A 55,069-nucleotide genomic window follows, 5' to 3' on the forward strand; every position below is an offset into this window, starting at 1 on the left:
GCTTGCCGAACTGATGCTTCAATATTTAAGGGCTTGGAATATTTGAGAACGACAATCAACCCATTCAAAAGATTTCCGACAACATTTACGGATTTGCAAAGCAGCATCGACGAGATGCCGTCGGATTTGAAGTGGGAAATGTCTCTCCGGCAGATTTCTCAGGCGCAGGCCAATTATTTAGCAGTTGCAGTATCGATAGGATGCGCATCAAAAGGTGAGCCAAACCTAGAGATAATTGCAGGGGAGATTGCCGCCCAGTTGAATGATCAGCTGAACATAATCAGGTGGACGTCGGATCAAACATGCAAGAACGCCACGGACTGCATGTCTCTAGCCAAAGAGCAGCTAAAAGTAGCCTTGACTTCCGCCGATAGTCGAGATCTTGCTGATTCGAAGGCTTTGGAAAGGCTGAATGCTATCGCCGTGCCGGAGAAGCCCACGCTGCTTAGAAGATTCGACGGCGCCAAGTACATCGCATCGCTACGCGAAATCGCAGCGATAGACAGGCATGTGAAATTCCTTACAGGGGTGCGTGAAGCGGCCTTTGACGCTTACAAGAACCGAGCTCAGCAACTAATCGACGAATCATGGGTGCCAGTGAATGCAGCGGCGAAAGCAATCAATGCAAGCTACCCGACGAAGGACGCCAAGTTTGCTGCTACGGAGCAGGCTTTGAACGCGGTGCGAGGCATCACGGAGGACACCTATTCAGAGGTGCGGCGGACTGTATCTATTGCCCGCGACGCAGTACCAAGGCGCGCAGCGGAATTGAATGCCCAGGACGAGGCGACATGGAAGCTGCCAGCACATGCTCGCGAATTTGCTAGTGGGATCAGGCGGCAACTTGACGAACAGCAGCGAATTCTTCTGAACGAATGTGCAGACAAGTGCAATGGCTCAGCAAGCCGCTTCTGTCCGAGTTACACGCGGAGACCACAGCAACAGTGTGACCCAAAGTAATGCACCAAGCAGTGCGGCCTAGTGCAGCAGGGTCACGAGTGCACCAGCAGGGTAGCCAGGGGCAGATACCGTCTCGAATTTCAAGCTTTGGCCCAGACAAAGTTGGATCATACGGACGGCCTGAGCGCAGCACGCCGAAGATCAGCATTGCCATCTTGTGCATGCAAGCCCCGATGATGGCCTTGTTGGGGGCATGACCTGTGGTCTTGAGCCGCTCAGCGAAGCGCCTGACGAGCGGATTATGCCGCTGCGCGGGTCATCACCGAAGCTGATCGTTCCAGCACGACCATCCTCCTGCCCGAGGACTACTAGGGCCCAAAAGAATGAAGGGGACCGCGTGGTCACCTTCATTCTTGTGGCTACGCATATTCCACTCTACTGAGAGGCGATTTCCTTCCACTTTGCGTCGAGCGCCCACAAGGGCCCCAGGATCTCAGCGTCCTGGCGAGCCCGTTCTCGCTCAAGGTACTGCTGTCGGATGCCTTCAGCAACTTCCTTGGAGTTGTCAGGATCGCAAAGGCGCAATTCTTGTCCGTCGAGACGGCATGCCCAATACAACTTGCGACCTCTAATCGGTCGCTCAGGGCGGTCATGATCATCGCCTTCACGATCACGAAAGGCGACAACTTCATAGACCATGTACGGGGGCTCCCAGCGCGATGCATTCCATGCGGCGACCATCTGAGCAAAAGAAGGGCAATACGATGAAAACTCTTTTGCAGCGGCCTTGAGGTTCTTCTTGTCTCCTTCTGCATTCGACGCGAGGTAGCGTTGTTGGAGAACTGCAAGATGAATTGATCCGCAAATTCCGTAGGCGGGCACGCCTCTCAGGCCTAGTGATTTCGCTTCTGACGTTAAGTCGCTTGAGGAAACCTGCAGCAGTGTGAGCATGAGCGGGTCAGGGCTATTCTGGTACTGAATCCACATCCGCTGGGTTGACTCAGCCAAGGCGGCTAGTCGCCGGAGTTCGTTCTCGGCGATGGCGGCACGTACGATTGCGGCGAACGCTTCTAGGTATCTCTTTAGCGTAGATTCAAGCGGGTCGTCGAACAACGCTCCAACAATGAGCTTGCCTGCAATGCCTGCAATGATTCCCTCACAAATGTTTATTCCGACCCATGCCCACGTGAAAGGCTCAACGACGAAATGAACGTTTCGCGAGGCTCCAAACTCCGCTCGATAGAGGAGGACACGAGGCGCGCTCTTCTCAGAGTTGTCGAGTTGCACTGGCTGAATCGAAAGCGGAATCATGTGACCTCCGTGTGGGAACTGGTCGGAGCATCAGTCTTTCCGTCTAACCAGGCGCTGTCATCCCTTCATATGATGAGGGGGCTGCTTGCAATGAGTTGGGCCGGTGCAGTATTTCCAAGTACTCCTTGAACATGTCCACTACGACGGGTGCGACACCTAGGACGCACAGAACCACGAGGCCGGTGTAGACGCTCAAATCAAGGGGGAGCCGGGGGAGCCGGGGTCAGGGAGCCGGGGTCACCAGGAGCCGGGAGCCGGGGTCAGGCCTTAAGTTTCAAGTCCCTGCCGCCCTCGCAGCACGGGGTCAGGTCTTGCATCCAACAAGTAGCCAGGGTCAGATACCGTCTTGAATTTCAAGCTTAGGCACAGCCAAAGCGGGATCAAACGGACGGCCTGAGCGCAGCACGCCAAAGATCAGCATCGCCATCTTGTGCATGCAAGCCCCGATGATGGCCTTGGGGGCGTGACCTGTGGTCTTGAGCCGCTCAGCGAAGCGCCTGACGACCGGGTTGTGCCGCTGCGCCACCAGCGCGGGCATGTAGAGCGCCGTGCGCATCCCCGCGTGCCCCTCCCTCATGCTTAGCCATTCGCGCCATGAGCAAATTCCAGCACCACTCTCGTTTCCCGAAGCCGAAGCATGTGCAGGCGTATCGCTTCCCGTTTGTCTGCTTCCATTGCCGCAAGTCCTTCAAGCTGCCGGTCAGTACCGGATCGCGGCTTTGCCCTCAGTGCAGGCGCCCGATGGAGATGCTCAGCAGGAAGTTCTCGGCCCCCAGGTCTGCTGATGTAGCGCAGTGGAAGAAGGTGCAGTTTCTCGTGGAGCACGGCTTCCGCTTCTACTCCGTCTACAGGCCCAGCGAGTCGGGAGGCAAGCAATCTGTCCGCTATCCGGCAACGTTGGAACAGGCAAAGGCCTTTGTCCTTGCGTTTCGCGAGCATGCTCATCAGCCTGCGGTTATCGACGTGTACTGACCCCGACCCGCCTCTCATTCAAGCGGCCCGTCTGCGGAATTCGCCCACCTTCACCTTGCCAACATGCACTGCACTTCCTGCTCAGCCAAGTTCACTCCAGGCGAAGACAACGGTCATTGCTGGAAATGCGGCGCCAAGCAACCCTTGCACCCGTTCATCGCATGCCTGCTCCGAGCAGTGATCGGATTTGTCGTGTGGGTGGTTTTACTGATGACGGCCATAGCTCCCGCCATTCCCTATGGCGGCGCGGTTCCGCTGTTCCCCATGGTCGTGCTCGCCACTTTCGTCATTCCTGTATGGGTCCTCTTGCCCCTCGCACGTTTGCTTCCACGGCAAGAGCAAGCAGATTCGCCTGAAGACGCTGACTGGCAGGTCAAGCACGATTCGGACAGCCGGGGTCCAGGGGAGCCGGGCTCAGGCCTTGAATCTAAGGACCTTCACCGTTGAGCCCTGGCCCCAGCCGCCTGCATGGCAGGCTCATCCAGGTACCAGAGGGGGAGCCGGGGTCAGATACCGTCTTGAATTTCAAGCATAGGCACAGCCACAGCGGGATCAAACGGACGGCCTGAGCGCAGCACGCCAAAGATCAGCATTGCCATCTTGTGCATGCAAGCCCCGATGATGGCCTGGGGGGGCGTGACCCGGGGGATCGGGGTCATGGGGGATCGAGGTCAGGTCTTGAATCTAAAGTCCTCTATCTACCTGCCCAGGCCTCTCAAATGAACTTCCACATCCGCACCTCCACCGGCGGCGAAGTCATCTTCGACGGTATCCCCACCTCACCCGCCACCGTCCACTACGGCGGCCCGCCGCCCGAGACCGGCCGCTGGCGCGTGGACATTCCTGCCTTCGAGGACTTCTGCGCCCGGCACCTGGCCCCTGTCCAATTCGGGACCTCCATCGACACCTACTACTTCGGGCTGGAGATTGCAGAACTGGATGGATGGGGGGATACCTTCACCGCCACGCGGAACTACTGCAGCCATCGGCCGAAGATGCGTGCCCTCGTGTCCGTGGGGCAGCTCGAATGGGCGGAGGTGAAGCACTTGCCTTGCGAGGCGCAGGTCGCGGCACTGTGGGACGCGCTGTTGTCGTCCATTGAGCAAGTCGCCACGATGAAGCGCCAGCCCAAGGACTTCGACGCCTTCGCCATGGCAGACGCCGTCCGGCTGATCAGGGCCAGCAGCGAGGCGTCCATGTTTGCCATCGGCCAGGGGTAGGCCACCCGATAAGTTGGGGTCAGGTCTTGCGTGAAGATGCCGGGGGAACCCTGAGGCTGGCCTTTGCTAATGCGGGCGGCAGCGCAGCAGGGGGCAGCTGTTGACGTCGATGGTCTGAGCCGTGCAAGGCACGCCATGCCTCCACAAAGAGCACGACCCGGACCACTGCGGAGCCTCTCGGATCTTCGTTGTCATTGGAAAATGACACTTTGAGTATGCGGCCCGGATTGGCGGCACCCTGAACACGCCTGCGAAGTTCTGGGCATTCATCGGCAACACCTGCACGCCATTCACGTCCCGCGTTTTGTTCCGCCACCCTGACGGAGACCGCAGAGAGGGTCGGCGTTGTCCCTGCAAGTAGCAGGCCTCCTGCAGTTCGCCCGGGCGCCCCCCTGCCCAGCCCATCCGGCGTCTTGCCTGTTAACCGGATAACAGATAATCTTGAACCATGGCCATCCAGTCCTTCGCCTGCCCAGACACCGAAGCCTTGTTCACCACCGGAAAATGCGCCCGCTTCGCCAACATCAGGACGGTGGCGGAACGCAAGCTGGCTCAGTTGGATGCCGCCCCTTCGCTGAACTTCATGAAGGCCCCGCCAGGCAATGGCCTGAAGGAATACCAGGGGGCCTGGCATGTGAGGATCAATGACCAATGGCGACTGACGTTCAAGTGGGGCGACAGTGGCCCCTTCGACGTGCTGATCGAAGACCCCCACTGATCGCCCGAGGCCCTCGCCTCGCTTCACAGGAGCTCCTATGTTCAAGAACGGAATGCGGCCGGTCCATCCCGGTGAGGTCTTGCTGGAGGACTACATCAAGCCGCTGGGCACGAGCGTCCATGCGCTGTCGAAGGCCCTGCATGTGCCCTACAGCCGCCTGCGTGAGATCGTCGACGGCAAGCGCGGCGTGAGTGCCGATACCGCCCTGCGCCTGGAGCGCTATTTCGGCAGCGAGGCACAAGGCTGGCTCAATCTCCAGACGGCCTACGACCTGCGTGTGGCCGAGAAGGCCGTGGCCAAGCAGATCCAGAAGGACATCGAGCCGCTGGCAGCACTCTGAGCACGTTGGAAGACCCGTTCGTCCACTGGAGCCCGGGTCGGGCCATGAATCTGCAGGCATTCGATTCGCGCCGCTGCATAGGCCCCGCGCTTCCCTGCCCCCACGCCCTCATTTCCAAGGACATGACACCCCGTTCGCCATAAGGACAATTGCACCATCCGCGAACTTCCGCCGTCCCGGGATGTGCAACCTCTACCACGTCTCCCCCAAGGGCGACCTCACCACCTACTTCCGCGCGCTGCCGCCTGAGGGCCTGGTGGCCGGCCCGGTGGGGCCCTTTGGCGTGGGAGCCTTCCTCCGAAGGGTCGATGGTGAGCTGCGCTGCACGCTGGGCCAATGGGGCCTGATCCGGCCCGGGCAGCCGGAGCGCATCGACTACTTGCCGGCCAAGCCCGGCCCCAGTGGCAAGACGCTGAAGCCGCGCCCGCGCTCCACCAACAACGCCCGCCTCGAAGGCATCGAGACCAAGCCCACCTTCAAGGCCGCCTGGAAGGCCGGGCAGCGCTGCCTGGTGCCGGCGCAGTGGTACCAGGAGCCCAACTGGGAGACGGGCAGGAACGTCTGGTGGCAGCTGCGCCGCGCAGGCGGCCTGCCCTGGGCGCTGGCGGGGCTGTGGTCGGAATGGGTCGATCCGCAGACGGGCGAGGTGGTGCCCAACTTCACGCTGATCACCTGCAACTGCGACACCCACCCGCTGCTCGCCCGCCTGCACAAGCCGGACCCGGCGCTGCCCGCTGACGGCCAGGACAAGCGCTCGCTGATCCACATCGAACCCGAGCACTGGGCGCAGTGGCTGGAGGGTTCGGCGGACGAGGCCCGCGCGCTGATCCAGCCGCCGCCGCTGGCCCTGTTCGACCTGGCCGATGCCCGGCGCACGGACGAGCTGCTGGCCGCGCAGCGCGCCGCTAGCGCCTGAGCGTCTCGTCGTCCAGCACCACGCGGCACCACCAGCTCTGGCGGAAGAGCTGCGGGGCCTTCTCACTGAAGCCCAGGTCCTCGATGCCGGTGACGATGAGCTGCCAGCTGCGCACGGTGCGCACCTCGGCCCAGTCCAGGGGCGGCAGCAGGCTTTCGCGGTCCCGCAGGAGGGCGGCGAGGAGCGGGGTGGTGTCCTTGTCCACGGCCGGGCGGAAGCGGGTGATCCACAGCTGGCCGCGGATGGGCGTGCGCATGCGCAGGGTCGCGGCGGGCAGGCGCTGGCCGCGGTGGCGCAGGGGGATGACGTCGACAAGCATACTGTTTATTTATACAGTATGTTACAAGCCAAAACGAGGAAGGAAGTCGCAGCTGCGGTGGGTGGCGATGATAGAGGTGACAGCGACTCGCACTAGAAGCTCATCGATCGGGAAAACAAAGCAAAAGCTGTAAATTGACAATACAGCCTTTGATAAGTAAATTGATAAAACAGCACATAAGCTGTGAATTCAAAATACAGCCTTCCATGCGTATGGACCAGTTCACGGTACGGACCCCCGATCAGCTGCCCGCCTTGCTGCGTGCCTTCCGCAAGCAGGCGGGGCTGACGCAAGCCGAAGTGGCGCTGCGGCTGGGGGTGACCCAGCAGACCTACTCCGCCCTGGAACGCAATGCCGACACCGTGGGCTTCGACCGGCTCCTCAAGCTGCTGAACCTCCTGGGCGTGCAGCTGAGCCTCGGCACGCCAGCCCCCACACCGCCCACCCCGCCTGCTCCGGGTGATCAGGGGACGATCGCCGGCGAACCGCCGCAGTGGTGACACCCCATGGCACGCAAGCGACCTCGCGCCCTGGCGCTCTGGATGAACGGCACCCGTGTGGGCACCTGGGCCCTGCCCGCCCACGCGCCCGAGCTCCTGCAGTACGACCCGCAGTGGACGCAGTCGCCGGCCGGGCGCCCGCTGTCCCTGTCCTTGCCGTTCACGCCCGGGAATCAGCCCCTGCGCGGCGATGCGGTCAGGAGCTACTTCGAGAACCTGCTCCCTGACAGCAAGGAGAGCCCCCATGCACGCTGGGGGTCAGGCCTCGCATGCACGCAGGGGGTCACACGCTGCCCCCCTGTGCACGCGTGACCTCGTGCGAGGCCCGGGCGCATTCGCTCAGCGCTGCTGCTCGGCTTTCGCCTCACGCCGCACACGAACCACCCCGATGTAGTCAGCAATGCCAGGCACGCTGGCGCGCCGAAGGTGCCTGGCCGCCAGGATGGCGCAGCCCTTGCTGCCCGCAAGGTTGCGGGTGCAGCCGTGCAGCTTGCGGGGTCAGGTCTTCAGTCTGAAGGCCTTCAGCGTTGAGACCTGACCCCGGCCTGCCAGCCGAGGCGATCCTCCACGGACTCCGCCTGTCCCTGCGCCCACGCAGTCCGTCGCACCGCCGCTGCGTGCCCGCCGGCAGGCGGCCATAGTCGCCCCCCATGCCGTGGCAAGGGCCACCGCAGCACAACGATGAGGAGACCCCATGCCTGCCTTCACCCCGCGCCTTCGCGCCCTCCCCCTGCTGATCGCCACCAGCCTGGCCCTGGCCGCAGGCACCACCCGCGCCGCCGAGCTCGACAGCGCCAAGATCGACGCCGCCAAGATCGACGCCGTCTTTGCCGCCTTCACCCAGGCCACACCCGGCTGCGCCCTCGGCGTCTACCGTGAGGGTCAGGTCTTGCTGGCGCGCGGCTACGGCCTGGCCGACCTGAACCATGGCGTGCCCATCACGCCCGAGACGGTGTTCGACATCGGCTCCAGCTCCAAGCAGTTCACGGCCCTGGCCGTGCTGATGCTGGCCAAGGAGGGCAAGCTGGACCTGCAGGACAAGGTGTCCAAGCACCTGCCCGAGCTCCAGGCCCTGGGCCAGCGCTTCACGATTGACCAGATGCTGCGCCACACCGCCGGCCTGCGGGACTACAACGAACTGATGGAGATCGCCGGCCACGACTTGGGCGACGTCACCAGCTCCGACGACGCGCTGCGCCTGCTCGCCGCCCAGCAGGGCCTGAACTTCGAACCGGGCACGCGCTTCAGCTACAGCAACAGCGGCTACTTCCTCGCCGCCATGATCGTCGAGCGGGTCAGCGGCCAGAGCCTGGACGCCTTCCTGCAGGCCCGCGTGTTCAAGCCCCTGGGCATGACGGCCACCCATGTGCGCACGGACCACACCGTCGTGGTGCCTCACCGCGCCACGGCCTATCGGCCCAACGGACCGGAAGGCTTCGCGATCGACATGTCCAACTGGAACCAGCCCGGTGACGGTGCCGTCCAGACCCATGTCCGCGACCTCGCGCGCTGGGACGCCGAGCTGGCGCAGCCCAAGCACATCGACCCGGCCCTGCTCAAGGCCATGCAGACCCCTGGCAAGCTGGCCGACGGCTCGCCCATCTCCTACGGCCTGGGCCTGAGCATGGACAGCTACCGCAGCCTGCCGCGCGTCCAGCACGGAGGCGCCTGGGGCGGCTACCGCGCCATGGTGATGCGCTTCCCCGAACAGCGCCTCGGCCTGGCGCTGACCTGCAATGCCGCGCAGGCCAGCACGCCGACGCTGGCCCAGCGCGTGGCTGACGTCGTGCTGGCCGGCCAGTTCAAGGACACCCCCGCGGCCCAGGCCGCCCCGACCGCAGCGCCCGCGGACTTCAATCCCGCCGTTTTCGTCGGTCTCTACGAAGGCGAGCCGGGCGACATCCTGCGCATCGAGAAGCAGGCTTCGGGCGCACTCGCCATGCGCCGCGCCGGGGGCGGTGCGGCCCTGCGCGCTCTGGGCCTGCGCCGCGTGCAGAGCCACAGCGGCATCACCCAGCTGGACCTGGCGGACGATGGCAAGACGCTCACGCTGACGCGCAACGACGACCCCAAGCCGGTGCCCTTCAAGCGCCTGCCGGACTATCAGCCCGGTGCCGCCGAGCAGGCCGCGCTGACCGGCCGCTACTACAGCGCCGAGGTCGGGACCGAGTGGACGCTGTCGAGCAAGAAGGACGGCCTCACGCTCAAGGGCCCAGGGGCCCAGGAGGCGCAGGTGTCCGCCCTCAAGGCCGACCTGCTTGAGGGCCCGGGCTTCAGCCTGCGCGTGGAACGCGATGCCAAGGGCGCGCCGGTGGCGCTGGTCTATGACAGCGCTCGTACGCGCGGCCTCAGGTTCGCGAAGCGCTGAGACAGGGGGCTGCAATGCGGCCCCTGCATCGGATCCATCGGATCCATCGGACCTATCGGATCGATCCGATCGGACTTGGACCTGGCTCAAGGTGCTCTCATCTCGGACGCACAAGCCCGATGAACACGGGCATTTGCGCCCCGCTACAATCCGCGCCGAGGCGGCACCTGCCGCCCACCACTCGCTAGGGGTGCTGGCTCATCTGATGAGCCGGCTGAGAAAGTCCCTTTGAACCTGATCGCGCCCGGGCTGGCTGCCAGCTGGCTTGGGACCGAGGTAATCCTCGCGCAGGGAAGCACGCACGCCACGGCCTGAGCTCTCAGCAGGCCCCCGATGTGGCCGCTCGCCGCCCTGCCATCGCTAGAAGCAGTCCGACGATGGCCCGACTCCACACCGCCCTTCCCCAGGTGCTCGCCGCCGCTTGCGCCCTTGCCTGCGCGCAGGCCGCGATCGCCCAGTCCAGCAACAGCCTCCCGAGCGTGGCCGTCAGCGGCCGCAGCGCCGATGCGCCCGTCAACGTGGGCGGATTCGGGGACACCCCCGCCGCCAAGCTGCCCTTCCAGGCCAGCGTGCTCAACGCCGAGCGCCTGGCGGATGCGGGCCTGAGCAGCCTCGCCGGCCTCGTGAACCTCGACGCCTCGGTGCAGGACAGCTACAACTCCAGCGGCTATGTGTCCTACCTGAAGGTCCGCGGCTTTGACCTGGACAACCGCTTCAACTACCGCCGCGACGGCCTGCCCATCAACGCCGAGACGGCGCTGGCGCTGGGCAACAAGAGCAGCATCGAGGTCTTCAAGGGCACCAGCGGCATCCAGGCCGGCACCAGCAGCCCCGGCGGCCTGGTGAACCTGGTGGTGAAGCGCCCGACGTCGAAGCTGCTGAGCGCCACCCTGAGCGTCTCGGAGCGCGGCACGGCGGAAGCGGCGCTGGACTGGAGCCAGCGCTTCGGCGCGGGCGAGGCCTTCGGCGTGCGCGTCAACGCCGCCAGCGCGCAACTGCGCCCCGAGCTGCGCGACGCCGACGGCAGCCGCCACCTGCTGGCCGTCGCCGCCGATGCCCGCCTGAGCCGCGACACCCTGCTCGAGGCCGAGCTCGAATGGAACCGCCAGTCCCAGCGCAGCCAGCCCGGCATGAGCCTGCTGGGTGACAAGCTGCCCTCGGCCCGGGACTTCGATCCGCGCATCAACCTCAACAACCAGGACTGGAGCCTGCCGGTGGTCTTCGACAACCGCCACGCCTCCCTGCGCCTGACGCAGCGCCTGAACGCCGACTGGCAGGCCCAGGCCCACCTCGGCCTGCAGCGCCTGAAGACGGACGACCGCCTGGCCTACGCCTTCGGCAAGTTCGATCCCGCGACCTACGACTGCAATCCCTGCGACCGCTATGCCGCCGACGGCAGCTTCTCGATCTGGGACTTCCGCAGCGAGAACGAGCGCCGCAACACGGACGCCCTGGACCTCTCCCTGGCCGGTCGCCTGAGCACCGGCGCCCTGCAGCACCGCCTGAATGCCGGCGTGCTGCTGAGCCGCTTCGAGAGCCGCTTCCAGCAGCAGGCCTACAACCTCGTGGGCGTGGGCACCATCGACGGCAAGAGCCGCGTCCCCGCCGATCCCAGCCTCACCGACGAGAACACCAACCGCGACGAGCGCGGCACCGAGTTCTATGTGCGCGACGCGGTGCAGATCGACGCCCAATGGCAGGCCTTCCTGGGGCTGCGCCACACGCGGGTACAGCGCGACAGCGTCCGCACCAACGGCTCGCGCGCCACGAGCTACTCGCAGAACCTCGACACCCCCTGGATCGGCCTGAGCTACGCGCTCAGCCCCAGCTTGATGGCCTATGGCAGCTGGGGCCAGGGCATGGAATCTGACGTCACGCCCAACCGCAAGCGCTTCGGCACCCAGGCCGGCCAGGCCCTGCCCGCGATCAAGAGCCGCCAGGTGGAGCTGGGCCTCAAGTCCGGCAGCAGCACGGTGGACTGGTCCATCGCCTGGTTCGACATCCAGCGGCCCGTGTGGGTGGACGCCGGCGCCTGCGATGACGCCACGCCGGGCTCCTGCACCCGCGTGGAAGACGGCAGCGCTCGCCACCGCGGCCTGGAAGCGCAGGCGGACCTGAAGTGGAGCGGCGGCGGCCTGCTGGCCAGCTGGATGGAGCTCAAGGCCCGCCGCGAAGGCAGCGCCGATGCCGCCACCAACGGCCTGCTGCCCACCAACGTGCCCAAGCGCAACATCAAGCTGCAGCTGCGCCAGGCCCTGCTCGCCGGCCTGCAGGGGCAGCTGGGCCTCGTCTACGAAGGCCCGCGCGCCGTGCTGCCCGACAACAGCGTGATGATCGCCGGCTGGACCCGCCTGGACGCCGGCCTGCGCTACGAGCAGGCCATGGGCACCCGCCTCTACACCTGGCGCGTGGGCGTGGACAACCTGACGTACAAGCGCGCCTGGCGCGAGAGCCCCTACCAGTACGGCCACGCCTACCTCTACCCCCTGGCCCCGCGCACCTGGCGCGCCAGCCTGGAGGTGACGCTCTGAGCGCAGCCACGGCAAGCCGCCAGCGCCGGGGCACCGGCAGGCCGGCCGCCGGCGCTAGGGGCTTTCCAGGCCTCCTGCATGCCACTCTTGTAGAACCCCAAAAATTCTGTCTATAATCCAAGGCTCTGTTCCCCGATAGCTCAGTCGGTAGAGCGCCGGACTGTTAATCCGTAGGTCCCTGGTTCGAGCCCAGGTCGGGGAGCCAAGAACAGAACGCAAGGCAGGTCATGATCTGCTGAGCACGCACAAGCCACCGCGATTCCCTCAAGGTGGCTTTGCTATTTATGAAAGCCTGCTTTTTGCGCCGCAGTGATTGCACAGGTGGCACAGGGAGCAGGCAGTACCGATCAATTCCCCGATAGCTCAGTCGGTAGAGCGCCGGACTGTTAATCCGTAGGTCCCTGGTTCGAGCCCAGGTCGGGGAGCCAAATCAAGACGCGTGGTGCCACCGCTTGCCACGCCGACATAGAACAATTCCCCGATAGCTCAGTCGGTAGAGCGCCGGACTGTTAATCCGTAGGTCCCTGGTTCGAGCCCAGGTCGGGGAGCCAAATTCAAAAGCCTCACATGCGCAAGCCTGTGGGGCTTTTTCTTTTTCACGGTCGCTGCTCGCACCCAGATGCGTACAAGCGCGCGGGCATCGCGACAATGGGCGTCCGATCCGCTCTCAGCTTCCGGACCACCCATGACTGCCTGGCTCCTCGAAGATGGCGACGCGCTCGCCAAACAGTACAGATACACCTTCTACAAGCCCTCCCCCGCGACCATCGCCCGGGTGGCGGTCGGCGAGACTGTCAAGCTGATCTTCCGCTTCGAGAGCGAGGATCCAGAGGCGCCGGCCGCGGAGCGCATGTGGGTGCTCGTCGATGAGATTGGCGTGGACGGCCATTTCAAGGGCCGGCTCGACAACGACCCTGCGTACATTGCCGATCTGAAGGTGGGCGACCCAATAGCGTTCGAGGCAAGGCACATCATCAACACAGAACACGACGATGACGACAACATCGTCGAGCGCTACCTCCGGCGCTGCTTCGTGACGAAGCGCGTGCTGCACGACGGCCAGCCCGCCGCCTACCTCTACCGCGAAGAGCCCGAACACGACGACGACAGCGGCTGGCGCATCACGGCCAACGACGAATCGGACGAGTACATGGACGATGCAGACAACTGTGCCTACGTCTCCCTGGGCGCGGTCCTGAACGTGGACGACGCGTTCATTGACCTGCTGGACGCGCCCGCCGGCTCTGCCTTCGTCCTGAACCCCGAGACCGGGCACTTCACCGCCGTGGACGACTGATCGCAGCAGGACAGGGGACAATCGCCCCGTCTGCAGCACCTGCGACGGCATGCCTCTTGGCAACCGCCAGTGGCTGCTCCAATCCTGCAAAGACGTCGACCATGAGCACCCTCCCCCCCTGCCCCCAATGCGCCTCCACCTACACCTACGAGGACGGCGCCAACCTCGTCTGCCCCGAGTGCGGCCATGAATGGTCCGCCCAGGCCGCGGCGGCCGAAGGCGCGGAGGAGGCCCGCGTGATCAAGGACGCGGTGGGCAATGTGCTGCAGGACGGGGACACCGTCACCGTCATCAAGGACCTCAAGATCAAGGGCTCCTCCCTGGTCGTGAAGGTGGGCACCAAGGTCAAGAACATCCGTCTCACCGAAGGCGACCATGACATCGACTGCAAGATCGATGGCATCGGCGCGATGGGGCTGAAGTCGGAGTTCGTGAAAAAAGTCTAACAACTTTTATCAGCGCACCATAAAGCCGCCGATCCCCATCTCCCGGAGGTGCGGGCCCCGGGCACAATCCGGCAGCCAAACCAAGAGGGAGAGCGGCATGACTGCGCCAGTGACAGAACCAAGCCCGGGTGGCCAGGGCCTCGCCCCACGACCTGTCCATCTGTGCCTCTCCGGAGGTGGTTTCAGAGCCGCCTTCTTCCATCTGGGCGCACTGCACGGCTTGGCTGAGCAGGGGCTCCTTCAACGCACGCGACTCCTGGTCACCGTCTCGGGTGGCTCCATCGCAGCCGGGGTGTTCTTCAGCAAATGGGAGGCGTCATCACGCCGCATGCAAGGCGCAGGCGCATCGCTGACCGACCTGGCCTGGCAAGCCCATTGCCACCTGCTGAAGGTGACGCGCAACAACCCACGGATGCGGGCCATGGGCTCGGTCCGTGCGCTGAGCCGAGCTCTTGTCTTCGCAGAGACCGGTGTCCGGGAGGCCATGGCCCGTCAGTTTGAACGCTGGATGGGAGACTCCGGCTCAGCACCCTTGACGCCCATGCCGGCGATCGCCCTCCCGGAGTGGCGGATCGCTTGCAGTGACTACGTTTCGGGTGCGCGGACCATGGTGGTTTTCAACGGCCGCCATGGATACCGAAATCCGACCGTCCATTACATTGACGGCGAAACGCTGGGCCGGGCACAAGCCATCAGCGCTTCAGCCGCTGTTCCCGGCATTTTTGAGCCGCTCCGCCATGGACAGTACCTTCTGTCGGATGGCGGTGTACTGGACAACCTCGGCACGCGCGAGCTGACGGACCTGGGAGCCGAGCGAATCTGCATCGACGCCGCTGCCCCGCTGCAGCCCATGATCAAGCATTCGCGGGCAAGCGCCATTCGTCAGGCCATGGACATGCTCATGGAGCAGGCCCGTGTGGATTGGCAGCAGCCGGATATCAAGACGTACTGCATTCGAGACTTACCCCATGATCCGCATCCCAGCGATTGGCGCAAGGCGCTCGTCAATCTGCGGACAGACCTCGACGACTTCTCCACTCTCGAAGCGGATTTGCTGTACCTGGCTGGCTATCAGAGCGTCGCCGGAGCGGACAAGATCCCCGACCTTCCTATGGACGTGGCAAACCGCCGGCGCGTCACAGCAGTCTGGAAGTTTGCCAGTCAGCCGGTATGCAGCGACCACCCGGAAGCGGCAAAGCATCGCGAGAAGCTGCTGAGGCATCTGGAGCGAGGTCGCTATCGCATGCTGGCTCGACTGAAAGTCTGGACCCCTGGGTCATTCACGCAATGGTTGTTGTCCATGTACATGGGCCTCAGCATTCAGCTGGCTGCGTTGATCTACGTCTTGATTGGCGCACTGTTCCTGGCTGTCCTCCCACAGCGCTTGTTCAGCACTGGCTGGATGCCGGGCGTAGCACTGGTTTGGGTGCTATGCAGTCTGCTGCTCGCGTGCATGCATCCTCCACCGAGCGGGACATCACGATGGAGGCAAAGGATGCAAATGGTGCTGCTAGCCCCACTGTTGATTCCAATCGTGACCTTCGGCCCAGTGCTGTGGCTCGCCGCTTACACGTCACCTCAGAGGGAAGGGCTGAACCCCTTCAAGCTGTCTGAGGCATTTGAGAGTGCCATTCTTGACACGTCCCTCGCCACCCACTCCCTCGGCGAACACCCCATCCGCTGCGCAAAGGCCCGCGAGAAGGCCGAGGGTGTGGCGTAGCCCAGTTCGTCGGCCAGCTGCTTGACGGCCTGGCCGCGGCGCAGGGCCTGGCAGGCGAGGCTCAGGCGCCAGGCCAGCACATACTCGGCCGGGGTGTCGCCCATCAGGTCCTTGAACAGGCCGGCGAAGCGGCTGCGCGAGACGCCGGCCTCCGCGGCCATGCGCTCCAGGCTCCAGGCCTCGCCCGGCCTTTCATGCACCGCCACCAGGGCACGCGCCAGCTGCGGATGCCCCAGGCCGCGCAGCAGGCCCGCCGGCAGGCCGCTGGCCTCGGGGTGGGCCAGCATCCAGCGCAGCAGCTGCATCAGCAGGACTTCGAACAGGCGGTCCGCCATCAGGCGCTGGCCGCACTGCACGCGCTCGGTCTCAGCGAAGAGCAGGGTCAGGCAGGGCTCAAGACCCGGCACCTGGGCCAGGGGCAGCACGATCAGCGGCGGCAACGCTCGCACCAGGGGGTGGGCGTCACCGCCTTCGAACGCCAGCGTCGCGCACGTGAAGTCCGAGCCCTCGGCCGGCGCGTTGTGGAAATCATGCGCCAGCGGCCGGGGGTAGAAGAGCAGGCTGGGCTCGCGCACCTCCAGGCGGCGCGGCGTGCCCTCCTGCCCGCCGGGATGGCTCAGCGACATCTCACCCCGACGCATCACATGCAGGAAGCCGCGCCCGGGCTCGGCCGCGAACTGCGTGGTCCCGCACAGCGGGCCGGCATGGAAGAGATGGGCGCGCACCCGGCAACGCTCCAGCAGGCCGGAGAGGCGGTCCAGGCCCTCGCCGTCCGGTGTGGTGGGTGCCAGGGCGGGGTCAGGTCTTGCGTCCATGGGGTCAGGTCTTGCTGGGTTCTTCATGGCCTCGTGCCAGGGCGGGGCAGTCGTCGTCTCTTGCGCTTCAGTGCCTCAACGGCTTGAAGCGCAATTCTGTACCAATTGGACTGTTTCAAGTACGAATTGAACCCTTTCATCCAGACCTGAACGAGACACTGGCGCCATGCCTCAGGGCATGAACCTGTCCACCCCACGATGAAAGGATCGACCATGAACCGCCTCTCCCTGCCCTCCCCCGAGCAAGCCCCCGCCGCCAGCCGCCCGGTGCTGGACCAGATCCAGCAGGCCTTCGGCAGCACGCCCAAGATGTTCCGCACCGTCGCCCATTCGCCCGCCGCGCTGCAGGCCATGTGGGCCTTCTTCGGCGCCCTGGGCGGTGGCAGCCTGGGCGCCCGGCTTGGTGAGCAGATCGCCGTGGCCGTGGCGGACCGCAACCGCTGCGACTACTGCCTGGCCGCCCACACCGCCCTGGGCCGCAAGGCCGGCGCCTCGGCCGAGGAACTGCGCGCCGCGCAGCAGGGCGAGTCGGCCGACCCGCGCACGGCCGCGGCCCTGCGCTTCGCGCTGCAGCTGGTCGAGCACCGCGGCCAGCTGAAGGACGCCGACCTGCAGGCCCTGCGCGCCGCCGGCTTCTCCGAAGGCGAGACGGTGGAGATCCTGGCCCATGTGGCCCTGAACCTCTTCACCAACTACGTCAACGTGGCCTTCCAGGTGCCGGTCGACTTCCCGCCCGTGCCCCTGAGCCGCGCGGCCTGAGGCCTGGGGATCAGCGCAGCTGCAGGCGCGCCGACGCCCCGTCCGGCGCCTGCAGCTCGCCAATCTCCGCCGCCTGCGCAAAGCCTGCGTCACGGAAGCACTGCAGCACCTGGGGCACAGCCTCGGCGCTGCAGCTCACCAGCAGGCCGCCGCTGGTCTGCGGGTCGGTGAGCAGCGCCCGCTGCCAGTCCGACCAGCCCTCGACGCCGCCCACCTCATGGCCATAGGCCGTCCAGTTGCGGGTCGAGGCGCCGGTCCAGATGCCCTGCTGCGCGAAGACGAGGGCGCTGTGGATCAGCGGCATCTGCCGCCAGTCCACCGCCGCCTGCAGGCCGGAGCCGCGGCAGATCTCCAGCAGGTGACCGGCCAGGCCGAAGCCGGTGACGTCGGTAATGGCATGCACCGCGTCCAGCTGGGCCAGCTGGACGCCGACCTTGTTGAGCCGCGTGGTGTGGGCCAGCATCTCCTGGTAGCCGGCGGCATCCAGCAGGCCCTTCTTGAGCGCGGCGGAGAGCACACCCACGCCCAGGGGCTTGCCCAGCACCAGGCGGTCGCCGGCACGTGCGTCGGCATTGCGGCGCACCTGCTTCGGATGCACCAGGCCCAGGGCCACGAGGCCGTAGATGGGCTCGACCACGTCGATGGAATGGCCGCCCGCGATGGGGATGCCCGCCTCGCGGCAGACGCTGGCCCCGCCTTCGAGGATGCGGCCGATGACGTCCGGGCTCAGTGTGTTGATGGGCATGCCCACGATCGCCAGGGCCATGATGGGCGTGCCGCCCATGGCGTAGACATCGGACAGCGCGTTGGTCGCGGCGATGCGGCCGAAGTCGAAGGGATCGTCGACGATGGGCGTGAAAAAGTCCGTCGTGGCCACGAGGGCCTGCTCGTCGTTGAGCTGCCAGACGGCGGCGTCGTCACTGGTCTCGGTGCCCACCAGCAGCTGCGGCGGCACGATGCCGGGCGCCGTGCGGGCCAGGATGTCGGAGAGCAGCCCCGGGGCGATCTTGCAGCCGCAGCCGCCGCCGTGGGCCAGTTGGGTGAGTCGCGGTGCGGTGGAATCGTTCATGGCTTGTGTGCTGCGGAGGACGCATCCGGCGGGAAGCGGGCCGGATTTCTGCGAGGATTGTGCCGCCTGCCAGGATCCCGCCCCTCATGTCCCGCCCCCGCCCCATCACGCCCGAGCGCATCCACGAGTTCGACAGCCTCATCGACGCCCGCTCGCCGTCGGAATTTGCGCTGGACCACATCCCCGGCGCCGTCAACTGCCCGGTGCTGGACGACGACGAGCGCCGCATCGTCGGCACGCTCTACAAGCAGCAGGGCACCTTCGAGGCCAAGCGCGTGGGCGGCGCCATGGTGGCGGCCCAGCTGGCGCGGCACCTGCGCGAGTCCTTCGCGGACAAGCCCAAGTCCTGGCGCCCCCTGGTCTACTGCTGGCGCGGCGGCATGCGAAGCGGCACCATGGTGCAATGGCTGCGCCTGGTCGGCTGGGACGCCCAGCAGCTGCACGGCGGCTACAAGGCCTTCCGCGCCCATGTGATGGAGCGCATCGCCACGCTGGCGCCGCAGCTGAAGCTGCAGGTCATCTGCGGCCCCACGGGCAGCGCCAAGACCGCGCTGCTGCAGGCCCTGCGGGCCGAAGGCGCACAGGTGCTGGACCTGGAGGCCCTGGCCCGGCACAAGGGCTCGATCCTGGGGCGCTGGCCCGGCCAGGAGCAGCCCTCGCAGAAGGCCTTCGAGACCGCGCTGGCGCAGGTTCTGCAGGGCTTCGACCTTGCTCGGCCGGTGTTCGTGGAGGCCGAGAGCCGCAAGATCGGCCGCCTGATGCTGCCGGATGCCGTCCTGGACGCCCTGCGCGGGGCGGACTGCATCGCCATCGAGGCCCCGGCGCATGCCCGCCTGGCCTACCTGCTGCAGGACTACGCCTATCTGGGCAAGGATGGCGAGGAACTCGCCAACCTGCTGGGCCAGCTCAATGCCAACACCGGCCTGCATGCCAAGGAGACCATCGCCCGCTGGCAGGCCTGGGCCCGCGCGGGCCAGCTGGCACCCCTGTTCGAGGCTCTGATGACCGAGCACTACGACCCGCTCTACGCCCGTTCGCAGCGCAGCAACTACCTGCGCCTGGCCCAGGCCCGGCCCCTGGCCCTGCCGCGCCTGGAGGCGCAAGACCTGGCCCTGGCGGCCCGGCAGCTGATGGCCTGACCGACCCGTGCGCTTGGTCATGCGCACATCCCCGGGCTTGTGGCGCGGAGTCTGGCCGGTATCCAATGGCCCCTTCGCTTGCTGAAGAAGCCCGACCATGCCCTCCCTGCCTGCCTGGACCCGACGACGCCGCACCTGGCTGCTCTCCCTCGCCCTCCTGATGCTGGCCCTGGCCGGCTGGAAGCTCAGCCACACTGGCGAGGACCCGAAGGACGCCGAGGCCCTGCCGCAGGCCAGCGCTTCTGATCAGGCCCATCCGGCCGTCCCGCCCTCGCTCGACGGCATCCCCCTGGCCCATGGCATGGCCGCGGCCGTGCGCACCCCCAGCGACGCCAAGGCCTGGGGTGGCGCCCGCAGCGGCCAGGAGGCCACGCTGTCCGACCGGGTGGTGGACTACCGCATCGAGGCAAGACTTGACCCCCAGCGCCACACGCTGGAGGGCAAGCAGCAGATGCGCTGGCGCAACCGCAGTGACCGCGAAGTGCGCTCGGTCTACCTGCACCTCTACCTGAACGCCTTCGAGGGCGAGGGCAGCACCTTCATGACGGAGAAGCGCCAGGGCTTCTCCTTCCGCACCGACGTGGAGTCCAAGGACGGCGAATGGGGCCGCATCGAGCTGCGCAAGGTGCTGCAGCAGGGCCGGGCCGTGCCGTATCACTTCGTGCAGCCGGATGGCGGCCCCAAGACCGACCGCACCGTGGTCCGCCTGGACCTGCCGCAGGCCGTGCCGGCGGGCGGCAGCACCGTGCTGGACATCGACTTCTTCGACCAGCTGCCGCGCGTGGTGGCCCGCACGGGCCACTTCGGCAGCTTCCATCTCGTGGCGCAGTGGTTCCCCAAGATGGCCGTGCTGGAGCTGCCCGGCGAGCGCGGCGCCACCGAGCCGCGCTGGAACGCCCACGAGTTCCACCTGCACAGCGAGTTCTACGCCGACTTCGGCAGCTACGACGTCACGCTGGACGTGCCGGCGGACTATGTGGTGGGCGCCACCGGCGAGGAGCAGGGCGCGCCGCGCAAGGAAGGCGGCCGCAGCATCCACCGTTTCGTCCAGGGCGATGTGCATGACTTCGCCTGGACGGCAGACAAGCGCACCGCCGCGCCCCTCACCGGCCGCTGGACCTTCCCCGGCAGCCCCGAGGTGACGATCAAGGTGCTCTCGCCGCCCGAGTACGCCCACACCATGCCCTCGGTGCTCAAGGCCACGCAGGACGCGCTGACCTGGTTCTCCAAGACCCTGGGCCCCTACCCCTACCGCACCGTCACCGCCGTGATCCCGCCCTTCAACGCGGGCGAGGCGGGCGGCATGGAGTACCCCACCTTCTTCACCACCGACGCCTACAAGACCGACAAGGAAGGCACGATCGAGCGCTACGGCCTGGACTTCGTCACCATCCACGAATTCGGCCACGGCTACTTCTACGGCATCCTGGCCTCGAACGAATTCGAGGAGCCCATGCTGGACGAGGGCATGAACCAGTACTGGGACCAGCGCATGCTGCAGGCCGCCGGCCGCCGCATCCCCGTGGCGACGGGCCTGATGCAGCGCCTGGGCATCAACCCCAGCGTGGACGTGTTCGACGCCGAACGCATCGCCTCCCAGGGCAATCCGCCCGATGGACTGGGCAGCAACTCCTGGCACCGCTACTCCAGCGGCAGCTATGGCAGCGTCTATTCCCGCACCGCCACCGTCATGCGCAGCCTGGAGCTGCAGCTGGGCAGCGAGGTGATGGACCGCGCCATCCAGACCTACTACCAGCGCTGGAAGTTCCGCCACCCCTCGGTGGCTGACCTGCGCGAGGTGCTGGCCGAGGTCTCGGGCAAGCCCGCCCTGATCGAGCAGGTCTTCGCCACGCATGTCTATGCCGCCGCCGGCGTCGACGACCGCGTCGAGAAGCTGGAGAGCGAGGAAGTGAAGCCGCTGCTGGGCCTCTACGGCGCGAAGGGCAGCGAGGTGACCGAAGAGCAGCGCAGCAAGGTGGTCCGTGCCCAGCGCAAGGCCTGGGACAAGGCCCATCCGGACGCCGAGGCCAAGGACGGCGGCGCCCTGCCCTACCGCACCACCGTCACCCTGCGCCGGCGCGGCGCGGCGCAACCCCAGGTGCTGGTGGTGCGCTTCGCCGACGGCAGCGAGGAGAAGGTGGTCTGGGACGACCAGGAACGCTGGAAGCGCTACAGCTGGGTCAAGCCCGTCAAGGCCGTCTCGGCCGAGCTGGACCCGCAACAGGCGCAGCGCCTGGACATGAGCGTGGCCGACAACAGCCGCCGCCTCAAGCCCGACAGCAGCGGCACGCGACGCCTCATCAGCGACGCCGCCGCTGCCCTGATGTCCTTCCTTGCCCTGCTGAGCACGCTATGAACACGGTGACCGATATGGGCTCGTCCCTGCCCTCCTCCCGCCCCGCACCCTATGCCGCGGCCCTGCGAACGGGCCTGCACCTGGGCCTGCAATGGCGCCTGCTGCTGAGCTGGCTGCTCGTGCTGGGCCTGTCCACCCTGCTGGCGCTGCTGCCGCTGTGGAGTGCCCTGAGCGATTACTTCAACCGCTCGCTGGCGGCCGAGCGCCTACTGCAGCACCTCGACCCGGCGATGCTGGTCGACGCCATCGCCAACCTGCCGCAGCGCGGCTACAGCCCGCTGTCCACGCTGCCGGGCCTGGTGCTGGCGGCCCTGTGCCTGCCCTGGCTCAGCGGCATGGTGCAGGCTGCGGCGCGCTTCCACGTGGGGCGCCCCACGCTGGGCCAGCTGTGGCTGGGCGGCTGGAAGGAGTACCCCCAGATGGCACGGCTGTGGCTGTGGGGCCTGCTGCCCCTGGGCCTCATCGCCGCGCTGATCGGCGGCGTGATGGACGCGGTGGACGAGCAGGCGCGGCACTGGCTGCTGGAGTCCGACCTGGACCTGCACCGCCGCGTCATCCTGCTTGCCGGCCTCGTCCTGCTGCTGCTGGTGACGGCTTCGCTGGACGCGACGCGCGCGCTGCTGGTGCTGGAACCCACCCGCCGCTCGGTGGTCGCCGCCTGGGGCCGCGCCGTGCGCGGCCTGCTGCGCCGCCCGGCCCGGCTGTGCATCAGCCTGAGCCTGCTGGTGCTGGGCCTGCTGCTGGGTGCCCTGCTGGGCTGGGCCCGCATCCAGGTCCTGCCCATCGGCCCGCTGGGTGTGGCGGGCGCCGCCCTGCTGAGCCTGCTGCTGGTGCTGGCCCTGGCCTGGCTGCGCGCCGCCCGGGTGCTGGCCCTGGTGCAGTACGGACGCCAGCTGGGCGCCCGCTGACCCCTGCCGGCCGGCAAGGGGGTCAGGTCATGCCAGGCCTGCGCCCTGCAGGCCGTAGGCCGCGTCCTTGGAGCCCGGCACCGCCGCGAAGCCGACGGCCAGGCGGTTCCAGCCATTGATGGCCACGATGGCGAAGCTCAGCGCCGCCAGCTCGGCCTCGCTGAAGTGGGCGCGCACGGCGGCGTAGTCGGCGTCCGTCACGCCATGGGCGGGCAGCTGCGTGAGCTGCTCGGTCCAGGCCAGGGCCGCCCGCTCGCGGGGCGAGAACAGGGGCGACTCCCGCCAGATCGCCACATGGTGCAGGCGCAGGGGGCGCTCGCCGTGAAGCGTGGCCTCCTTGACGTGCATGTCCACGCAGAAGGCGCAGCCATTGAGCTGCGAGGCCCGCAGCGTCAGCAGGTCCACGAGTGCGACCTCCAGCGGGCCTTTCTTGAGGCTGAGCGCGAAGTCCAGGTATTTCTTGAAGGCATCGGGGGCCAGCTGAGCGTAGTCGAGACGTTCGGACATGAAGAGACTCCTGAGGTTGATCGAGCCCGGGGCCCGGGCTTGCACCTCTCAAGACGCTCCAGCCTCCCGCCTTGTGACAGCCTCCGCCCAGGCCGCGGCCAGGCCCTGCAGCTTCCGGGGATTGCGCTGGGTGTGGATGCGGGTGATGCGCTGCCCGTCGGTCTCCAGGCTCTGGGCCGATTCCAGGCGCCCGTCGATGAAACGCAGCAGGCCCCACTGGCCATTCATGCGCACGATCTCCAGCTGCAGGCGGTGATGGCCCAGCGCATGGCGGCGCGAGGACGCGAAGTACAGCCGGGCAATGCGCCCCGCCCCCGCCAGCACCCTGCCGAAGCTGGGCACCACGCCGCCGCCATCGCTGATCAGCTCGGCGTCCTCGGCCAGCAGGGCCTGCAGGCGGCGGTAGTCACCCTGCCGCGCGGCCTCGGCAAAGCCGGCGAGCAGGCGGTAGTGGGTGTCCACGGGCACCCGGTAGCGCGGCCGCTGCGCCTTCAGCTGGCCCCGGGCGCGGGAGATGATCTGCCGGCAGGCTGCCTCGCTCTTGCCCAGGGCCTGGGCCACCTCGGCGTAGTCGGCATCAAAGACCTCGCGCAGCAGAAAGGCCGCGCGAGCCTCGGGGGTCAGCCGCTCCAGCAGGGTCAGAAAGGCCATGGAGATGTCGTCGGCCCGTGCCAGCTGCTCTTCCGGCGTGGCCGGACGCTCCACCTGCGCAGCGGGCGCCAGCTCGTCCAGCTCCAGCCAGGGCTCGGGCAGCCAGAAGCCCACGTAATGCGCCCGCTGCGCCTGGGCCGCGCGCAGGCGGTCGATGGACAGGCGCGTGGTCACCGTCACCAGCCAGGCCTCGGCATTGGCCAGGCTGCCCTGATCCGCCTCGTGCCAGCGCAGCCACACGTCCTGCACCAGCTCCTCTGCCTCGGCGCGGGAGCCCAGCATGCGGTAGGCGATGCCCTGAAGGCGGGGGCGGCGCTGCTCGAAAAAGTCGGTGGGGTCGTTCATGAGGGCCTAGACGGATCCGCGGGGTCCAGTGTGACAGGGACGACGCGGCCGCCGGCAAATCCCCAGTCCTGCAAAGACAGGGTGGCCTGGCCATACTGCCGCCCATGCGCCCCACCCTGCTCTGGTTCAAGCGGGACCTGCGCCTGCAGGACCACGCCGCCCTCTGCGACGCCGCCCGGCGCGGCGGGCCGGTGCTGCCCCTGTTCATCGTCGAGCCCGAGGCCTGGCGGCAGCCTGACAGCGCGCGCCAGCACTACGAGTTCCTCACCGAATGCCTGCGCGAACTGCAGGCCGAGCTGGGGCAGGCGGGCTGCCCGCTGCTGGTCCGGGTGGGCGAGGCCTGTGCCGTGCTGGAGCGCCTGTGGCAGGCCCGGCCCTTCGAGGCCCTGGTCTCGCATGAGGAGACGGGCAACGACTGGAGCTACGCCCGCGACCGCGCCGTGGCCGCCTGGTGCCGCTCGCGCGGCGTGCGCTGGACGCAGCATCCCAGCCACGGCGTGGTCCGCGCGCTGAAGGACCGCGACGGCTGGCGCGCGCACTGGGCCGCCTGCATGGCGCGGCCGCTGCTGCCGGTCCCGCCCCTGCCGTCGGCCCCCTGGCCCCTGTCGTCGCAGACGCTGCCCGACTGGGCTGCACTGGTTCCCGAACGTGCGCATGAGGGCCAGCCGCCGCAGCGCCAGCGCGGCGGGCGGCGCCTGGCGCTGCGCTATCTGCAGGGCTTTCTGGACGACCGCGCGGCCCGGTACCGCGGCGGCATCTCCTCGCCGCTGAGCGCGCGCACCGCCTGCTCGCGGCTCTCGCCCTACCTGGCCTGGGGCTGCCTGGGCCTGCGGGAGGTCGTGCAGGCGACGCAGACCCGCATGGACACCGCCGGTCCCGGCCGCCTGGCCCAGGGCCTGCGGGCCTTCCAGAGCCGCCTGGCCTGGCATGACCACTTCATCCAGAAGCTCGAGAGCGAGCCTGAACAGGAATGGCGCAACCTCCACCGGGGCTATGACGGGCTGCGAGAGCACGACTGGCGTGCCGAGCACTTCGAGGCCCTGCAGGCCGGCCGCACCGGCTGGCCGCTGGTGGACGCCTGCGTGGCGCAGCTGCGCGAGACCGGCTGGCTGAACTTCCGCATGCGGGCCATGCTGGTGTCGGTGGCGGCCTACCCGCTGTGGCTGCACTGGCGCGAGGTCGGCCTGTGGCTGGCCCGCCAGTTCCTGGACTACGAACCCGGCATCCACTGGCCCCAGATGCAGATGCAGGCCGGCACCACCGGCATCAACACCACCCGCGTCTACAACCCCGTCAAGCAGGCGCAGGAGCAAGACCCCCAGGGCCTTTACGTCCGCCACTGGCTGCCCTGGATGCAGACGGTGCCCGACAGCTGGCTGTTCGAGCCCTGGCGCATGCCGCCGGCGCTGCGGCAGCGGCTGGGCCTGCTGGGCGGCGGGCAAGACCTGACCCTGCCCATTCCGCTGGTCGACCTGGAACTCGCCAGCCGGCAGGCCAAGGCACGCCTGCATGAGCGCCGGGCCGAGCCCGCCGTGCGGGCGGCCAAGGCGGAGGTCCTGCGCCGCCATGCCTCGCGCGACCCCGCGGGCTGGTCGGCGCGCCTGGCGGGCTCATCGCCCGGCCCGCGCCGGGCTGGCCACGGCCCCGATCAACTGACACTGGAACTCTGAGATGGCCCGGATGCGCCTCAAGTCCGAACTGCCCAGCAAGCCCTGCCTGCACTGCGGCCGCCCCTTCACCTGGCGCCGCAAGTGGGCGCGGGACTGGGAGCAGGTGCGCTACTGCTCGGAGCGCTGCAAGCGTGCGCGCGGCGCCACCCCGCCGCCTGGCGAGGGCCTGGCATGAGGCAGGATCTGGTGCTGTGGTGGGTCCGGCGCGACCAGCGCCTGCATGACAACCCCGCCCTGCGCGCCGCCTGCGCGGAGGCTCGCCAGCGCGGCCTGCCCCTGCTGTGCCTGGCCCCCCTGCCGCCGGACGGCCCCACGCGCTGGGGCTTCGCGCGCCTGGGCCCGCACCGGCGCTGGGTGGAGTGGCAGAGCCTGCAGGCCTTGGACGAGCAGTTGCGCCGCCACGGCCAGCGGCTGGGGCGGACGACCCTCGCGCCCGCGCAAGCGCTGGGCGAGCTGGCCGCGCGACATCGCGTGGTCGCCGTCCATGCCCAGCAAGGCCTGGCCCCGGAGGAAAAGGCCGAGGAGGCCGCGCTGGTCGCGCAGGGCCTGCCGCTGCATCGCCATGAAAGCGGCGGCCTGTTCGAAGCCGCTGCGCTGCCCTTCGCGCGGGACCCGGGCACCGGCCTGCCAGCCCTGCCGCGCAGCTTCACGCCCTTCCGTCAGGCCCTGGAGCGATCGCAGCGGCAGCCGGGTTCGCCGCTGCCCGAGCCGCAATCCTGGCCGCCCTCGCCCGCCGGGGAGCTGCCGCCGCCAGCGCCGCAGCCCCCCTGCCCGCCTGTGGACCCGCGCAGCTGCCATCCCTACACGACGACGCCCTGCGCCCCGGGCGAGGCGGCGGCGCTGCGACATCTCGAGGCCTACCTGTCCTCGCCGGCCGTGCCCGTCTACAAGAAGACCCGCGACGCGCTGTCGGACCCGCAGGCCTCCACCCGATGGTCGCCCTGGCTGGCGACGGGCGCGCTGTCCCCACGCCGTGCCTGGGCGGCGCTCGATGCGCACGAGGCCGCACAAGGCCGCAGCGAGGGCAGCGACTGGATCCGTGTCGAGCTGCTGTGGCGCGAGTACTTCCGCTGGCTCATGGCCGTGGAGGGCGCGCGCCTCTACCACCCCACCGGCCTGAAGCCGGACGCGCACGCGCCCCGGCACAACGCCGCAGCCTTTGAACGCTGGTGCCAGGGCCGCACCGGCCTGCCCCTGGTCGATGCCGGCATGCGCGAGCTGGCGGCAACGGGCTGGCTGTCCAACCGCCTGCGCCAGGTCTGCGCCAGCGCCCTGCTGCACGAGCTGGGCGGCGACTGGCGGGCCGGCGCCGCCTGGTACGAGGCCCAGCTGCTCGACTTCGACCCGCAGAGCAACCAGGGCAACTGGGCCTACATCGCCGGCTACGGCACGGATCCGCGCGGCGGCCGGCATTTCGACCTGGCCTGGCAGGCGCGGCAGCATGATCCGCAGGGCACGTACCGGGCGCGCTGGAACGAGGGGCATCCATCGTGAACCGCGTCCCGCAAGACCTGGCCCCCGCCGCGGTGCTGCGCCTGGTGCTGGGCGACCAGCTCGACCCGCTGCATCCCTGGTTTGAGGCAAGACCTGACCCCCAGGTGCTGGTCGTGCTGATGGAGATCCGGCAGGAGACGGACTACGCCCTGCATCACGCGCAGAAGGTGCTGGCGATCTTCGCGGCGATGCGGCGCTTTGCGCGGCGCCTGCACGAGGCGGGCCACCGGGTGCACTATCTGCGCATCGGCAACCCGCACAACCGGCAGTCGCTGACGGGCAACCTGGACGCGCTGGCCCAGGCCACCGGCGCAACGATGGTCGAGGTGCAGCTGCCCGACGAATGGCGGCTCGACGCCCAGCTGCGCGCCCATGCCGCGCAGGCGCCCTATGCCCTGCATTGGGCCGACAGCCGGCATTTCCTCAGCAGCCGCGACGAAGCCGCCCGCTTCTTCGGCGACGGCCCCTGGCTGATGGAGCGCTTCTACCGCCACCTGCGCCAGCGCGAGCAGGTGCTGATGGAGGGCCGCCAGCCCGCCGGCGGGCGCTGGAACTTCGACAGCGAGAACCGCAGCCGCTGGCCCGGCGATCCGCCCGAGCCGCCGGATCTGCGACGCCGCCATGCGCTCAGCGCCCTGTGGCAGGAGATCGAAGCGGCCGGCGTGCGCACGATGGGCGAGCCCTGTGCAGAGGCCCTGCCCTGGCCGCTGGACCGCGAAGAGGCGCTCGAGGACCTGCAGCACTTCATCGCGCACGGCCTGCCGCATTTCGGGCCCTACCAGGACGCCTTGAGCGACAGCCACGAGCGCCTCTTCCACTCCCTGCTGTCCTTCGCGCTGAACACCAAGATGCTGCATCCGCGCGAGGTGATTGCCGCGGCCGAGGCCGCCTGGCGCGAAGGGCGGGCGCCGCTGGCCGGCGTCGAGGGCTTCATCCGCCAGATCCTGGGCTGGCGCGAGTATGTGCGGGGCGTCTACTGGGCGCGCATGCCCGGCTATGTGGAGCTGAACCACCTCGGCCACAAGCGCCCCCTGCCCGCCTGGTTCTGGACCGGCCGGACCCGCATGCGCTGCCTGCAGCAGGCCATCGGCCAGTCGCTGCGCGCGGCCCATGCGCACCACATCCAGCGCCTGATGGTGATCGGCAACTTCGCGCTGCTGGCCGGGCTCGATCCCGCCGAGGTGCACCCGTGGTACCTGGGCATCTACATCGACGCCTTCGAGTGGGTGGAGGCGCCCAACACCCTGGGCATGAGCCAGTTCGCCGACGGCGGCGCCATCACCACCAAGCCCTATGTGAGCAGCGCCGCCTACCTGGACCGCATGGGCGACCACTGCCGCCACTGCCCCTACGACAAACGCCAGCGCCTGGGCGAGCGCGCCTGCCCCTTCAATGCGCTGTACTGGGACTTCATGGACCGGCATGCCCAGCGGCTGCGCCATCTGCCGCGGCTGGCGCCGGTGTACCGGCAGCTGGAGCGGATGGCGGCGGAGGACCTGGCCGCCGTGCGGGCGCAGGCCCGGGCCACGCTCGAAAGGCTGGAATCCCTCTAGGCAGGGACTGGCACGGAGGCGGGCGTGCTGCAGAATGCGCCGCGGCCTCGACGGCCCATCAAGGAGGAACCATGGCCAACAGAGCCTGCCTGATCAATGCCGACATGCCGGGGGTGCCGCCTCAGCTGCATCCACCCGGAGCCGGGAGCGAGCCGTCGCAAGCCCTGCGCGTGGCCGAAGCGGCCAACCGACTGCCACTGCCCTGGCTGCTGTGCTTCCGCCCGGAGGACCTGCTGCCGGCCGTGGTCCGTCTGCAGAATGGACCGGAGCAGTTCAGCACCGTCGCGCTGAACCTGCCGTGCACGAGCGTGGCGGCGGCCCGCGAGCGCCTGCAGCAGGCCCTGCCCATCTACGTGGCCCTCACCGGAGACGCCGCGCTGGCGAAGTCCTACTGGCGCCGGGCCTGTGAGGGCCTGAACGATCTGCCGCACCCCTGGCTGACGATGGATCCCATCGAGGTCCTGTGCCTCAATGACTTCGACGAAGACGCCCGGACGCTTGCCGAGAGTCTGGGCGGCGACGCCAGCGCCTTGCCCGATCTGAAGTGGCTGAGCGGCTATGACGACGGCTTCGCGCCCTATGGCGCTGCAGCGTACTTCGACGGCGACCCCGGCGCGCTGGACCATGTCGCCCGGCTGGGCAACAGTGCGGCACTGGATCCGGGGTATGTCCGCCCCAGTCCGCTGGAGGGTGTGTCACGGGCGCGTAAGGAGGCGCCGCCCCAGGTGGCCGCGCGCGCGCCCCTGGCAGCCAACGACAGCGCCAAGCTGCACGAAGGGCTCACGCGCGGCCCCCTCAGCCGCCCCGGCACCTGGCTGCTGCTGGGCATGCTGGCGGCCCTGCTGCTCTCGCTGCTGCGGCGCTGAATCACGTCCGACGGTGCAAGAAAAAGGCCTGGCCACCCGCAGGTGCCAGGCCTTGCCCGCCGATGACGGACGCTTACTTCGCCGCCACCTTGCCCTCGGCACTCGCCTTGACCTTCAGACCGCGGCGCTCCAGCAGCGGCTCGATCTGGGGCTCATGGCCGACGACGCCGCGGAACAGCTCCAGCGCGTCGCGGCTGCCGCCCTGGCTCAGCAGCTTGGCACGGAAGGCGTCGCCCAGCTCGCGCTTGAGGCCGCCCTGGCCCTTGAACCAGGCCACGGTGTTGGCGTCCAGCACCTCGGACCAGATGTAGGCGTAGTAGCCGGCCGCGTAGCCGCCCATGATGTGGCTGAAGTAGGGGGTGCGGTAGCGCGGGGGCACGGGGGCGTAGTCGAAGCCCTCTTCCTTCAGCACGCGGGCCTCGAAGGCCATGACCTGCTCGGGCTTGGGCACCTCGCCCGCCTTCAGCTGGTGCCAGCGCTGGTCCAGCACCGAGGACGCGAGGTACTCGGTGGTGGCATGGCCCTGGTTGAACTTGCCGGCAGCCAGCACCTTGTCCAGCAGGGCGCGGGGCATGGTCTCACCGCTCTTGTAGTGCTTGGCGTAGTGGGCCAGGATCTCCGGCCAGTCGGCCCACATCTCATTGACCTGCGAGGGGAACTCGACGAAGTCGCGCGGCACGGCGGTGCCCGCGAAGGTCGGGTACTTCACCTGCGAGAACATGCCGTGCAGCGCATGGCCGAACTCGTGGAAGGCGGTGCGGACCTCGTCCCAGGTCATCAGCGTGGGCTCGCCGGCCGGCGGCTTGGGGATGTTGAGGTGGTTGGCCACCACGGGCAGCGTGCCCTCCAGACCGTTCTGCGAGACGTAGGCATTCATCCAGGCGCCACCGCGCTTGGAGGGCCGGGCGTACATGTCGGCGATGAAGATGGCCAGCTGCGAGCCGTCGGCATTGAAGACGTCGTAGACGCGCACATCGGGGTGGTAGACGGGCAGGTCCTTGCGCTCCTTGAAGCGCAGGCCGTAGACCTTCTCGGCGGCGTAGAACACGCCGTTCTCCAGCACGTTGCTCAGCTCCAGATAGGGCTTGAGCTGGCTCTCGTCGAAGCCGAACTTGGCGGCGCGCAGGCGCTCGCTGTAGAAGGCCCAGTCCCAGGCCTCGAGCTTGAAGGAGGGCTGGCCCTTGGCGGCCTGCTCCTTGTCGATGAGGGCCTGCAGCTCGGCACCCTCGCGGCGGGCGGCGGCCACGGCGGCGGGCGCCAGCTGGCGCATCATGGCGTTCACGGCCTGCTGGCTCTTGGCGGTCTCCTCCTCCAGCACGAAGTCGGCATGGGTGGCGTAGCCCAGCAGCTGGGCCCGCTCGGCGCGCAGGGCGGTGACCTGGGCGACGATGGCCGTGGTGTCATGCTCGTTGCCGCGGCTGCCGCGGGCCACGGAGGCCTTGTGCAGGCGCTCGCGCAGGGCGCGGTTCTCCAGCTGCGCCTCGAAGGGCTGGCCGGTGGTGTTGAGCAGGGCGATCACGAACTTGCCCTCCAGGCCGCGGGCCTTGGCGGCCTCGCGGGCGGCGGCGATCTGGCCGGCGGACAGGCCCTTGAGCTCCGCCTCGCTGTCCACCACCACGGCGCTGGCGTTCACCTCGGCCAGCACGGCCTGGTTGAACTGCGCGCCCAGGCGGGCCAGCTCGGCGTTGATGGCCTTGATGCGGGTCTTCTGGGCCTCCTCCAGCTTGGCACCGGCACGCACCAGGCGCTTGTAGTAGCGCTCGGTGAGGCGCTGCTCCACGGCGCCCAGCTTGTCACGCTGCGCGTAGAGGGCCGAGATGCGCTGGAAGAGCCTGGGGTTCAGGGAGATGGCGTCGGCATGCGCCGCCAGCTTGGGGGCGTACTCGGCCTGCAGCTTGAGGCGGGCCGGGTTGGAGTCGGCGCCCAGCAGGCTGAAGAGCACCGTGGTGGCGCGGTTCAGCGTGCGGCCCGAGCGCTCCAGGGCGACGAGGGTGTTCTCAAAGGTGGGCGCGGCCGGGTTGTCGGCGATGGCGGCCACTTCCTTCAGCTGCTCGGCCATGCCGGCGTCCATCGCGGGGGCGAAGTCGGCGTCGCGGATCTTGTCGAAGGGCGGGTAGCGCAGCGGCAGCGGGCTTTCGCTGAGCAGGGCGTTGGGGGCAGTCTGGGCAGCGGTCACGGCGGCACTCGCGGGCGAGGAGGATTCGGCGGCCTGGGCGGCCAGCAGGGGCGACGCCAGGCTCATGCCGGCGGCCAGGACATAGGGGAGCTTCACGTCAGGGGTACCTGTCTGGATGCAAAGGCGCGAGCCTAGCAAAAGCGCCCCCCCCTGCCGGGAGTCACGCCCCCAGCAGGCGCCAGGACATGCCAAGAAGGGCACACACGCCCACCACCTCCAGCACGCCGCGCTTGAAGCGGATCAGGGCCAGGCCCGCCGCCGCCGTGAGCAGCAGGGCCATGGCGTCCATCCCGCCTTCCAGCCCTCGCGGCCAGATCACGTGCAGCGCGAAGAACAGGGCCAGGTTGAGGATCACCCCCACCACGGCCGCGGTGATGGCCGTCAGCGGGCCGGTGATGCGCAGGTCCTGGTGCGTGGCCTCGACCAGGGGCGCGCCGGTCAGGATGAAGACGAAGGACGGCAGGAAGGTGAACCAGGTGACCAGCAGGGCCGCCACCGTGCCGGCGGCCAGGGCCGCCCACTCGCGGCCCACCACTGCGGCCCAGCCCGCCTGCAGGGCCTCGGACTGCCAGCCGCCGACGAAGGCGATGAAGGTCACCACCATGATCAGCGGCCCCGGCGTGCTCTCGCCCAGGGCCAGGCCGTCCATCACCTGGCCGGGGCCCAGCCAGCGGAACTGATGAACGGCGGCCTGGGTCACGTAGGGCAGCACCGCGTAGGCGCCGCCGAAGGTCAGCAGAGCCGCCTTGGTGAAGAACCAGGCCATCTGCGTGTAGGGCCCCGTGGCACCCTGCCAGGCCCACAGCAGGCCGAAGGGCAGCGCCCACAGCAGCAGGGCCACGGCCGCCTGCCGGGCCAGGCGGGGCCAGCGAAAGCGGGCGCGTTCGGGCAGGGGGCTGTGGTCGTCGATGACGGTGGGCCGGTGAGGCTCGTCCTTCGCGCTGCCATGCCCCGCCCCGGTCCGCACCAGGGCCGGCCGCCAGCGCCCCAGGGCCCAGCCAGCCGCCGCCGCCGCTGCGACGATGGCCGGGAAAGGCAGGTGCAGCACCGCCAGGCCGAGGAAGGCTGCCCCGGCGAGCGCCCACAGCCAGGCATTGCGCAGGGTGCGCTGCCCGATGCGCCAGGCGGCCTGGGCCACCAGGGCCGTCACGGCCGGCTTGACGCCATAGAACAGGCCCGCCACCCAGTCCAGCTGCCCGAAGGCCATGTAGACCCAGGACAGGCCGATCAGCAGGAACAGCGAGGGCAGCACGAAGAGCGCGCCCGCGGCAATGCCGCCGGCCGTGCCATGCAGCAGCCAGCCGATGTAGGTGGCCAGCTGCTGGGCCTCCGGGCCCGGCAGCACCATGCAGTAGTTCAGGGCGTGGAGGAAGCGGCGCTCGCTGATCCAGCGGCGCCGCCGCACCAGTTCCTCGTGCATCAGGGCGATCTGCCCCGCGGGACCGCCAAAGCTGATGCAGCCGAGCCTGAGCCAGTAGCGCAGCGCCTCGCCCAGGCGCGGGTGCGCCGGCGCGAGGGTGTCGGGGTCAAGAGGGCGTGTCATGGCGGGCCGATGCTACGTCAGCCGGCCGCCATGGGCGATGCCCAGGCTCTTCGGTTTGGAAACATCCATATGCAAAACCTGACAGGACGGCCACCGTCTTCAGGCGCTAGGCTTGCCCCGTTGCCACTTCCCGTCCCACCAGGAGCCCCCATGAGCCAGAACCCTCACGCCGCCGAATGGCGCTTCGAGACCCGCGCCGTGCATGCCGGCTACGCGCCCGATCCCACCACACGCGCCGTGGCCGTGCCCATCTACCAGACCGTGGCCTATGCCTTCGACAGCGCCCAGCACGCGGCCGACCTCTTCGACCTCAAGGCCGAGGGCCACATCTACACCCGCATCAACAACCCCACCAACGCCGTACTGGAGCAGCGCCTGGCCGCGCTGGAAGGCGGCATCGGCGCGCTGGCCCTGGCCTCGGGGCAGGCGGCCGTCACCTATGCCATCCAGACCATCGCCGAGGCGGGCGACAACATCGTGGCCTCCAGCGCGCTCTATGGCGGCACCTACAACCTCTTCGCCCACACCCTGCCGCAGCTGGGCATCACCACCCGCTTTGCCGACTACCGCCGCCCCGAGAGCTTCGAGGGCCTGATCGACGAGCGCACCAAGGCCGTGTTCGTGGAGTCCCTGGGCAATCCGCAGGGCAATGTGACGGACATCGCCCGCATCGCCGAGGTCGCCCACCGCCACGGCGTGCCCCTGATCGTGGACAACACCGTGCCCAGCCCCTACCTGAGCCGCCCCATCGAGCATGGCGCGGACATCGTCGTGCACTCGCTGACCAAGTACCTGGGCGGGCACGGCGCGGCGGTGGGCGGCGCCATCATCGACTCCGGCCGCTTCCCCTGGGACCAGCACAAGGCCCGCTTCAAGCGCCTCAACGAGCCCGACCCCAGCTACCACGGCGTGGTCTACACCCAGGCCGCGGGCGCGGCGGCCTACATCACCCGGGCGCGCGTCGTGCCCCTGCGCAACACGGGCGCGGCGCTGTCGCCCTTCAATGCCTTCCTGATCCTGCAGGGCATCGAGACCCTGCCCCTGCGCATGGACCGCATCAGCCAGAACGCCCGCGCCGTGGCCGAGCACCTGAAGGCCCATTCCAAGGTGGCCTGGGTCAACTACGCCGGCCTGCCCGACCACCCGGACCATGCCCTGGTGCAGCAGTACCTCTCGGGCCAGGGCTCGGGCCTGCTGACCTTCGGCCTGAAGACCGCGCCGGGGCAGAACCCGCGCGAGGCCGGCGCCCGCTTCCTCGATGCGCTGCAGCTCTTCACCCGCCTGGTCAACATCGGCGACGCGAAGTCCCTGGCCACGCACCCGGCCTCCACCACCCACCGCCAGCTCTCGCCGGCCGAGCTGGACCAGGCAGGCGTGGGCGAGGACACGGTGCGGCTCTCGCTGGGCATCGAGCACATCGAGGACCTGCGGCAGGACCTGGACCGCGCGCTGGCGGCGGTCTGAGCTCAGGCGCTGGCCAGGTCCTGGATGACCTCCAGCGCCGTCTTCACCTTGAAGGGCTTGAGCAGGATGCGGCGCACGCCCTGCTCCTTGTAGAGCTGGGCGGTGGCGAGGTCGCAATGCTCGGCCGTCAGGGCCACCGGCAGGTCCGTCGCGCAGCTGGTGGCGCCGCCGCGGATGTTGTGCAGCAGGTTCAGGGCCTCCAGGCCTTCGCCGATGTCCATCAGCAGGCCGTCGACCGGGCGCCGCTCCAGCAGGCGCTGGGCCAGCTCCAGGCTGGCGGTCTCCTGGACATCGGCCAGATGCAGGTCGCGGGCCACCATGGCCAGGGTGCGACGGAACAGGGAGTGCGGGTCCACCAGCAGCAGTTGCTTGACAGTGCCTGCCATCTCAAGCCCCTTCCTGCCGCTCGCGCAGCTCTTCCACGCACAGGTCGCGAAGGGCGCAGAGGATGTGCCGGTCCACCTCGTCCAGCTGGCGGGGCTGGCGGTCGATCAGGCACAGGGTGCCGAGGTTGAGGCCAGGGCTCACGTTGAGCGGGGCGCCCGCATAGAAGCGGATGTGGGGCGGGCCCAGCACCAGGGGGTTGTCCGCGAAGCGGGGGTCCTGCAGGGCATCGGGCACCTCCAGGACGTCGTCGGCTGCCAGGGCGTGAGCGCAGAAGGACTCGTCGCGGCCCGTCTCGCAGGCGTCCAGGCCCACGCGAGCCTTGAACCACTGCCGCTGCGCGTCCACCAGGCTCACCAGCACGATGGGCACCTCGAACTCCTGGGCGGCGAACTCGACGATGCGGTCGAAGCGCTGCTCGGGCGGCGTGTCCAGGATCAGCAGGGCGCGCAGGGCGGCCAGGCGATCCGGCTCATTGGCAGGCAGGGGGGCGGGCGGCATCCGGCGTCTCTCCTGTGGTCTTTCCTGTGAACAGGCAGGCCAGCCTAGCGCAGCCGAACGGGTCCGCCAAGAGCGCTTATGCCGGATCGAAGCAATGCTTATTCCGGATAAGCAAATACAAAAACTGTCGTTTATCGAATAAGGGACTTTGGGCACATTGGCGATTCATTGCACAGAAGCATTGCCTCAAAGGACCCGTCATGTCGTTGCGCACCCTGCCCCGCCGTTCCCTGCTGCTCGCCGCCGCCCTGCCCCTGGCCGCGGTGCTGATGCCGGCTCAGGCGGCTGAACCTGGCCTGCTCAACGTCAGCTACGACGTCTCCCGCGAGCTCTACAAGCAGATCAACCCCGCCTTCGCCGCCAGCTGGAAGGCCAAGACTGGCCAGAGCGTGGTGCTGAACCAGTCGCACGGCGGCTCCAGCAAGCAGATCGGCTCCGTGATCGGCGGCCTGGAGGCCGATGTGGTCACCATGAACCAGGCCACCGACGTGGACCAGCTCGCCGAGAAAGGCCTGACCCCCGCCGACTGGCGCCAGCGCTTCCCCCACAACGCTGCGCCCTACACCTCCACCATCGTCTTCCTGGTGAAGAAGGGCAACCCCAAGGGCATCAAGGACTGGGGCGACCTCGCCAAGCCCGGCGTGCAGGTCATCATCCCCAACCCCAAGGTCACCGGCAACGGCCGCTACAGCTACCTCGCGGCCTGGGGCAGCGTGATCGCCAAGGGCGGCAGCGAGGCGCAGGCCCGCGAACTGGTCGGCAAGATCTTCGCCAACGTGCCGGTGCTGGACGGCGGCGGCCGCGGCGCCACCACCACCTTCACCCAGCGCGGCATCGGTGACGTGCTGCTGACCTTCGAGGCCGAGGCCGAGCTGATCGAGAACGAGTTCGGCAAGGGCCTGTTCGATGTGGTCGCGCCCAGCGTGTCCATCGAGGCCGAGGCGCCGGTGGCCCTCGTCGACAAGGTCGCCGCCAAGAAGGGCACCACCGCCCTGGCCAAGGCCTACCTGGACTTCCTCTTCACGCCCGAGGCGCAGGAAATCATCGCCAAGAACAACTTCCGCCCGCGCGACGCCGCCGTGTTCAAGCGCCACGCGCAGCGCTACGCCGACATCAAGCTCTTCAGCGTCGACCAGCTGCTGGGTGGCTGGCCCAAGGTGAGCAAGACGCACTTTGCGGATGGGGGCACCTACGACCAGATCGTCTCCACCTTGAAGCGCTGAGGATGCCCCACCCCCTACGCGCTTCGCGCGCCCCCTCCAGGGGGCACGCCCGCAGGCCCGGCAAAGCCGGATCCTCGGGCGTCGCTGGTTTCAATGCGGCAGCAACTGCCCGCCGGAACACTGAATGAACACCGCCGTCCTTTCTCCCGATCAGGCCGCCGCCGTGCCGATCCCGAAGCGCCGCCGCGTGCTGCCGGGCTTCGGCCCCACGATGGGCTTCACGCTCTTCTACCTCTCGCTGCTGGTGCTGATCCCGCTGGCGGCCGTGTTCCTGAAGTCCGCAGGCCATGGCTTCGAGGCCTTCTGGGCCGCGGCCACCTCGCCGCGCGTGCTGGCCTCTTACAAGCTCAGCTTCGGCGCCGCGCTGCTGGCCGCGGGCATCAACCTGGTCTTCGGCCTGATCCTGGCCTGGTGCCTGGTGCGCTACGAGTTCCCGGGCAAGAAGCTGGTGGACGCCCTCGTGGACCTGCCCTTCGCCCTGCCCACCGCGGTGGCGGGCATCGCGCTGACGGCGCTGTACGCGCCCAATGGCTGGATCGGCTCGCTGCTGGCCCCCTATGACATCAAGGTGGCCTTCACCCCGCTGGGCGTGCTGGTGGCCCTGATCTTCATCGGCCTGCCCTTCATCGTGCGCACGGTTCAGCCGGTGCTGGAGGACATGGAAACCGAGCTGGAGGAGGCCGCCGCCTCGCTGGGCGCGCACCGCTGGCAGACCTTCCGCTACGTCGTGCTGCCCACGCTGACCCCGGCCCTGCTGACCGGCTTCGCGCTGGCCTTCGCCCGCGCCGTGGGCGAGTACGGCTCGGTGATCTTCATCGCCGGCAACATCCCCCTGGTCAGCGAGATCACGCCGCTGATGATCATCTCCAAGCTGGAGCAATACGACTACGTGGGCGCCACCGCCATCGCCACGGTGATGCTGCTGTTCAGCTTCGTGCTGCTGCTGGGCATCAACGGGCTGCAGGCCTGGAGTGCCCGCCGCAACGGACTGGAGGGTCGCAAATGAGCGGTGCCGTCTCTTCCCTGGGCCACGGCGCTGCCGCCGGCGGCCGCTACCAGAGCAACCCCGCCACGCGCGAGGCGCCGTGGGTGCGCTGGACCCTGCTGCTGCTCGGCCTGGGCTTCTTCGCCCTCTTCCTGATCCTGCCTCTGGTGGCCGTGTTCACCGAGGCCCTGCGCAAGGGCTTTGATGTCTACCTCGCCGCGCTGATCGAGGAGGACGCGCTCTCGGCCATCAAGCTCACCCTGATCGCCACGGTGGTCGCGGTGCCGCTGAACCTGGTGTTCGGCGTCAGCGCCGCCTGGGCCATCGCCAAGCACGACTTCCGCGGCAAGCAGCTGCTGATCACGCTGATCGACCTGCCCTTCTCCGTCTCGCCCGTCGTGGCCGGCCTGATCTATGTGCTGCTGTTCGGCGCGCAGGGCTGGTTCGGGCCCTGGCTGCAGGCGCATGACGTGAAGATCATCTTCGCCGTGCCAGGCATCGTGCTGGCCACCGTCTTCGTGACCTTCCCCTTCGTGGCCCGCGAGCTGATCCCGCTGATGCAGGCTCAGGGCCGTGACGAGGAAGAGGCCGCCACCGTGCTGGGCGCCAGCGGCTGGCAGACCTTCTGGCACGTGACGCTGCCCAACATCAAGTGGGGCCTGCTGTACGGCGTGATCCTGTGCAATGCGCGGGCCATGGGCGAGTTCGGCGCGGTGTCGGTCGTCTCCGGCCACATCCGCGGCCAGACCAACACCCTGCCGCTGCACGTCGAGATTCTCTACAACGAGTACCAGTTCGCCGCCGCCTTCGCCGTGGCCTCGCTGCTGGCGCTGCTGGCGCTGGTCACCCTCGGTCTGAAGCAGTTTGTCGAATGGAGAGCAGCCGTCGCCGCACGCGCTGCGAAGGAAGAAGCATGAGCATCCAGGTCCGCAACATCCACAAGCAGTTCGGCGACTTCACCGCCCTGGGCGACGTCAGCCTGGACTTCCCCACCGGCGAGCTGGTGGCCCTGCTGGGCCCGTCCGGCTGCGGCAAGACCACGCTGCTGCGCATCATCGCCGGGCTGGAGACGCCCGACCGGGGTCAGGTCTTGCTCGACGGCGAGGACGCCTCCGACACCCATGTGCGCGAGCGCCAGGTGGGCTTCGTGTTCCAGCACTACGCGCTGTTCCGCCACATGACCGTCTTCGACAACGTGGCCTTCGGCCTGCGGGTGAAGCCGCGCAAGCAGCGGCCCAGCGAGGCCGAGATCAAGCGCAAGGTGCACGAGCTGCTGCAGCTGGTGCAGCTGGACTGGCTGGCCGACCGCTACCCGCCCCAGCTCTCCGGCGGCCAGCGCCAGCGCATTGCCCTGGCCCGCGCGCTGGCGGTGGAGCCGCGCGTGCTGCTGCTGGACGAGCCCTTCGGCGCGCTCGACGCCAAGGTGCGCAAGGAGCTGCGCCGCTGGCTGCGCCGCCTGCACGACGAGCTGCACATCACCAGCATCTTCGTCACCCACGACCAGGAAGAGGCACTGGAGGTGGCGGACCGCATCGTGCTGATGGACCACGGCAAGGTGGAGCAGGTGGGCGCGCCGCAGGAAGTCTGGGAGCGCCCCGCCACGCCCTTCGTCTACGGCTTCCTGGGTGCGGTCAACCGCTTCGAGGGTGAGGCACAGGGCAGCGTGCTGCACATCGGCGAGCAGCAGCTGCGCCATGGCGGCAGCCTGCAGGCTCAGGGCCGCGTGCTGGCCTATGCCCGCCCGCACGAGCTGCAGATCCTCACCGACGCCCAGGCCCGCGGCCTGCCCGCCACGGTGGACCGCGTGCTGAGCTTCGGCGCCGCGGCCCGCGTGGAACTCAGCGGCCCCAATGGCCAGCACCTGGAAGCCGAGCTGACCCGCGAGCAGGCCTCGCAGCTGCAGCTGCAGCCGGGCCAGCGCGTGCAGCTGCAGGCCTCGCGCCTCTCGCTCTTCGAAGCTGCCTGAGGCCGCCCGCGACATGAACTTCCAGCAGCTGCGCATCATCCGCGAGGCCGTCCAGCAGAACTTCAACCTGACCGAGGTGGCGGCGGCGCTTTTCACCTCGCAGTCCGGCGTGTCCAAGCACATCAAGGATCTGGAGGACGAACTCGGCGTGGAGCTCTTCGTGCGCCGCGGCAAGCGCCTGCTGGGGCTGACCGCGCCGGGCAAGGAGCTGGCGATCATCGTGGACCGCATGCTGCAGGACGCCCGCAACATCAAGCGCCTGGCCGACCAGTTCGCCGATGCCGAGGCCGGCCAGCTGACCGTGGCCACCACCCACACCCAGGCCCGCTACGCCCTGCCGCAGGTCGTGGCGCGCTTCAAGGCCGCCTTCCCCAAGGTGCACCTGGTGCTGCTGCAGGCCAATCCGGCGGAGATCGTCAGCCTGCTGCAGTCCGGCGAGGCGGACATCGGCATCGCCACCGAGGCCCTGGGCGAGGACCCGGCCTTCGTCACCTTCCCCTTCTACGACTGGCACCACAGCGTGGTCGTGCCCGAGGGCCATGCGCTGGCCACCGAGCCGCTGACGCTGGAAGCCCTGGCCGAGCAGCCCCTGATCACCTACCACGAGGGCTTCACCGGCCGCGCCCGCATCGACGCCAGCTTCGCGCAGGCCGGCCTGGCGCCGGACATCGTGCTCTCGGCCCTGGATGCCGACGTCATCAAGACCTATGTGCAGGTCGGCCTGGGCCTGGGCATCATCGCCTCCATGGCCTTCGAGCCCCAGCGCGACGCGGGCCTGCGCCTGCTGGACGCCTCCCACCTCTTCCCCAGCAACACCACGCACCTGGCGCTGAAGAAGGGGCACTACCTGCGCGGCTACGCCTACCGCTTCCTGCAGGAATGCGTGGGCTCGCTGAGCGAGGAGCGCATCCGCGAGGCGCTGGGCACCGAGGCCTGAGGGTCTTCACTTTTCCTCTTTGCTTAGCTGAATTTCTTGGAGGACAGCCGCGGAGCACTTCTGAAGAATGGGCATCACAGGACGCAAGACCTGCCCCCCAACCTCCAAGTTCCCGCTGTTCATGCAAGCCTTCACCTTCCTCCGCCGCCTGACCCTGAGCGCCGCGCTCCTGAGCCTCGGCGCCGCCGCGCTGGCACAGACCCAGCTGCTCAACGTCTCCTATGACCCGACGCGTGAGCTCTACCAGGACTTCAACGCCGCCTTCGCCAAGCAATGGAAGGCCAGGTCCGGCGAGACCGTGTCCGTCAAGCAGTCGCACGGCGGTTCGGGCAAGCAGGCGCGCTCGGTGATCGACGGCCTGGAGGCCGACGTCGTGACCCTGGCCCTGGCCTATGACATCGACGCCCTGCACGATGCCGCCAAGCTCGTGCCCGCCGACTGGCAGAAGCGCCTGCCCCACAACGCCAGCCCCTACACCTCCACCATCGTCTTCCTGGTGCGCAAGGGCAATCCGAAGAAGATCACGAACTGGCCGGACCTGGCCCGCAGCGGCATCGACATCATCACGCCCAACCCCAAGACCTCGGGCGGCGCGCGCTGGAACTACCTGGCGGCCTGGGGCTACGCCCTGAAGCAGCCCGGCGGCAATGCCGACTCCGCCAAGGCCTTCGTCAAGCGCATCTACGCCAACACCAAGGTGCTGGACTCCGGCGCCCGCGGCTCCACCACCACCTTCGTGGAGCGCGGCATCGGCGATGTGCTGATCGCCTGGGAGAACGAGGCCTACCTGGCGGTGAAGGAGCTGGGCAAGGACAGGTTCGAGATCGTCACCCCCAGCATCTCCGTGCTGGCAGAGCCGCCCGTGGCCGTGGTGGACAAGGTCGTGGACAAGCGCGGCACCCGCAAGCAGGCGCAGGCCTACCTGGACTACCTCTACAGCCCCGAGGGCCAGGAGATCGCCGCCCGCCACTACTACCGCCCCCGGGACATCAAGGTCGCGGCCCGGTACGCCAGGCAGTTCGCGCCCTTGCAGCTCTTCACCGTCGACGAGCTCTTCGGCGGCTGGCGCCTGGCCCAGAAGACGCACTTCGACGACGGCGGCGTCTTCGACCAGATCTATTCGCCGGGCGCCCGCTGATCCAGGCAAGACCTGACCCTCAGCACCATTCAAGCACCGTTTGTCTCCTCGTCAGCCCCCCGCGCGCCCAGCTCTCGTGAGCTGCGCGGCCTGACCTTGGACCTCCCCGGCCCCGGCCGAGGGAGGTCCTTTTCTGATCCTCGAAAACCTTGCTCCTCGTCAAATGCCTGACACAAACGCGGCGCACAATGCGAAGCATCAGGAAGCGAGAAATCGGCTGCAACATAGGGCAGAGGACTGGAACCCGTGACCAGCGCTGAATGATCCGTCAGGGCCTTGCGCCCTGTCCGGTAGCAGGGCCACCGCTGGTGGCCCTTTGCTTTTTTCGGGCCCGATGTTGACTGCCCGGGCCTGGGTACCCACCCGGTGAAGCGCCTGTAAAGAAGTTAAAAAAGCAGGCATGCCAAACGTCAGGGCCAGGCCCGCGTGAGATGCTTCGCCCCGTGCAGTGATCGCCCTGAACACTGCAAGGCCAGCCCCCCTCCCCCTGCTCGGCCGTCCACGAAAATGCACAGTCCGCCGCCGCCGCTGTGTTCCTGCCTGCAGTCACCATGTCGCCCTTCTCCGCCTTGCCTTCCGAGCCTTCCACGTCCCGATTCGCCCTGCGCGGCCTTTGCCTGAGTCTCGGCCTGATGGGCTGCGCCCACCTCGCCCTGGCGCAGGAGGCGGCCCCCGCGCCCGCTGCGCCGGCCAGTGCGCCGCGCGCCCCGGTGAAGCCGGCCGCCGAACGCAAGCCCGCTGCCGAGCCGCGCCAGACGCTGGAGAAGGTCGAGGTCAGCGGCGGGCCGAGCGACGACGCCACGCGCCGCGCCGCCTCGGCCGCCAGGATCGTGATCAGCCGCGAGGAGATCGAGAAGTTCGGCGACAACAGCCTGGGCGAGGTGATGAAGCGCCTGCCCGGCGTCACCACGGGCGGCCGCCCCGGCCGAGGCGGCGACATCCGCATGCGCGGCATGGGCGGCGGCTTCACCCAGATCCTGGTCAATGGCGAGCGCATGCCGCCGGGCTTCTCGCTGGACCAGCTGCCCCCGGAGCAGGTCGAGCGCATCGAGATCATGCGCGCGCCCACGGCCGAATACGGCGCCCGCGCCATCGCCGGCACCATCAATGTGGTGCTGCGCGAGGCCTACCAGCGCAAGGTCAACGACCTGCGCGCCGGCCTCACCGTGGAGCGCTCGAACGTCAATCCCAACCTCTCCTGGCAGCGCAACGACAAGCTGGACGACGCCGGCAGCAGCTACAACCTGGCCGTCAACGCCGCGCAGATGAAGCACGAGGACGACCAGAACGGCCGCACGGTGGCCGAGGACCTGCACGGCGGCCCGACCCGCGTGCTGAACACCACCGGCAGCAGCAGCGACGAACGCCGCATGCTCAACGCCAACGGCCGTGTGCAATGGCGCCTGGGCGAGGGCGAGTCCTTCTCCGTCCAGCCCTTCCTGAGCATCAACAAGGGCACGAGCGGCAGCCAGCAACGCCAGGCGGGCGATCGCAGCGACGGACGCCCCCTGGCCTACGACAGCGCCCAGACCGAGGGCCGGACCGAGTTCAAGATGCTGCGCCTCAACACGCAGCTGCAGAAGAAGCTGGACCCCGACACCCGCCTGGACCTGCGCGCCGGCCTGGGCCGCGCGCTGATGGACTCTCACACCCTGCGCCAGGAATTCCTCGGCGGCCTGGGCTCGCGCACGCAGGACGACACGCTCAACGGGCATGACAGCAACTGGAGCCTGATCGCCAAGGTCTCGCGCCAGCTGGAGAACGAGCACAGCCTGGTGGGCGGCGTGGAAGCCGAGAACCAGACCCGCGACCAGACCCGCGTGAGCCTGCAGAACGGCCTGCCGCGCCCCGAGCTGGCGGACTTCGGCGACAACCTCTCGGCCTCCGTGCGCCGCTTCGCCGCCTATGGGCAGGACGAGTGGTCCATGGGCCCGCACTGGTCCTTCTACGCCGGCCTGCGCTGGGAAGGCATCGAGACCCGCAGCGATGCCGCCAACTACGCCGTGCGCAACAAGTCCAGCGTCTGGACCCCGCTGCTGCACGCCGTCTGGAAGCCGGAGGAAAAGAGCCGCAACCAGGTGCGCATGAGCCTCACCCGCAGCTACCGCTCGCCGCAGCTGCAGGACCTGATCGCACGCCCCAGCGTCAACAGCGAGTACCCCTGCCCCGCCGACGGCGCCTGCGGCCCCAATGCCGTCCAATACCCCGACCGCAGCGGCAACCCGGACCTGCGCCCCGAGATGGCCACGGGCGTGGAGCTCGCCTTCGAACGCTACCTGGTCAAGGGCGGCCTGCTGAGCGCGAACTTCTTCTACCGCCACATCAATGACCTGATCCGCACCGAGACACGCCTGGAGACCGTCTCCTGGGCCTCGGTGCCGCGCTGGGTGGCGCGCCCGCAGAACATCGGCACGGCCAAGACCTTCGGTGTGGAGCTGGAGGCCAAGTTCCGCCTGGACGAGTTCCTTGAGGACGCCCTGCCCCTCAACCTGCGCAGCAACCTGAGCCTGTTCAGCTCCCGCGTGGACGGCATCCCCGGCCCCAACAACCGCATCGATTCACAGCCCAAGGCCACGGCCAATCTCGGCGTCGACTACAAGCTGCGCAGCCTGCCCCTGACCCTGGCCGCCGGCCTGAACTGGACGCCCGGCGGCACCCTCCAGCAGACCCTGATCCAGCAGAGCGTGACCCCCACCAAGCGCGTGATCGACGCCTCCGCCACCTGGGCCATCGACCGCGACACGCAGCTGCGCCTCTCCGCCTCCAACCTCGCCCCGCTGGACTACAACACCAGCTCGGTGATCACCACGGCCGACAACCGCATCACGTCGGACAGCCTGGGGCGCAGCTTCACGGTGTGGCAGCTGAGGTGGGAGAAGAAGCTGTAAGGCACGTGTGACCCTCCGCCGGGGCTCTGGCATCATGGCGCGGCGCCGCACAGGCGCCCTGGAGCCTTCGCATGCACGCCCTGAGCAGCCCGCCGGAATCCCCGCCCACGCCCACGCCCACGCCGGGCCTGTGCACTGCGCCGCTGGCCGCCGTCCTGCTGGCGCTGATCAGCCTGTGGATGCTGGCCATGCCGGCACCGCTGCACGCCGTGGCCTGGCGTCTGGACGATGCCTGCACCGAGGGGGAAGCACTGCCTTCGCGCGTCCACACCGTGCGCATCGCGGCGGACAACGCCGTCTTCCTCGACGGGCAGCGCCTCGACGGCCGCACCGCGATCGAGGCCCGCCTGCAGGCGCTCGCCTCGCCGCCTGACGGCGTGCCACCGGTGGTGCAGGTCGTGCCGCATCCGGCGGCCGACTACCGTACCACCGTGGCCGTGCTGGCCGCGGCTCAGCGCCAGAACATCGCCCACCTGCAGGTCCAGGCCGAAGGGTTCCTGCTGCCCATGGCGGCCTGCCCCCGGCGCATCGACGACGACGGCGCGCTGGGCAGTCGCTGAGACGGGCTTTGGCGGCCGGGGTGGATCCGCGCCAGACACCATCAAAAAAAGCCTCCGACCGGCGCCGGGCGCCGTGCGGAGGCCGAAGGGCGGGGCTGGCGGCGTCTGGCGGCCCGCCCCGCCACCAGCAACTTACTCGTCCGAGCTGCCGAAGCCGAACAGCGCCAGCAGGCTGGTGAAGAGATTGAAGACCGAGACATACAGGCTGACGGTCGCCAGCACATAGTTGCGCTCACCGCCGTTCACGATTTGGCTGGTCTCGAACAGGATCAGGCCCGCCGAGAGCAGCGCCACCATGCCGGACACGGCCAGGCCCAGCGCCGGGATCTCGAAGAACACGGCGGCCAGGCCGGCCAGGACGGCGATCACCATGCCGGCGAACAGGAAGCCGCCCATGAAGCTGAAGTCGCGCCGCGTCGTCAGCACCCAGGCCGAGAGGCCGAGGAAGGTGGCGCCCGTCGCGCCCAGGGCCAGCGCGATGGTCTGAGCGCCGCCCGGCAAGGCCAGCGTCTGGCTCAGGACGGGGCCGAGGCTGTAGCCCATGAAGCCCGTCAGTGCGAACACCGCGGGCAGCGCCCAGCCGCTGTTCTGCAGGCGATGGATGGCAAACAGCAAGCCGAAATAGGCACCCAGCGTGAGCAGGAGACCGGGAGCCGGCAGCTTCATCGCCACGCTCGCAGCAGCCACGGCGGCGCTGAAGAGCAAGGTCATGGACAGCAGCGCGTAGGTGTTGCGAAGCACCCGGCTGGTGCCTGCGGGCACGGCCATGTCGGGAATCGAGCGCACCGTGGCGGGCGGGGTAGCCGTCGGGGCCGTCGGCATGGGGTTCAGGGGGTTCATCGAGCTCATGGCTTTCTCCTTCAATCGGTCGGTGATCGGGGTCATCATTCGTCGCGCTGCGGGCGCTGGCGCCGGCGCCCGTGGTCACGGGTGCGCCGCCACTGGCGGACCAGAAAGCGGGCCGCCCGGGCCAGGGCCTGGTCCAGCGCCGTGCGCCAGTGACGCGCCACGGACGCCACCACCACCGTGCCGGCACCGTCAGTCCGAAGGGCGATCTGGCAGCGCTTGTCGAGGCCGCCCCTGGGCCCGTTCAGGTCCGAGAGCTGCACCTCGGCGTGCGGCACCCGCCACGCCAGGCGCCGCAGCGCGAAGCGGATGCGTTGCTCGCTCAAGGCCCGGAATTCGGCGGCCAGGGGGTGGCGGGATACGAACAGCACTTGCATCGGAATCTCCTTCGATGAGGGACGCTCCGCCACTGTGCCGCCAGGATGACTTCCGAAAAACAAGCAATTTGCAGAACAACACTTCGGAAAAACATGAATGAAGAGCTAAGCCCCCGTCAACAGGCGCTGCGCGGGGCTTTCCGGGAGAGTGCCACCCGTCACACACCCTCAGTGGGGGTCGGCCATGGCTGAAAACCCTGCGTCTTCTGGTGGATACTCTGTCCCGCGGTCACCCCGACCGCATTGACTGGAGTCTGGAGGGTCACCATGGGTTTGATGGATTTCATCAAGAAACAATTCATTGACGTCCTGCAATGGACGGAAGACGGCGACGGCACCCTCGCCTGGCGCTATCCCATGCAGGACTTCGAAATCCAGTACGGCGCCCAGCTGGTGGTGCGCGAGTCGCAGCTCGCGGTCTTCGTCAACGAAGGCAAGGTGGCCGACGTCTTCGGCCCCGGCACCTACAAGCTCACCACGCAGACCCTGCCGCTGCTGACCAACCTGAAGAACTGGGACAAGCTCTTCGAGTCCCCGTTCAAGAGCGACGTCTACTTCTTCAGCAGCCGCCAGCAGATCGACCAGCGCTGGGGCACGCCGCAGCCCGTCACCATCCGTGACAAGGACTTCGGCGCCGTGCGCCTGCGCGCCTTCGGCAACTACGCCTACCGCATCGCCGACGCCAAGCGCTTCCACCAGGAGATCTCGGGCACCCGCGATCGCTACACCGCGCAGGAGCTGGACGGCCAGCTGCGCGGCACCATCCTGCAGCACATCAGCGACGCCGTCGCGCAGAGCGGCATCCCCTTCCTGGACCTGGCGGCCAACCAGGTCGAGTTCGCCTCGCAGCTGCAGGCCGCCACCTCGCCTGCCTTCGAGAAGCTGGGCCTGAAGCTGGAGTCGGTCACGCTGCAGAGCGTGTCCCTGCCCGAGGAGCTGCAGAAGATCCTCGACCAGAAGATCGGCATGGGCATGATCGGCCAGAACATGGGCCAGTTCATGCAGTACCAGACGGCCCAGGCCATCCCGAAGCTCGCCGAAGGCGTGGGCCAGGGCGGTGGCGGCATCGCGGGCGATGCCATGGGCCTGGGGGCAGGTCTTGCCCTGGGCCAGACGCTGGCACAGCAGATGGCCGCCGGCCTCGCCGCCCAGCCGCAGGCCGCCGCCCAGCCGGCCGCCGCCGCGGCGCCGGTGACGCAGAGTGCCGACGACATCATGTCCCTGCTGGAGAAGCTGGGCGAGCTCAAGGCCAAGGGCATCCTCACCGAGGAAGAGTTCGCGGCCAAGAAGGCCGACCTGCTGAAGAAGCTGGGCTGAGGCCACCGTCAAACCTGCACGCAGCGCCCCGGGTTGATCGCCCGAGGCCCGCGTGCGCAGCCTGACACCGAGTGGCAAGCACTTCTCCCCAGCGCCGCTGGCAAGCGGCCTGCCCCAATTGCGGAGCGCCCGTCGAGTTCGCCTCGGCGGCGTCGCACAGCGCCGTCTGCAGCTACTGCCGCGCCACCCTGCTGCGCGAGGGCGAGGCCCTGCGCAAGATCGGCCAGAGCGCCGAGCTCTTCGAGGACTACTCCCCCCTTCAGCTGGGCGCCAGCGGCAAGTACCAGGGCGAGCCCTTCACCGTGCTGGGCCGCATCCAGCTGCGCACCGAGGAGGCCAGCTGGAACGAGTGGCACATCCTCTTCGGCCATGGGCGCAGCGCCTGGCTCTCGGAGGACAACGGCGCCTTCGTGATCGGCTTCGAGCTGCCGCTGGCCGAGGCCCCGCCGCTGGCGGCCAATGTCATCGTCGGCTCGCCGCTGACCCTGGGCGGCGCGCGCTGGGAGGTGGCCTCCAAGGTGAACGCCACCGTGCTGGCCTGCGAAGGCGAGCTGCCGCGCCCGCCCGAGCTGCTCAAGAGCTACTGGGTGGTGGAGCTGCGAAGCAGCAAGGGCGAGGTCGGCAGCCTGGAGTTCAGCCAGCCGCAGGCACCGGTCTGGACCGTGGGCCGCAGCGTGCGCCTGGCCGACCTGGCCCTCAGCGGCCTGCGCGAGGACAGCAGCAAGACGCTCAGCGGCAAGTCCCTGCCCTGCCCGGGCTGCGGCGCCTCGCTGACGCCGAAGCTGGACAGCACCCAGTCCATCGTCTGCCCCCAATGCCATACCGTCACCGACATCTCCAAGGGCGTGGGCGGGGACCTGGCCCACTATGCCCAGGACAACGGCATGGAGCCGCTGATCCCCATGGGCAGCAGCGGCAAGCTGGCCCTCATGGGCGGCACGCCGCAGGACTGGCAGGTCGTCGGCTACATGGAGCGCTGCGACCTGCCCCAGGGCGGTGACGAGGAACAGACCTTCTGGCGCGAGTACCTGCTCTTCAACCGCCTGGAGGGCTTCGCCTTCCTGGTGGACACCGAGGAAGGCTGGAGCGTGGTGCGCCCGCTCACCGGCGCGCCCACGGCCGACAAGGGCGGCGCCGTCAGCTGGCAGGACAAGCGCTTCGCGCGGCGCTGGCAGTACACCGCCCTCATCACCTATGTGCTGGGCGAGTTCTACTGGCGCGTGAAGCGCGGCGAGAAGTGCCTGGTCACCGACTACGAGTACCGCGCCGGCAGCCGCACCGAGCTGCTCAGCCGCGAGCAGACGGGCAACGAGGTCACCTGGAGCCACGGCCGCAAGCTGGACGCCGACGAAGTGCTCAAGGGCTTTGCCCTGGCACCGGAGAAGCGCGCCGCCTTCGCCCGCGACGCCGGCGTGCGTGCCAGCGGCGATGCCCACGGGCTCTTCGCCAAAATCATCCTCGGGGCCTTCGTGCTGCTGGTGCTGCTGCTGCTCTTCCGGGCCTGCAGCAGCGATGATTGCCAGTCCTACAAGGAGACCTTCGGGGAGTCCAGTGCCGAGTACCAGGCCTGCAAACGCAGCGGAGGCGTGCGTTCCAGCGGCGGTTCCGGCGGCTCCTGGGGCGGTTACAGCAGCGGTGGAGGCGGGCATAAATGATGCCCGCCCGGATCAGAGCGAACACAGGAAAGGCGTGCACCTCATGAACGGCTTCGAATACCTCAAGCCCGGCATCGTGCTGGGATCCATCCTCTACGCCATCGTCGGCGTGCTGGTGTTCTGGATCAGCTTTGTCATCATCGACAAGCTCACCCCTTACAAGCTGTGGGAGGAGATCGTCGAGCACAAGAACATGGCCCTGGCCGTCGTGGTGGCGGCCATGTGCATCTCCATCGGGCAGATCGTGGCGGCGGCCATCCATGGCTGAAGGCGGGCCGCGGTGACACTGCGGCCCTCCCTGCTTCGCCGGCATGCCCTGACTGACTCCCGCGCGGCTGCGGTCCCGCTCTCATCGACGCCCCATGCTTTTCATCGTCCGATTCCATGACCGCGAGGAGGCCCTGCCCCTGCGCCACGAGCACATGCAGGCCCACCTGGACTGGCTGGCCCTGCATGCCGAACAGGTGCGCATCGCCGGCTCCCTGCGCGAGGACCCCGTGCTGCCGCCCCTGGGCGCGCTGTGGATCGTGGAGGCGCCCAGCCGCGAGGCCGTCCAGGCCCTGATCGCCACCGATCCCTTCACCCTGGCGGGCCTGCGCGCGCGCTGGGAGATCCTGCACTGGTCCAAGGCCTTCCCGGGCCAGCAGGTGACGATCTGACATGAGCCCCCCTCCTCTCGACGAGGCCCTGCCCGCCGGCCAACGCGTCAGCCTGCAGGAGCTGCTGCTGCTGTCCAGCGTCTTCGTGATCGCGGCCTGCGGTCTTGTTTATGAGCTGACGGCCGGCGCCCTGGCCAGCTACCTGATGGGCGATTCGGTGCTGCAGTTCAGCACCATCATCGGTTGCTACCTCTTCGCCATGGGCCTGGGCTCCTGGCTCTCGCGCTTCGTGGAACGCCAGCTGGTGGCGCAGTTCCTGCGCATCGAGCTGCTGGTGGGCGTGATCGGCGGGCTGATGCCGGCGGGGCTCTTCCTCGCACACAGCTGGCTGCCGCCCTCCGAGCTGCTGGTGTTCCGCAGCCTGCTCTACGGCCTGGTGCTGCTGGTGGGCATCCTCGTGGGCCTGGAGATCCCGCTGGTGATGCGCATCATCAAGCGCCAGGTGCGCCAGCGCTATGCGCTCAAGGACCTGGTCTCCCAGGTGCTGACCTTCGACTACCTCGGCGCCCTTGTCGTGGCCCTGGCCTTCCCGCTGCTGCTGGTGCCGCAGCTGGGCCTGGTGCGCACGGGCCTGGTCTTCGGCCTGCTCAATGTGGCCGTGGCCTGCTGGGCGCTGTGGATGTTCCGCGGCGAGCTGCGCGGCTGGCGCCAGCATGCCCTGGCCTGCGCGGGCTCGGCCCTGCTGCTGCTGGCCGGCCTGGCCGGCGCCGAACGCCTCACCACCTGGGCCGAGGACCGCTTCTACGGCGAGCACATCCTGATCAAGGAGAGCAGCGCCTACCAGCGCATCGTCGTCACCCAGGGCAAGGCCGGCGTGCGGCTCTTCCTCAACGGCAATCTGCAGTTCCACTCGAAGGACGAATACCGCTACCACGAGGCCCTGGTCCACCCCGCCATGGCTGCGCATGGAGCGCCACGCCGCGTGCTGGTGCTGGGCGGCGGGGACGGCATGGCGGTGCGCGAGATCCTGCGCTACCCCTCGGTGCTGTCGGTGACGCTGGTCGAGCTGGACCCCCACATGACGCGGCTCTTCTCCTCCCTGCCCCTGCTGCGCAGCCTCAACCAGGACGCGCTGCGCAGCCCCAAGCTGCGGGTGGTCAATGCCGACGCCTTCGGCTGGCTGGAACAGCACGAGGAGCGCTTCGACGTCATCGTGATCGACTTCCCCGACCCCAGCAACTTCGCGCTGGGCAAGCTCTACACGACCAGCTTCTACCAGCTGATCGACCAGCACCTGGACGCCGGCGGCTACGCGGTGGTGCAGACCACCTCGCCCCTGATCGCCCGGCGCAGCTTCTGGACCGTGGTCAACACCCTGGAGGCCGTGGGCCTGTCCACCACGCCCTATCACACGCATGTGCCCAGCTTCGGCGAATGGGGCTTCGTGCTGGCCGCGCGCCGGCCCTGGGCCCAGCCGCGCGGTCTGCCGCCGGGCCTGCGCTTCCTCACCGTGGACAGCCTGCCGACCATGATGAGCTTCCCCGCCGACATGAGCCGGGTCGAGACCGAGGTCAACCGCCTCTCCAACCAGGCCCTGGTGCGCGAGTTCGAGGCCGAGTGGGGCAAGGTGCACTGAGCATGCGCCGCCGCGAGCTGCTGGCTGCCCTGGGCACCGCGCCCGCCTTGCTGGGCGGCTGCGCACCTCGCGATCGGCCGCCGCTGGCGGGCGCCTGGGTGGGCGCGCATGCCGACCGCGGCCATCTGCTGCGCGAGGCCGGCACGCGCGAGCGCCTGCTGCGCGCCGCGCGCGAGGCCCCAGCCCGGCGGACCGGCACCCTCATCGTCGGCGGTGGGGTGTCAGGTCTTGCCTGCGCCCGCCGCCTGGCGCAGGCCGGCCGCGACTTCGCCCTGCTGGAGCTGGAAGACGAGGCCGGCGGCAACGCGCGCGGCCATCGCATGGGCGGCTTCGGCTGCCCGCTGGGCGCCCACTACCTGCCAACGCCGGGCCCGCAGGCGCCCGAAGTGGCCCAGCTGCTGGAGGAGCTGGGCGCCAGCCGCCGGCAGGGCGGGCGCACGGTCTACGAGGAGCGCTACCTGTGCCACAGCCCGCAGGAGCGCCTCTACTTCGAGGGCCAGTGGCACGAGGGCCTGCTGCCGCCGGCAGACAGCGCCAGCACGCGCACGCAATACCAGCGCTTCGGTCAGGCCGTGGCCCGCGCCCAGGCCCTGGGCTTTGCCATGCCCTCGCACCGCGCACCCTGGTCCGCCGAGCATGCCGCCCTGGATGCGCAGCCCTTCGCGCGCTGGCTGGACGCGCAGGGCCTCGACGACCCCGCCCTGCGCTGGTACCTGGACTACTGCTGCCGTGACGACTACGGCGCAGGCGCCGGCACCGTCAGCGCCTGGGCTGGCCTGCACTATTTCGCCAGCCGTCACGGCTTCCATGGCGGCGAGTCCCGCACGGGGGAAGAGGAACGCGAGGCCGTGCTGACCTGGCCCGAGGGCAATGCCTGGCTGACCCGGCACATGGCCCGTCCGCTGGGCGATCGCCTGCAGGCCGGCCGTCTGGTGCTGCAGGTGACCCAGGGCCGCCATCAGGTGGAGGTGCTGGCCTGGAACGCGTCCACCCAGACCGGCGAGCGCTGGCTGGCGCCGCAGCTGGTGATGGCCACACCGCTGTTCATCGCCGCGCGCCTGCTGGACGAGGCACCCACCGCGCTGCGCGAGGCCGTCGCCCTGCAGCCCCATGCGCCCTGGCTGGTCGCCAATCTGCAGCTGGCCGCGCCCCTGCTGGACCGCAGCGGCGCCAGCCTCAGCTGGGACAACGTGATCTATGGCAGCGAGCAGCTGGGCTATGTGGATGCCGGCCACCAGCGCCTGGACCCCACCCCCGGCCCCACCGTGCTGACGGCCTACTGGGCCCTGCCCGTCTCGCAGCGCGGCGAGCTGCTGACGGGCTCCTGGGACGCCTGGGCACGGCGCGTCCTGGCGCCGCTGCAGGCCGTGCATCCGGACCTGCCGGACAAGCTGCAGCGCATGGACCTGATGCGCTGGGGCCACGCCATGAGCATCCCCGTGCCCGGGCTGCGGGGCAGCGCCGCCCTGCAAGCACTGCAGCAGCCCCATGGCCGCCTCCAGTTCGCCCACAGCGACCTGGCCGCCTACTCGGTGTTCGAGGAGGCCTACATCGCCGGCTGGCGCGCCGCCGGCCAGCTGCTCGGCGACAAGGCCTGAACTCCGCCCAGGCCGGCCGCCAGGCGCCAGGCGCCGGATCTGCCCGGCATCTTCTGGCCCATCGTCCGGCCAATGTCCGGTCAATGCCGGTCCGCCCTGCCCCTTTCTATTTGCGGCCGATGCCGATTTCAGTTCTTGTATTTGCGCATTTACTCAAATAGTATATGAACGACATCCACAGCAATGCCGGCCTCCTGGTCCACGCGGGGCGGAACCGGTCCACAGGAGACAGCCATGGCTCACATCGTCATCCTTGGCGCCGGCACCGGCGGCATGCCGGCCGCCTATGAGCTGAGAGAGAAGCTGGACAGCAGCCATCGCATCACCGTCGTCAATGCCGTCGACTATTTCCAGTTCGTGCCCTCCAACCCCTGGGTGGCCGTGGGCTGGCGCACGCGGGAGGACATCACCTTCCCCATCCGCCCCTACCTGGAGAAGAAGGGCATCAGCTTCGTGGCCCAGCGCGTGGACCGCATCGACGCCGCCGGCAACGCCCTGCAGCTCGCTGACGGCAGCACCCTGCCCTACGACTACCTGGTGATCACCACCGGCCCCAAGCTGGCCTTTGACGAGGTGCCCGGCGCCGGCCCAGGGGCCCACACGCACTCCATCTGCGCGGTGGACCATGCCGACAGCACCTGGGCGGCCTATCAAGCCTTCCTGGAAGACCCGGGCCCGGTGATCATCGGTGCCATGCCCGGCGCCTCCTGCTTCGGGCCCGCCTACGAGTTCGCCTTCATCCTCAACCGCGACCTGCAAAAGCGCAAGCTGCGCCACAAGGTGCCCATGACCTTCGTGAGCAGCGAGCCCTACATCGGTCACCTCGGCCTGGGCGGCGTGGGCGATTCCAAGTCCATGCTGGAGAGCGAGTTCCGCAACCACCACATCCAGTGGATCACCAATGCCCGCGTGACTCAGGTCGAGCCGGGCCGCATGCACATCAGCGAGCTGGACGAGGCCGGCGCCGTGAAGAAGGAGCACCAGCTCCCCTTCAAGTTCAGCATGATGCTGCCCGCCTTTCGCGGCGTGGACGCCGTGGCGCAGGTGGAGGGCCTGTGCAACCCGCGTGGCTTCGTGCTGATCGACGAACACCAGCGCAGCAGGAAGTACCCCAACATCTTCTCGGCCGGCGTCTGCGTGGCCATCCCGCCGGTAGAGGCAACGCCGGTTCCCACGGGTGCGCCAAAGACCGGCTACATGATCGAGACCATGGTCAGCGCCATCGTCCAGAACATCGCTGACGAACTGGCCGGCCGGCCCGTGAGCGCCAAGGGCACCTGGAATGCCATCTGCCTGGCCGACATGGGCGACACCGGGGCCGCCTTCGTCGCCCTGCCCCAGATCCCCCCGCGCAACGTCAACTGGTTCAGGAAGGGCAAGTGGGTCCATGTGGCCAAGATCGCCTTCGAGAAGTACTTCCTGTACAAGATGAAGACCGGCAGCTCGGAGCCCATCTACGAGAAGTACGTGCTCAAGTCCCTGGGCATTGAGCGGCTGGAGCGCTGAGCCCTGACCCGGTGTGCTGCGTTGCGCCCACAGCGCCGGCCCCGGCCTGCCAACTCTGAACGCAGACCGCCTCCCGAGGC

The 55,069-nt window shown here is 68.5% G+C and carries 51 protein-coding genes, 3 tRNA genes and 1 pseudogene (1 of these 55 running past the window's edge); 41 read left to right on the forward strand and 14 right to left on the reverse strand.

Features of this window, described 5'->3' with window-relative positions; genetic code table 11:
• Window positions 1-960 carry the 3' portion of a hypothetical protein gene (locus O9Y01_RS02020; RefSeq protein WP_269629814.1) on the forward strand. The gene continues 279 nt to the left of window position 1, outside the view, so 960 of the gene's 1,239 nt are visible here — the last part of the coding sequence; its start codon lies off the left edge, out of view; it ends in the stop codon at window positions 958-960.
• A gap of 375 nt (window positions 961-1,335) precedes the next feature.
• Here the strand turns inward: O9Y01_RS02020 and O9Y01_RS02025 are convergent, their stop codons facing one another.
• Window positions 1,336-2,211: a hypothetical protein gene (locus O9Y01_RS02025; protein ID WP_269629815.1), complete on the reverse strand. Its 876-nt coding sequence runs from the start codon at window positions 2,209-2,211 to the stop codon at window positions 1,336-1,338.
• A 334-nt stretch (window positions 2,212-2,545) separates the two neighbouring features.
• Window positions 2,546-2,767 carry a hypothetical protein gene (locus tag O9Y01_RS02030; protein WP_269629816.1) on the reverse strand — a complete coding sequence of 74 codons (222 nt, stop codon included), beginning with the start codon at window positions 2,765-2,767 and terminating at the stop codon, window positions 2,546-2,548.
• A 38-nt stretch (window positions 2,768-2,805) separates the two neighbouring features.
• On the opposite strand from O9Y01_RS02030, the gene O9Y01_RS02035 reads away from it, so the two are divergent.
• On the forward strand, window positions 2,806-3,183 hold the full coding sequence (locus O9Y01_RS02035; protein WP_269629817.1) for a hypothetical protein: 378 nt from the start codon (window positions 2,806-2,808) through the stop codon (window positions 3,181-3,183).
• Window positions 3,184-3,689: 506 nt separating this feature from the next.
• Here the strand turns inward: O9Y01_RS02035 and O9Y01_RS02040 are convergent.
• Window positions 3,690-3,842, reverse strand: a complete 153-nt coding sequence (locus tag O9Y01_RS02040) for a hypothetical protein (protein ID WP_269629818.1) — start codon at window positions 3,840-3,842, stop codon at window positions 3,690-3,692.
• A gap of 60 nt (window positions 3,843-3,902) precedes the next feature.
• Between O9Y01_RS02040 and O9Y01_RS02045 the strand changes: the two genes are divergently transcribed.
• The 4 genes from O9Y01_RS02045 to O9Y01_RS02060 all read left to right on the forward strand — a co-directional run bounded on the left by O9Y01_RS02045 (window position 3,903) and on the right by O9Y01_RS02060 (window position 6,377).
• Entirely contained in the window at window positions 3,903-4,403 is a 501-nt protein-coding gene (locus O9Y01_RS02045) for a hypothetical protein (RefSeq protein ID WP_269629819.1), read from the forward strand.
• A gap of 448 nt (window positions 4,404-4,851) precedes the next feature.
• The gene (locus tag O9Y01_RS02050) at window positions 4,852-5,121 is read left to right on the forward strand and encodes a type II toxin-antitoxin system RelE/ParE family toxin (RefSeq protein WP_269629820.1); all 270 of its coding nucleotides are present in this window, start codon (window positions 4,852-4,854) and stop codon (window positions 5,119-5,121) included.
• Window positions 5,122-5,158: 37 nt separating this feature from the next.
• Window positions 5,159-5,461 (forward strand): HigA family addiction module antitoxin, encoded by a 303-nt coding sequence (locus tag O9Y01_RS02055; protein WP_269629821.1) that lies wholly within the window; start codon window positions 5,159-5,161, stop codon window positions 5,459-5,461.
• A gap of 181 nt (window positions 5,462-5,642) precedes the next feature.
• On the forward strand, window positions 5,643-6,377 hold the full coding sequence (locus O9Y01_RS02060) for an SOS response-associated peptidase (RefSeq protein WP_269629822.1): 735 nt from the start codon (window positions 5,643-5,645) through the stop codon (window positions 6,375-6,377).
• On the opposite strand, the gene O9Y01_RS02065 is transcribed toward O9Y01_RS02060, so the two are convergent.
• The gene (locus tag O9Y01_RS02065; protein ID WP_269629823.1) at window positions 6,367-6,696 is read right to left on the reverse strand and encodes a hypothetical protein; all 330 of its coding nucleotides are present in this window, start codon (window positions 6,694-6,696) and stop codon (window positions 6,367-6,369) included. The genes O9Y01_RS02060 and O9Y01_RS02065 overlap by 11 nt on opposite strands.
• Window positions 6,697-6,908: 212 nt before the next feature.
• On the opposite strand from O9Y01_RS02065, the gene O9Y01_RS02070 reads away from it, so the two are divergent.
• From O9Y01_RS02070 to O9Y01_RS02115, 10 genes and pseudogenes are all read left to right on the forward strand, one after another.
• Entirely contained in the window at window positions 6,909-7,196 is a 288-nt protein-coding gene (locus tag O9Y01_RS02070) for a helix-turn-helix transcriptional regulator (protein ID WP_269630526.1), read from the forward strand.
• Between the two features lie 6 nt (window positions 7,197-7,202).
• The gene (locus tag O9Y01_RS02075; RefSeq protein ID WP_332108738.1) at window positions 7,203-7,508 is read left to right on the forward strand and encodes a HipA N-terminal domain-containing protein; all 306 of its coding nucleotides are present in this window, start codon (window positions 7,203-7,205) and stop codon (window positions 7,506-7,508) included.
• A 382-nt stretch (window positions 7,509-7,890) separates the two neighbouring features.
• A complete protein-coding gene (locus O9Y01_RS02080) occupies window positions 7,891-9,564 on the forward strand; it encodes a serine hydrolase domain-containing protein (RefSeq protein ID WP_269629824.1) in 1,674 nt (557 codons plus the stop codon).
• Between the two features lie 377 nt (window positions 9,565-9,941).
• Window positions 9,942-12,095 carry a TonB-dependent siderophore receptor gene (locus tag O9Y01_RS02085; protein ID WP_269629825.1) on the forward strand — a complete coding sequence of 718 codons (2,154 nt, stop codon included), beginning with the start codon at window positions 9,942-9,944 and terminating at the stop codon, window positions 12,093-12,095.
• Between the two features lie 129 nt (window positions 12,096-12,224).
• Window positions 12,225-12,300, forward strand: a tRNA-Asn gene (locus O9Y01_RS02090).
• Window positions 12,301-12,447: 147 nt separating this feature from the next.
• Window positions 12,448-12,523: transfer RNA gene (locus O9Y01_RS02095), tRNA-Asn, on the forward strand.
• Between the two features lie 47 nt (window positions 12,524-12,570).
• Window positions 12,571-12,646 (forward strand) — tRNA-Asn (locus O9Y01_RS02100).
• Between the two features lie 134 nt (window positions 12,647-12,780).
• Window positions 12,781-13,392 (forward strand): immunity protein Imm33 domain-containing protein, encoded by a 612-nt coding sequence (locus O9Y01_RS02105; protein WP_269629826.1) that lies wholly within the window; start codon window positions 12,781-12,783, stop codon window positions 13,390-13,392.
• Between the two features lie 101 nt (window positions 13,393-13,493).
• Entirely contained in the window at window positions 13,494-13,838 is a 345-nt protein-coding gene (locus O9Y01_RS02110; RefSeq protein WP_269629827.1) for a zinc ribbon domain-containing protein YjdM, read from the forward strand.
• Window positions 13,839-13,935: 97 nt separating this feature from the next.
• Window positions 13,936-14,622: pseudogene (locus O9Y01_RS02115) on the forward strand (patatin-like phospholipase family protein); the annotation flags it as partial.
• A 794-nt stretch (window positions 14,623-15,416) separates the two neighbouring features.
• Here the strand turns inward: O9Y01_RS02115 and O9Y01_RS02120 are convergent.
• Window positions 15,417-16,373 (reverse strand): AraC family transcriptional regulator, encoded by a 957-nt coding sequence (locus tag O9Y01_RS02120; protein ID WP_269630527.1) that lies wholly within the window; start codon window positions 16,371-16,373, stop codon window positions 15,417-15,419.
• 213 nt (window positions 16,374-16,586) lie between these two features.
• Here O9Y01_RS02120 and O9Y01_RS02125 point away from each other — a divergent pair, with 213 nt between their 5' ends.
• A complete protein-coding gene (locus tag O9Y01_RS02125) occupies window positions 16,587-17,132 on the forward strand; it encodes a carboxymuconolactone decarboxylase family protein (RefSeq protein WP_269629828.1) in 546 nt (181 codons plus the stop codon).
• Between the two features lie 10 nt (window positions 17,133-17,142).
• Here O9Y01_RS02125 and selD read toward each other — a convergent pair whose 3' ends face one another.
• Window positions 17,143-18,201, reverse strand: a complete 1,059-nt coding sequence (gene selD / locus O9Y01_RS02130; protein ID WP_269629829.1) for a selenide, water dikinase SelD — start codon at window positions 18,199-18,201, stop codon at window positions 17,143-17,145.
• A gap of 86 nt (window positions 18,202-18,287) precedes the next feature.
• Between selD and mnmH the strand changes: the two genes are divergently transcribed.
• From mnmH to O9Y01_RS02145, 3 genes are all read left to right on the forward strand, one after another.
• Window positions 18,288-19,340: a tRNA 2-selenouridine(34) synthase MnmH gene (mnmH, locus tag O9Y01_RS02135; RefSeq protein ID WP_269629831.1), complete on the forward strand. Its 1,053-nt coding sequence runs from the start codon at window positions 18,288-18,290 to the stop codon at window positions 19,338-19,340.
• Window positions 19,341-19,437: 97 nt separating this feature from the next.
• A complete protein-coding gene (locus O9Y01_RS02140; RefSeq protein WP_269629833.1) occupies window positions 19,438-21,696 on the forward strand; it encodes a M1 family metallopeptidase in 2,259 nt (752 codons plus the stop codon).
• Window positions 21,693-22,604 (forward strand): hypothetical protein, encoded by a 912-nt coding sequence (locus O9Y01_RS02145; RefSeq protein ID WP_269629834.1) that lies wholly within the window; start codon window positions 21,693-21,695, stop codon window positions 22,602-22,604. The genes O9Y01_RS02140 and O9Y01_RS02145 overlap by 4 nt, the downstream gene beginning before the upstream one ends.
• Before the next feature lie 27 nt (window positions 22,605-22,631).
• On the opposite strand, the gene O9Y01_RS02150 is transcribed toward O9Y01_RS02145, so the two are convergent.
• Together O9Y01_RS02150 and sigJ are read right to left on the reverse strand one after the other, a co-directional pair.
• Window positions 22,632-23,111: a carboxymuconolactone decarboxylase family protein gene (locus O9Y01_RS02150; protein WP_269629835.1), complete on the reverse strand. Its 480-nt coding sequence runs from the start codon at window positions 23,109-23,111 to the stop codon at window positions 22,632-22,634.
• 48 nt (window positions 23,112-23,159) lie between these two features.
• Window positions 23,160-24,107 (reverse strand): RNA polymerase sigma factor SigJ, encoded by a 948-nt coding sequence (gene sigJ, locus O9Y01_RS02155; protein ID WP_269629836.1) that lies wholly within the window; start codon window positions 24,105-24,107, stop codon window positions 23,160-23,162.
• Between the two features lie 104 nt (window positions 24,108-24,211).
• Here sigJ and O9Y01_RS02160 point away from each other — a divergent pair, with 104 nt between their 5' ends.
• The 5 genes from O9Y01_RS02160 (at window position 24,212) to O9Y01_RS02180 (ending at window position 29,690) form a co-directional block, all read left to right on the forward strand.
• A complete protein-coding gene (locus tag O9Y01_RS02160) occupies window positions 24,212-25,777 on the forward strand; it encodes an FAD-binding domain-containing protein (protein WP_269629837.1) in 1,566 nt (521 codons plus the stop codon).
• A 1-nt stretch (window position 25,778) separates the two neighbouring features.
• Entirely contained in the window at window positions 25,779-25,952 is a 174-nt protein-coding gene (locus O9Y01_RS02165) for a DUF2256 domain-containing protein (RefSeq protein ID WP_442952698.1), read from the forward strand.
• The gene (locus tag O9Y01_RS02170; protein ID WP_269629838.1) at window positions 25,949-27,271 is read left to right on the forward strand and encodes a DASH family cryptochrome; all 1,323 of its coding nucleotides are present in this window, start codon (window positions 25,949-25,951) and stop codon (window positions 27,269-27,271) included. Before O9Y01_RS02165 ends, O9Y01_RS02170 begins: the two co-directional genes overlap by 4 nt.
• Window positions 27,268-28,824, forward strand: coding sequence for a cryptochrome/photolyase family protein (locus O9Y01_RS02175; RefSeq protein WP_269629839.1), 1,557 nt, complete (start codon window positions 27,268-27,270; stop codon window positions 28,822-28,824). The genes O9Y01_RS02170 and O9Y01_RS02175 overlap by 4 nt, the downstream gene beginning before the upstream one ends.
• 71 nt (window positions 28,825-28,895) lie before the next feature.
• On the forward strand, window positions 28,896-29,690 hold the full coding sequence (locus O9Y01_RS02180) for a hypothetical protein (RefSeq protein WP_269629840.1): 795 nt from the start codon (window positions 28,896-28,898) through the stop codon (window positions 29,688-29,690).
• A gap of 73 nt (window positions 29,691-29,763) precedes the next feature.
• Here O9Y01_RS02180 and O9Y01_RS02185 read toward each other — a convergent pair whose 3' ends face one another.
• Complete coding sequence (locus O9Y01_RS02185) at window positions 29,764-31,962, reverse strand: M3 family metallopeptidase (protein WP_332108739.1); 2,199 nt, start codon at window positions 31,960-31,962, stop codon at window positions 29,764-29,766.
• A 64-nt stretch (window positions 31,963-32,026) separates the two neighbouring features.
• Entirely contained in the window at window positions 32,027-33,409 is a 1,383-nt protein-coding gene (chrA, locus tag O9Y01_RS02190; protein ID WP_269629841.1) for a chromate efflux transporter, read from the reverse strand.
• Between the two features lie 150 nt (window positions 33,410-33,559).
• Here chrA and O9Y01_RS02195 point away from each other — a divergent pair, with 150 nt between their 5' ends.
• Window positions 33,560-34,873 carry an O-acetylhomoserine aminocarboxypropyltransferase/cysteine synthase family protein gene (locus O9Y01_RS02195; RefSeq protein WP_269629842.1) on the forward strand — a complete coding sequence of 438 codons (1,314 nt, stop codon included), beginning with the start codon at window positions 33,560-33,562 and terminating at the stop codon, window positions 34,871-34,873.
• 2 nt (window positions 34,874-34,875) lie between these two features.
• Here the strand turns inward: O9Y01_RS02195 and O9Y01_RS02200 are convergent, their stop codons facing one another.
• Entirely contained in the window at window positions 34,876-35,259 is a 384-nt protein-coding gene (locus O9Y01_RS02200; RefSeq protein ID WP_269629843.1) for a response regulator, read from the reverse strand.
• A gap of 1 nt (window position 35,260) precedes the next feature.
• Window positions 35,261-35,758: a GAF domain-containing protein gene (locus O9Y01_RS02205; RefSeq protein WP_269629844.1), complete on the reverse strand. Its 498-nt coding sequence runs from the start codon at window positions 35,756-35,758 to the stop codon at window positions 35,261-35,263.
• Window positions 35,759-35,958: 200 nt separating this feature from the next.
• Here O9Y01_RS02205 and O9Y01_RS02210 point away from each other — a divergent pair, with 200 nt between their 5' ends.
• The 8 genes from O9Y01_RS02210 to O9Y01_RS02245 all read left to right on the forward strand — a co-directional run bounded on the left by O9Y01_RS02210 (window position 35,959) and on the right by O9Y01_RS02245 (window position 45,455).
• Complete coding sequence (locus O9Y01_RS02210) at window positions 35,959-36,981, forward strand: sulfate ABC transporter substrate-binding protein (RefSeq protein WP_269629845.1); 1,023 nt, start codon at window positions 35,959-35,961, stop codon at window positions 36,979-36,981.
• A 124-nt stretch (window positions 36,982-37,105) separates the two neighbouring features.
• Window positions 37,106-37,987 carry a sulfate ABC transporter permease subunit CysT gene (cysT, locus tag O9Y01_RS02215; RefSeq protein WP_269629846.1) on the forward strand — a complete coding sequence of 294 codons (882 nt, stop codon included), beginning with the start codon at window positions 37,106-37,108 and terminating at the stop codon, window positions 37,985-37,987.
• Window positions 37,984-38,883 (forward strand): sulfate ABC transporter permease subunit CysW, encoded by a 900-nt coding sequence (gene cysW, locus O9Y01_RS02220; protein WP_269629847.1) that lies wholly within the window; start codon window positions 37,984-37,986, stop codon window positions 38,881-38,883. Before cysT ends, cysW begins: the two co-directional genes overlap by 4 nt.
• Complete coding sequence (locus O9Y01_RS02225; RefSeq protein ID WP_269629848.1) at window positions 38,880-39,932, forward strand: sulfate/molybdate ABC transporter ATP-binding protein; 1,053 nt, start codon at window positions 38,880-38,882, stop codon at window positions 39,930-39,932. Before cysW ends, O9Y01_RS02225 begins: the two co-directional genes overlap by 4 nt.
• Before the next feature lie 13 nt (window positions 39,933-39,945).
• Complete coding sequence (locus O9Y01_RS02230; RefSeq protein ID WP_269629849.1) at window positions 39,946-40,869, forward strand: CysB family HTH-type transcriptional regulator; 924 nt, start codon at window positions 39,946-39,948, stop codon at window positions 40,867-40,869.
• 121 nt (window positions 40,870-40,990) lie between these two features.
• On the forward strand, window positions 40,991-42,007 hold the full coding sequence (locus O9Y01_RS02235) for a sulfate ABC transporter substrate-binding protein (RefSeq protein ID WP_269629850.1): 1,017 nt from the start codon (window positions 40,991-40,993) through the stop codon (window positions 42,005-42,007).
• Between the two features lie 551 nt (window positions 42,008-42,558).
• Window positions 42,559-44,895, forward strand: coding sequence for a TonB-dependent receptor plug domain-containing protein (locus O9Y01_RS02240; protein ID WP_269629851.1), 2,337 nt, complete (start codon window positions 42,559-42,561; stop codon window positions 44,893-44,895).
• 71 nt (window positions 44,896-44,966) lie between these two features.
• On the forward strand, window positions 44,967-45,455 hold the full coding sequence (locus O9Y01_RS02245; protein ID WP_269629852.1) for a biopolymer transporter ExbD: 489 nt from the start codon (window positions 44,967-44,969) through the stop codon (window positions 45,453-45,455).
• A 132-nt stretch (window positions 45,456-45,587) separates the two neighbouring features.
• On the opposite strand, the gene O9Y01_RS02250 is transcribed toward O9Y01_RS02245, so the two are convergent.
• On the reverse strand, window positions 45,588-46,304 hold the full coding sequence (locus O9Y01_RS02250; RefSeq protein ID WP_269629853.1) for a Bax inhibitor-1/YccA family protein: 717 nt from the start codon (window positions 46,302-46,304) through the stop codon (window positions 45,588-45,590).
• Window positions 46,305-46,339: 35 nt separating this feature from the next.
• Window positions 46,340-46,678, reverse strand: a complete 339-nt coding sequence (locus tag O9Y01_RS02255) for an HPF/RaiA family ribosome-associated protein (RefSeq protein WP_269629854.1) — start codon at window positions 46,676-46,678, stop codon at window positions 46,340-46,342.
• Between the two features lie 267 nt (window positions 46,679-46,945).
• Between O9Y01_RS02255 and O9Y01_RS02260 the strand changes: the two genes are divergently transcribed.
• The 7 genes from O9Y01_RS02260 (at window position 46,946) to O9Y01_RS02290 (ending at window position 54,989) form a co-directional block, all read left to right on the forward strand.
• Complete coding sequence (locus O9Y01_RS02260) at window positions 46,946-47,995, forward strand: SPFH domain-containing protein (protein ID WP_269629855.1); 1,050 nt, start codon at window positions 46,946-46,948, stop codon at window positions 47,993-47,995.
• Window positions 47,996-48,066: 71 nt separating this feature from the next.
• Window positions 48,067-49,650 (forward strand): DUF4178 domain-containing protein, encoded by a 1,584-nt coding sequence (locus O9Y01_RS02265; RefSeq protein ID WP_269629856.1) that lies wholly within the window; start codon window positions 48,067-48,069, stop codon window positions 49,648-49,650.
• 43 nt (window positions 49,651-49,693) lie between these two features.
• Window positions 49,694-49,918, forward strand: coding sequence for a DUF350 domain-containing protein (locus O9Y01_RS02270; RefSeq protein ID WP_269629857.1), 225 nt, complete (start codon window positions 49,694-49,696; stop codon window positions 49,916-49,918).
• Between the two features lie 94 nt (window positions 49,919-50,012).
• Window positions 50,013-50,309 (forward strand): YciI family protein, encoded by a 297-nt coding sequence (locus O9Y01_RS02275; RefSeq protein WP_269629858.1) that lies wholly within the window; start codon window positions 50,013-50,015, stop codon window positions 50,307-50,309.
• A 1-nt stretch (window position 50,310) separates the two neighbouring features.
• Window positions 50,311-51,885 (forward strand): polyamine aminopropyltransferase, encoded by a 1,575-nt coding sequence (locus O9Y01_RS02280; RefSeq protein WP_269629859.1) that lies wholly within the window; start codon window positions 50,311-50,313, stop codon window positions 51,883-51,885.
• A gap of 2 nt (window positions 51,886-51,887) precedes the next feature.
• Window positions 51,888-53,483, forward strand: coding sequence for a flavin monoamine oxidase family protein (locus tag O9Y01_RS02285; RefSeq protein ID WP_269629860.1), 1,596 nt, complete (start codon window positions 51,888-51,890; stop codon window positions 53,481-53,483).
• A 234-nt stretch (window positions 53,484-53,717) separates the two neighbouring features.
• Window positions 53,718-54,989 carry an NAD(P)/FAD-dependent oxidoreductase gene (locus tag O9Y01_RS02290; RefSeq protein WP_269629861.1) on the forward strand — a complete coding sequence of 424 codons (1,272 nt, stop codon included), beginning with the start codon at window positions 53,718-53,720 and terminating at the stop codon, window positions 54,987-54,989.
• The last annotated feature ends 80 nt before the right edge of the window (window positions 54,990-55,069 follow it).

This window comes from Pelomonas sp. BJYL3, from assembly GCF_027257975.1.
GTDB classification, from domain to species: domain Bacteria; phylum Pseudomonadota; class Gammaproteobacteria; order Burkholderiales; family Burkholderiaceae_C; genus Roseateles_B; species Roseateles_B flavus.

Excerpts from the sequence above, each read along its gene's own strand:
- O9Y01_RS02025 (WP_269629815.1), bottom strand. The coding sequence starts at position 2,211 with ATGATTCCGCTTTCGATTCAGCCAGTGCAACTCGACAACTCTGAGAAG.
- O9Y01_RS02030 (WP_269629816.1), bottom strand. The coding sequence starts at position 2,767 with ATGCGCACGGCGCTCTACATGCCCGCGCTGGTGGCGCAGCGGCACAAC.
- O9Y01_RS02035 (WP_269629817.1), top strand. The coding sequence starts at position 2,806 with ATGAGCAAATTCCAGCACCACTCTCGTTTCCCGAAGCCGAAGCATGTG.
- O9Y01_RS02040 (WP_269629818.1), bottom strand. The coding sequence starts at position 3,842 with ATGACCCCGATCCCCCGGGTCACGCCCCCCCAGGCCATCATCGGGGCT.
- O9Y01_RS02045 (WP_269629819.1), top strand. The coding sequence starts at position 3,903 with ATGAACTTCCACATCCGCACCTCCACCGGCGGCGAAGTCATCTTCGAC.
- O9Y01_RS02050 (WP_269629820.1), top strand. The coding sequence starts at position 4,852 with ATGGCCATCCAGTCCTTCGCCTGCCCAGACACCGAAGCCTTGTTCACC.
- O9Y01_RS02055 (WP_269629821.1), top strand. The coding sequence starts at position 5,159 with ATGTTCAAGAACGGAATGCGGCCGGTCCATCCCGGTGAGGTCTTGCTG.
- O9Y01_RS02060 (WP_269629822.1), top strand. The coding sequence starts at position 5,643 with ATGTGCAACCTCTACCACGTCTCCCCCAAGGGCGACCTCACCACCTAC.
- O9Y01_RS02065 (WP_269629823.1), bottom strand. The coding sequence starts at position 6,696 with ATGCTTGTCGACGTCATCCCCCTGCGCCACCGCGGCCAGCGCCTGCCC.
- O9Y01_RS02070 (WP_269630526.1), top strand. The coding sequence starts at position 6,909 with ATGGACCAGTTCACGGTACGGACCCCCGATCAGCTGCCCGCCTTGCTG.
- O9Y01_RS02075 (WP_332108738.1), top strand. The coding sequence starts at position 7,203 with ATGGCACGCAAGCGACCTCGCGCCCTGGCGCTCTGGATGAACGGCACC.
- O9Y01_RS02080 (WP_269629824.1), top strand. The coding sequence starts at position 7,891 with ATGCCTGCCTTCACCCCGCGCCTTCGCGCCCTCCCCCTGCTGATCGCC.
- O9Y01_RS02085 (WP_269629825.1), top strand. The coding sequence starts at position 9,942 with ATGGCCCGACTCCACACCGCCCTTCCCCAGGTGCTCGCCGCCGCTTGC.
- O9Y01_RS02105 (WP_269629826.1), top strand. The coding sequence starts at position 12,781 with ATGACTGCCTGGCTCCTCGAAGATGGCGACGCGCTCGCCAAACAGTAC.
- O9Y01_RS02110 (WP_269629827.1), top strand. The coding sequence starts at position 13,494 with ATGAGCACCCTCCCCCCCTGCCCCCAATGCGCCTCCACCTACACCTAC.
- O9Y01_RS02120 (WP_269630527.1), bottom strand. The coding sequence starts at position 16,373 with ATGGACGCAAGACCTGACCCCGCCCTGGCACCCACCACACCGGACGGC.
- O9Y01_RS02125 (WP_269629828.1), top strand. The coding sequence starts at position 16,587 with ATGAACCGCCTCTCCCTGCCCTCCCCCGAGCAAGCCCCCGCCGCCAGC.
- selD (WP_269629829.1), bottom strand. The coding sequence starts at position 18,201 with ATGAACGATTCCACCGCACCGCGACTCACCCAACTGGCCCACGGCGGC.
- mnmH (WP_269629831.1), top strand. The coding sequence starts at position 18,288 with ATGTCCCGCCCCCGCCCCATCACGCCCGAGCGCATCCACGAGTTCGAC.
- O9Y01_RS02140 (WP_269629833.1), top strand. The coding sequence starts at position 19,438 with ATGCCCTCCCTGCCTGCCTGGACCCGACGACGCCGCACCTGGCTGCTC.
- O9Y01_RS02145 (WP_269629834.1), top strand. The coding sequence starts at position 21,693 with ATGAACACGGTGACCGATATGGGCTCGTCCCTGCCCTCCTCCCGCCCC.
- O9Y01_RS02150 (WP_269629835.1), bottom strand. The coding sequence starts at position 23,111 with ATGTCCGAACGTCTCGACTACGCTCAGCTGGCCCCCGATGCCTTCAAG.
- sigJ (WP_269629836.1), bottom strand. The coding sequence starts at position 24,107 with ATGAACGACCCCACCGACTTTTTCGAGCAGCGCCGCCCCCGCCTTCAG.
- O9Y01_RS02160 (WP_269629837.1), top strand. The coding sequence starts at position 24,212 with ATGCGCCCCACCCTGCTCTGGTTCAAGCGGGACCTGCGCCTGCAGGAC.
- O9Y01_RS02165 (WP_442952698.1), top strand. The coding sequence starts at position 25,779 with ATGGCCCGGATGCGCCTCAAGTCCGAACTGCCCAGCAAGCCCTGCCTG.
- O9Y01_RS02170 (WP_269629838.1), top strand. The coding sequence starts at position 25,949 with ATGAGGCAGGATCTGGTGCTGTGGTGGGTCCGGCGCGACCAGCGCCTG.
- O9Y01_RS02180 (WP_269629840.1), top strand. The coding sequence starts at position 28,896 with ATGGCCAACAGAGCCTGCCTGATCAATGCCGACATGCCGGGGGTGCCG.
- chrA (WP_269629841.1), bottom strand. The coding sequence starts at position 33,409 with ATGACACGCCCTCTTGACCCCGACACCCTCGCGCCGGCGCACCCGCGC.
- O9Y01_RS02195 (WP_269629842.1), top strand. The coding sequence starts at position 33,560 with ATGAGCCAGAACCCTCACGCCGCCGAATGGCGCTTCGAGACCCGCGCC.
- O9Y01_RS02200 (WP_269629843.1), bottom strand. The coding sequence starts at position 35,259 with ATGGCAGGCACTGTCAAGCAACTGCTGCTGGTGGACCCGCACTCCCTG.
- O9Y01_RS02205 (WP_269629844.1), bottom strand. The coding sequence starts at position 35,758 with ATGCCGCCCGCCCCCCTGCCTGCCAATGAGCCGGATCGCCTGGCCGCC.
- O9Y01_RS02210 (WP_269629845.1), top strand. The coding sequence starts at position 35,959 with ATGTCGTTGCGCACCCTGCCCCGCCGTTCCCTGCTGCTCGCCGCCGCC.
- cysT (WP_269629846.1), top strand. The coding sequence starts at position 37,106 with ATGAACACCGCCGTCCTTTCTCCCGATCAGGCCGCCGCCGTGCCGATC.
- cysW (WP_269629847.1), top strand. The coding sequence starts at position 37,984 with ATGAGCGGTGCCGTCTCTTCCCTGGGCCACGGCGCTGCCGCCGGCGGC.
- O9Y01_RS02225 (WP_269629848.1), top strand. The coding sequence starts at position 38,880 with ATGAGCATCCAGGTCCGCAACATCCACAAGCAGTTCGGCGACTTCACC.
- O9Y01_RS02230 (WP_269629849.1), top strand. The coding sequence starts at position 39,946 with ATGAACTTCCAGCAGCTGCGCATCATCCGCGAGGCCGTCCAGCAGAAC.
- O9Y01_RS02235 (WP_269629850.1), top strand. The coding sequence starts at position 40,991 with ATGCAAGCCTTCACCTTCCTCCGCCGCCTGACCCTGAGCGCCGCGCTC.
- O9Y01_RS02240 (WP_269629851.1), top strand. The coding sequence starts at position 42,559 with ATGTCGCCCTTCTCCGCCTTGCCTTCCGAGCCTTCCACGTCCCGATTC.
- O9Y01_RS02245 (WP_269629852.1), top strand. The coding sequence starts at position 44,967 with ATGCACGCCCTGAGCAGCCCGCCGGAATCCCCGCCCACGCCCACGCCC.
- O9Y01_RS02250 (WP_269629853.1), bottom strand. The coding sequence starts at position 46,304 with ATGAGCTCGATGAACCCCCTGAACCCCATGCCGACGGCCCCGACGGCT.
- O9Y01_RS02255 (WP_269629854.1), bottom strand. The coding sequence starts at position 46,678 with ATGCAAGTGCTGTTCGTATCCCGCCACCCCCTGGCCGCCGAATTCCGG.
- O9Y01_RS02260 (WP_269629855.1), top strand. The coding sequence starts at position 46,946 with ATGGGTTTGATGGATTTCATCAAGAAACAATTCATTGACGTCCTGCAA.
- O9Y01_RS02270 (WP_269629857.1), top strand. The coding sequence starts at position 49,694 with ATGAACGGCTTCGAATACCTCAAGCCCGGCATCGTGCTGGGATCCATC.
- O9Y01_RS02275 (WP_269629858.1), top strand. The coding sequence starts at position 50,013 with ATGCTTTTCATCGTCCGATTCCATGACCGCGAGGAGGCCCTGCCCCTG.
- O9Y01_RS02280 (WP_269629859.1), top strand. The coding sequence starts at position 50,311 with ATGAGCCCCCCTCCTCTCGACGAGGCCCTGCCCGCCGGCCAACGCGTC.
- O9Y01_RS02285 (WP_269629860.1), top strand. The coding sequence starts at position 51,888 with ATGCGCCGCCGCGAGCTGCTGGCTGCCCTGGGCACCGCGCCCGCCTTG.
- O9Y01_RS02290 (WP_269629861.1), top strand. The coding sequence starts at position 53,718 with ATGGCTCACATCGTCATCCTTGGCGCCGGCACCGGCGGCATGCCGGCC.